Below are 55,180 nucleotides of genomic sequence, written 5' to 3' on the forward strand. Positions count from 1 at the left end.
TTTGTCTGTTTCTTTTTCCCTGGGTGGGGGGCCCCCCCCCCCCCCCGCGGCCCCCCCCCCCCCCCCCCCGGTACTCCTCCAGCAGGCGCTCCAGTCCGACCTCCGGACCGAAGCCCTTCTCGTACCGGTTCCGGCCCGCCCGCCCCATCTCCTGGTTACGGGCCGGATCGGCCGTGACGCGGCGCACGCACGCCGCGAGCGAGGCGGAGTCGCCCGGCCGGTGGAGCAGGCCGGTCACCCCGTCCTCGACGAGTTCCACGAAGGCCCCGTGGCCGGCGGCCACGGTCGGCACCCCCGCCGCCATCGCCTCCACGACCACCAGGCCGAACGCCTCCAGCCAGGTCGAGGGGGCCACCACGGCCACCGACCGGGCGATGGCCCGCCGGCACTGCTCCGGGTCGTACAGGCCGGCGTAGCGCACGTCGTCCCGGCCCGCCGCCCAGGCGGTCACCTCCGCCTCCAGCGGCCCCGTCCCGGCGATCACGAGCGGCACGCCCACACCGCCGTCCGCGGCCAGCTCGTCCCACGCCGCCATGAGCAGCCGGACGCCCTTGGCCTCGGCCAGCCGGCCCAGGTAGAGGACCTGCTCGCCGGCGCCCTCCCGGCGGACGCCGGGCTCGGGCACGAAGTTGTGCTTCACCGCCAGCCGCCCGGCCGGCATGCCGGACCGCACCAGGACCTCGCGCTGCGCGGCGGAGATGCACAGGAACCGCTCCACCCCCGACCACCACCGGCGCCGGTTGACGGACAGGCTGACCGCCAGCGGCACCGTCGCCGCCCGGGAGCCCCGGTAGCAGCCGTGCCGGACGGCGGGCAGCGGAGTCCCTCCGACGCACTCGGTGCACGGCCGCCCGTCCCGCTGGAGCGTGCCAGGCGGGCACACCTGGGTGTAGTTGTGCAGCGTGGCGACCGCGGGCACGCCCGCGTCGGCGCAGGCGGCCAGCACCGCGGGCGACAGGAGCGGGAAGACGTTGTGGACGTGCACCACGTCCGGACGGACGGCGCGGAGCCGGGCGGCGAGCTCCTTGCGGACCCCCGGATTCCATGGCACCAGCAGCGGCAGCGCGGCCTTGGCCGGCAGGGACAGGCCGCCGATGTCGTCGCTGCGCCGCTCGAACAGCTCGACCCGGTGGCCGGCCGCCCGCAGCAGCTCCACCTCCTGGTCGACGACCTTGTTCTCCCCGCTCGGCTGCGCCGAGGCGTAGCGGTTGTGCACCACGAGGACGTGCATGGTCAGGTCACCTCCCGGTTCGGGGTCCAGCGGGGGACGGGGATGCGCCGTGCGGGGCCGCCGGCCGCGAGCGCCGCGGTCCCGGACGGCGCCGCCAGCAGCGAGGCGGCCACGGCCAGGTGCAGCAGGTACGGCGAGGCGTCGCCCAGCCCGGCCTCGGTGTACGAGGCGATGGCGCAGTAGCTGATCAGGAAGATCGCGCAGGCCCGCTCCAGCGACGGCGGCCGCAGCAGCGCGACGCCGCCCAGGACGACGAAGACCGCCGCCACGATCGCGGTGCCGCTCAGCCCCTGCTCGTTGTAGACGGCCAGCCAGCTGTTGTCGATCGGCAGCCCGCCGAACGACTTGTCGCCCAGGCCCATCCCGAACAGCTCCTCCGAGGCCGACCGGGGGGCCGCCAGCAGGGCGTCCCACACCTTGGCCCGGCCGGTGAGGTTGGAGAAGTTCTCCTGGCTCTGTCCGCGCAGGAACCACGCCTGCAGCGCGGAGGCGAACCCCACCGCGGCCACCGTCGCGATCAGCACCGCCCAGCCGAAGAACCGGCGGGCGGCGGAGCTGGTCAGCATCAGCGAGCCGATCGCCAGCGCCAGGCCGATGAACAGGCCGAGGGTCGCCGTCCGGGTGTGGGTCAGCGCGAGCAGGACCAGCGACGGCACGACGACCACCGCCGCGCCGGCCCGGTCGGTCCTGCGGCCCAGGACGAGCAGCACGGTGAGCCCGATGATCACGGCGGCGTACTGCCCGATCTGCGGCGGCGTCAGCGGCCACAGCGCTCCGACCAGCCGCCCGCCGTAGAGGTCGGGCATGGCCGCGCCCGGCGAGACGAGCAGCCCCGCGGCCACCGACCCGAGCACCGCGAGGTACAGCCTGATGTGGTGCCGGACGAACGTCAGGCCGCCGTCCCACCAGCGGGTGAGCAGCCACAGCGTGCCGACGAAGAGGGCCAGCCGGCCGCAGCGGAACAGCGCGCCGAACCCGGACTCCAGGTGGGCGCTGGAGATCACGCTCGGCACCAGCAGCAGGGTGAGCAGGAACACGTAGGCACTGGGCCGGAAGCGCAGCCGGAGGTTGACCGAGAGCGCCAGCGCGAAGGCGGCGACCAGCGCGCCCATGGTGGCCATCTGGATGAGCGACCGGGGGAGCGGGATGATGGTCTGCGCCCCGGCCGAGCCGAGCGTGTTGAGGATCAGCAGTCCCCAGACGATCCCGACGATCCTCTTCTCGCCCATCTCAACCACCGGCCCGCGGGCCGAAGGTGCTGCCCTGGTCCTGCTGGTACGGCGGGCCCTGCCACTGGCCGGAGTCGAGCACCCGGCTCGGGTCGTGGGCGACGAACTTCCACGGTCCGACGTAGACGTTCTCGTGCCAGCGGTTCTGCTGCTTGAGGGAGACGTCCTCGGCCACCTGCTCGCCCTTGTACGGGGACCACTCCGGGTAGGTGCCGTAGTTGGCCAGCACCGCCATGCGGTCGCACTTCGCGGTGCAGTCGACGACGGACGGGTCCAGCACGAAGCGGTTGTCGTGGATGTCCACCCGCTGGGTCTTCCACCGGCAGTCGGCGTACAGCGGTGCGCCGGAGATCCCCGGAGCGGAGCAGCGGTCGGCGCGGTCCACCAGCAGCGTGCAGACGCCGGACGAGGTGTTGGCCGGGCTGTTGCAGAACCGGTCGGCGTTCTCCCACAGGGTGATCCCGTTCCAGTTGTTCTCCAGCACGTTCCGGTAGACCTCGATCCGGTCCGTCCGGGCGCGGACCCGGGGCTCGCCGCCCGACTCGGACAGGTAGACGGTCGCGAACGGGAAGTCGTCGCCCCGCTCGGCGGCCCTGCGGCCCTCGACCCAGTTGTTCTTCCGGATCACGTTGTTCCGGATGACCGCGTTGTAGCTGATCTCGTAGATCAGCGCGGCGCCGTCGTTGGCCTCCAGCAGGTTGTCCTCGATGCGGAAGTCGTTGTTGTTGGTGTCCGCCCACAACCCGGTCCCGCGGTTGTCGTGCACCCAGTTGCCGCGCACGTCGGCGCCGTTGACCGCCCAGAACTTGACGCCCCCGGTACAGCCGCAGCCCGGCTTGCGCCGCTCCCAGTCGTCCTTGTTGTTGCCGGTGATCTCGTTGCCCTCGATCACCAGGCCGCCGATGGGCCCGCCGCCCTTGTACGCGTTCATCCCGTACTGGCCGTTGCCCCGCAGGCAGCTCGCGCGGACCTGCTGGCGGGCCCCGGCCATCAGCCCCGCCCCCGAGTTCTCCTGGATGGTCGCGTGCTCGATCACCCACCCGTCGGCCGACTCGTGGTTGACCACGCCCTCGTCCGGCGGCGCGACGAAGTTCTGCACGGTCAGGTGGCGGATGGAGACGTCGGGGGCCGCGCCGCCGAACGCGTACTGGTTGGTCTTCCCGCCGTCGAGCACCGCCCCCGGCGCCCCGAGGTAGCTGTCGCCCTCCTTCGGGATGACCTGGGCGAAGCGGTCCGGGTCGAGCCGGTGCGTGCCCGGCATGAGCCAGAACGTGGTCTTCGGGGGGCTGTTCTTGGTCTTCGCGGCGAGATCACCGGCCACCGCGGGATCGACCGTCACCGCCCCCGCCGGCGCCTGCGCCGGCCCGGCCGCCGGGGCCGCGCACACCCGTGCGGCCGAAGCCGCGGAAGCCGGCGCGGACGCGGACGCGGACGGCGCGACGCCGCCCGGCTTGCCCGCCGGGGCACCCGCACCGCCGTCACAGCCGGCCGCCGCCAGCACGACCAGCGCCACCGGCACCGCCGGCCACGCCCACTTCCGCCACTCGATCACCAGAACCACCCCCCTCCGCCTAGTCGTCGAACCCGAGCACGGTGACGAACTCCCCCGACGCGGCCGTGTCGTCGGCGAAGCCGGTGCCGACCAGCGTCGTGGCCGGCTCCTTGCGCCCGAAGCCCGCCGAGTACCAGCCCAGCGGCGGGCCCGTCTCGCCGCGGTGCGCCCGCCAGGAGAGCTGACCGGGCAGGTCGAGCACCGCCGACCGGTCCTCGCCGTCCAGGCTCCAGCTGAGCACCGCCCGGTCACCCTCCAGCTCCGCGGTGACCGCCGGGCCGAGGTGGAACGCCAGCCGCACCGCCCGGCGCGGGCCGCTCACCTCGTCGACCACCCGCAGCTCCCGGCGGCCGGTCATCAGCTCCACCCGGCGCCGGTGCACGGAAGGCCGGTAGCCGTCGTGCTCGGCACACCAGCGCAGCACCCCCGGGTCGGAGGTGTCCGCGACCAGGACGCGGGTCTGGGCGTGCCGGGTCCACAGGAACGGCCCGCCGGAGACGGACTGGTCACCACCGTCCAGCTGCAGGGTGTTGTGCCCCAGCGTCGACCGGAAGTACTGCCGCCACTCGGGCTGCCCGTGGTAGCAGAACGTCCCCGGGTCGGCCAGCACGTCGACCCCGTCGTGCCGCACCTCCACGGACAGCGCGTCCGCGTGGGCGTGCGCGGCGATGGACAGGAAGCCGTGCGGACCGCCGTCGCAGCGGACCCACAGCTCACCGGACCCCCCGGAACCCGCAGCACCCCGCAGGACCGTCATGCCGGCGTCCGGGAAGTGGACCGGACGGCTCGCCGGGCGGGGCACCGCCGGCGCTCCGGGCCGGACGAGCGCGGCCAGCAGCACGGTGCGCACATCGGTGCCCGTCACCTCGGGCCACCAGCCGAGCCGGCCGAACACGGCGTCCCCGGTGGCCAGCAGCGACCCCCAGCGGTCGGTGCCCGCACCGTCGACGACCAGACCGTGCCCGTCGTCCGAGTCCCCCTGGCGCGGCGGCCTCAGCCGGCTGTCCACGACGGCCGCGAGCGCGTCGGTCATCCGCAGCAGCACCAGCCGCACCGACGCCGGGACCGGCACGCCCGCCGCGTCCGCCTCGGCCAGCGCGGCCAGGCCCAGCTCCAGCACCAGCCCGTGGTACTCCGAGGCCAGCTCCCGGTTGAGGCCGGAGAGGAAGGTGTTGCCGCGCAGGTGCCGCTCCAGCGACCGCAGCGCGTCGGACCGCCAGCGCTCCGAGGAGGGGAACCAGCCGAACGCGCAGGCCGCGGCGAACTGCCCGGCGGCCTCGGCGATGACGTGGTTGTTCGCCGAAGAGCCCCGGCTGGGGAACGCCGCCAGCCAGCGCTGGTGGTGCCACACCTGCTCCCGGGCCACCGGGTTCTCCTCGAACAGCCCGGCCGCGCCCGGCCAGCCGTCGAGCAGCCGGCGCACCCACACCCAGGACAGCAGCCGGATCCCCAGCTCGATGCCGCTGGTCCAGTGCACCCCGCGCAGCGGCGGGTTGGCCTCCCACCACGACCGCAGGTGCGCCGCCACCCGCTCGGCGTACCGCTCGTCCCCGGTGACCGCGTACGCGGCGGCGAGCACGGTGAGGTACTGGTGCCGGGACGGCTCCCAGATCTGCTTGATGTCCCCGACCGCCTCCTCGTCCCGGTACGGCACGTCGAAGGCGTAGCCCTGCGGCGCCCGCCGCCCGGTCTTCGGGTCGAAGAACCAGTCCGGGTCGGCCAGGTCGTCGCGGTCCACCCCGAAGAACTCGCCGTGCCCCGCCATCAGCCGGTCCGCCTCCGCGACGAGGCGCTTGGCCGCGTCCGGCGGCACCGCGTCGGCCGTCCCCGCGGGGAGCACCGCGGTGAAGCGGGCGCCGCCCACGGCCGGGGCGTCCGGCGGCGCCGACCGCCACCGCCGCCTGCGCACCGTGTCGCCCACTCGGCCGCCGACCTCCTGCGGCCCCATCCGGGACAGGCGCCGCAGGTACCAGGCCGCGCTCATGCTCATCGGCCGTCCGCCAGCGTCACGGGCACGCCGCCGGCCAGGCCGGCCTGCACGGCGAGGGTGGCCGCCGTGGTGGCGACCAGCGACTCCAGCGGCACGGGCATCGGACCGCCCGTCCGCACGGCCCGGACGAACGCGGCCAGTTCGGCGAGCTGGCCCTTGTCCCGGGCCTGCGGCAGCCGCGAGCTGACCCACTTCTTGCTCCCGTACACCGAGGCGCGGACGAAGTCGTCCAGCCGCAGCACCTTGCCGTCCGCGACCAGGTCGATCGTCTCCTTGGGGAAGCCGGGCGCGCCCGTGGTGACGTAGCTGACGGTGGCGGTGGAGCCGTCCGGGTAGCGCAGCACGACCTGGAGGTCCTCGTTGCCGGTGGTCGCGGTCGCGTACACCGAGACCGGGTCGGCGCCCAGCAGCCAGCTCGCCGTGTCGATGAAGTGCCCGCCCTCGCCGGCGAACCGCGAGCCCTCGGTGCCCTGCTGGAGGTACCAGCTGCCGTGCTGGAGCCGGCCCGCGTTGACCAGGTAGCGCAGGCTCGCCGGGCCGGTACGGGTGCCGAAGCGCTTGCGGGCCTCCTGGAGCAGCGGCGAGAAGCGGCGGTTGAAGCCCACCTGGATCCGGTCGTTGCCGGACTCCTCCACCGCCGCGAGGACGCCCGCCAGTTCTTCCTCGGTGAGCGCGAGGGGCTTCTCCACGAACACCGTCTTGCCGGCCAGCAGCGCCTGCCGGGTCAGTTCGGCGTGGGAGCTGTGCCGGGTCACCACGAACACCGCGTCGACGGACTTGTCACCGAGCACGGCGTCCAGGTCGGTGGTCGCCTCGGCGAAGCCGAACTTCCGCTGCGCGTTTGCCGCGGACAGCGCAGTCGTGGTGACGACCGTGGCGAGCTCGACGCCCTCGCGGTCCACCAGGTGGGGGAGCAGCATCGACGTGGCGTAGTTCCCCGCGCCGACGAACGCGAGGCGCACCGGCGTCCCGGCCGCCCGGGACGGCGCGGACACCCCCTCGGCGGAGCGCCTGACGGCGGGCACCGACAGCACCGGCGCCTGCGCCTCCCGCGCCTGTCCGGGGTAGCGGAACAGCACGGCCACGGCCTTGAGTTCGCCGTCCTTCAGGCTCCGGTACGTCTCCACGGCGTCGTCGAAGTCGGCGATGTGGGAGACCAGCGGATCCACGTCGACCTTGCCGCGGGCGACCAGGTCGAGGAAGCACGCCAGGTTGCGGCGCTCGGTCCAGCGCACGTAGCCGATCGGGTAGTCCCGCCCGTCGAGCTCGTACTCCGGGTCGTAGCGCCCCGGGCCGTAGCTGCGGGAGAACCGGACGTCGAGCTCCTTCTCGTAGTACGCGTTCCAGGGCAGGTCCAGGCGGCACTTGCCGATGTCGACGACCCGGCCGCGGTCCCGGCAGAGCCGCGCGGCCAGCTCGACCGGCTGGTTGCTGCCGCCGCCCGCCGCCAGGTACACCTGGTCCACGCCGTGCCCGTCCGTGAGCTCGGCGACGGCGGCCTCCACGGCCGCCGACCCGGGGTCGCCGCAGGCCGCCGCGCCCAGCCGCTCGGCCAGTTCGCAGCGCGCCGGGTCCGGGTCGGCACCGACGACGCGGACCCCCGAGGCGGTGAGGAGCTGCACCACCAGCTGCCCGATCAGCCCGAGCCCGATGACCAGCGCCACCTCGCCGAGCTGCGGCTCGCCCTGGCGCACGCCCTGCATCGCGATCGACCCGACCGTGCCGAAGGCCGCGTGCCGCGGTTCGAGACCGTCCGGCACCCGGGCGTACAGGTTCTTCGGCACCCAGTTCAACTCGGCGTGCAGCGCGTGCTCGTTGCCCGCGCAGGCCACCACGTCACCGACCGCCACGTCGTCGATCCCGGCGCCGACCTGCTCGACCACCCCGCACAGCGAGTAGCCCAGCGGCGTGTAGGAGTCCAGCTTGCCCATCACCTTGCGGTACGTGGCCGGCACCCCGTTGACGGCCACGCTCTGCATGACCTTGGCGACCTGGTCCGGCCGCGAACGGGCCTTGCCCAGCATCGACATGCCGGCCTCGGACACCTTCATGAGCTCGGTCCCGGTGGAAATCAGCGAATAGGCGGTACGGACCAGCACACCGCCCGGCTTGCACCCCGGCACCGGCACGTCCAGCACCGCCAGCTCACCGGTCTTGTAGTTCTGTACGACTTGCTTCACCCGAACTCCTCAGAAATTGCTAAGCCGTGAACCCGGCGCTCTGACCGGACCCGGAGGTCGCGCCGCGGTACCAGTACTCGAGGGTCAGTACGTGCCACAGATGCTTGGAGTAGTCCTGCTGCCCGGCCGCGTCCTCGGCGGCGAGCCGCGCCAGCGCGTCGCGGCGCAGGAACCCGGAACGGACGAGCTCGCCGTCATTGATGACCTCGCGCACCAGCGGCGCCAGGTCCCGGCTCATCCAGGCGCGCAGCGGGGCGCTGAACAGGCCCTTGGGCCGGTAGACGATCTCCCGGGGCAGGATCGACGTCGCCGCTTCCTTGAGGACGGCCTTGCCCTGCCGTCCGGCGATCTTGCGGTCCCCGGGGAAGGTGAACGCGGCCTTGACCACCTCGACGTCCACGTACGGGACGCGCACCTCGGTCGACGCGGCCATGCTGGAACGGTCCGTGTAGGCGAGGTTCAGACCCGGCAGGAACATCCGGGAGTCGCCCAGGCACATGCGGTTGACGAAGTCGTCGAGGTCGTTGTCCTCGTACACGTCCGCGTGCTCGGTCAGCACGTCGTCGACCGTCCCGGCCAGGTCCGGATCGATCAGGCCGAGCAGCTCGCCGCGATCGTACATGGTGTAGCTGCGCCGGAAGGCCGTCTCCTCCGGAAGATCGGCGAAGGACAGGAACCGCTTCGCGAAGCGCACCGAGCGCAGCCCCCGGCGGGAGGTGGCGACCGGCAGCCGGTCCACGGCGCCGGACACGCCGCGCCGCAGGGGCCGCGGGACGCGCTGGTAGCGCAGCGCGAGCACGTTGGCCAGGTGCTTGCGGTAGCCGGCGAACAGCTCGTCCGCACCCATCCCCGAGAGCATCACCTTGACCCCGGCCTCCCGGGCGGCCGAACAGATCAGGAAGGTGTTGATCGCGGCGGGGTCGCCGATCGGCTCGTCCAGGTGGTACGTCATCCGCGGCAGCAGGTCGAGCACGTCCGGGGCGATCTCGATCTCGTGCAGGTCGACGCCGAACCGCTCGGCGACCTGCCGGGCGTAGCGCAGGTCGTCCGGCATCGCCTCGAACTTGGCGTCCTCGGCCCGGAACCCGATCGTGTAGGCGGACATCCCCGGCTGGTGGCGGGCGGCCAGGGCGGTCAGGTAGCTGGAGTCGAGGCCGCCGGAGAGGAAGGTCGCCACGGGCACGTCGGAGAGCAGGTGCCGCCGCGTCGACTCCTCGACGATGGCGGCCAGATCGGGCAGCTCACCGGCCCGCGCCCGCTCCCGGCCCTCGGCCGCGACGTCCCTGAGGTTCCAGTACCGGCCGCGCTCCACACTGCCGTCAGGCCGGCACCGCAGCCAGCTCCCCGGCGGAAGCTTCTCCGCCTCGCGGTACGCGCACCGCGAGTCCGGCACCCAGTAGTACAGCAGCGAGGCCACCAGCGCCGCGTGGTCCACCTCCAGCGAACCCCCGGTCGCCGCGGCGAGCGCCTTCAGCTCCGAGGCGAACACCAGGCCCCCGCCGCGCCGGAGCAGGAACAGCGGCTTGATGCCGAGCTGGTCGCGGGCGAGCACCAGCTCACCGGTCCGCTCGTCGAAGACCCCGAACGCGAACATGCCGCGCAGCCGGGGCAGGCAGTCCGTGCCCCAGCGCCGCCACGCCTCCAGCAGCACCTCGGTGTCGGACGTGCCCCGGAAGCGCACCCCGGCGGCCGCCAGCTCGGCACGCAGCTCGGGGGCGTTGTACAGCTCGCCGTTGTACGTGAGGACGAGCCCGTCCGAGACCATCGGCTGGGCGCCGGTCTCCGAGAGGTCGATGATGGCCAGCCGGCGGTGCCCGAGCTGCACCTCGCCGTCACCGACGGGGTGGCCGTACCGGCCGGCCCCGTCCGGACCGCGGTGGGCGAGGGTCTCCGTGAGCCGGTCGGTCACGGCCTTCCCGTCCGGCCACCGGTACGTGCCTGCGATGCCACACATGTCCTACCGTGCCTCCTGGTCGCTGTCCGGAACGTGCGCCGCCCACGCGGGCGGCCGTTCCGCCTGCCGCCCGCCGTTCTCCACTGCCTGAACGGCGCGGGAGGTGCCCCCGTCGTCCTGCCGGGCGGGCCGCCCGTTCCGCCCGCGCGGCGCCGTGTGCGGCCCGTCCCACAAGGTGCCGTCGGTCCGGTCGCGCGGATCGGGGTCGATCAGCACCACGCCGAGCACCGTGATGCGCTGCTCGGCGAGCTGCCGCGCCACCGTGTGCAGCCACGCGGCGCTGCCGTGCCCGGCCCGGACGACGAGCACGGTCCGGGTACCGAGGTACTGGAGGTCGGTCCACGCCGTGCCGGGCGAGACCGAGCCCACGCCGAACCGGCGCTCCCCGCCGGCCGCCGCCGCGGCGTCCTCGCCGACCACCGCCAGCTCCGCGGGCCTGCGGCGGTGGCGGGTGAGCCGGAGGCCCGGCAGGCCGTCGACGACGGACACCGCACCCTCCGCCGCCAGGGCCGCGGCCAGGTCCAGGGCGATCAGCGCCGCGGCCTGCGGGCAGCCCAGCTCCAGCAGCGACACCGGCTCCGCGGAACCGCGTACCGAGCGGGCCAGGGACGCGGTGAGCCGCTCGCGCGCCCCCCGGGTGCCGCGCCGCTGGAGGCGGCCGGCCGACCGGCGGGGGAGCTCCGTGATGACGGACGCCCCCAGGTTCGCCGCGATCTCCCGGCGCAGCACCGGACGGTCGGCCACCACCGCGCCGACCGCGGCCACCGCGAGCCCGAGGACCAGACCGAGGACCAGCCCGATCGCGGCGTCGGTGGCGGCGGCCTTCGGCAGGGAGTGCCGCACCGCGCGCGGTGCGTCCACGACCTGCGTACCGGCGATGAGCTGGGGCGTGCCGACGCGCGCCTCCGCGGCACGCTGGCCGAAGTCGGTGATCCGGGCGGTCAGTTCGGCCCGGCGGGCGAAGAGCGACTCGGTGTTCGCCGACCCCTTCGGCCCGGTCTCCGGCGTTCCGTTCCCGATCGCCTTGTTGACCTGGTCGAGTTCCTCCCGCAACCGGTCACGCTGGTCGAGCAGGGTCTTCGACTCGGCCTCCGCGGCCTCCCTGATCCGCCGCACGTGGTCCGCGACGAACGCGTCGGCCAGCGCCTTGGCACGGGCCACGGCCTGCGCGTCGCTGTCACCGGTCGCATCGATCTGGAGCAGGTTGTTGGTCAGGCCGGCACCCGCGTAGTCCTTCATGAAGTCCTCCGGCTTCTCCGGGGACTTCAGGGTCTTCAGGGCCTGCTCGGCGATCCGTGTGGTCTGCAGCAGCGCGACGTCGGTGCGGATCAGCGTTCCGGGGTCGTTCGGCTGGTCCTGCTGGTGCGCGACCAGCACCTTGGCCACCGCGGTCGGCGGTGGCGGCAGCAGCACCGCCACGGCCGCGCCGATGAGCAGCCCCAGCAGCGCCAGGGAGCTCCAGAGGCGGCGCCGCCTGCGCACCGACACCACGAGCGTCTGCAGGTCCAGCAGCGGAGCGGCGTGCGTCGGCTCCGTAGTCGTACTCATGGTCACCCTGAACTTCCCGTCGCGTCGGTGCCGGCCGCCAGTGCCGGTGCGGCGGCCTCGCGGCGACGGCCGGCCTTCCCCGCCGCACCGGTCCGGACCGTGCCGACGAGGACGATTCCGACGATCTCGTGCCCGGCGTCCGCACACGCCTCGGCGATCCCGGCGAGCTCCCCGGCGGTCCGGCTGCCGGGGCTGAGCAGGACGACGGCACCCGACTCGTCCTCGCGGTCCGCGACCATCGGCCGGGACACCGAGACCCCGGCCGGCCGCAGCCGGGGCTCGCCCTCGGCGCCGGCGGTGAACTGCCCGGCGGCCCGCAGGGCGTTCCCGTCGCCCTCCGGAACGAGCAGCAGCAGCGACCGGGGGGCCGACGTCCCGTCCCCCAGACGGGCGTGCACCCGCCGGTAGCGGACCAGCCTGCCCGCCTCGTCGGACGCGCGCGGCGCCGGTACGTCCCACCGGACGTCGAGGCCGAGCAGTCGGCGGACACCGGCCCGCGGGCCGCGGCCCTGCGGCCGCTCCCCGGGCTCTTCCGCGGGCACGTCGACCGTGCCCAGCACCGCCGCGCCCAGCACCCTGGCGATCTCCGCCCCGGTGCGCGGCCGGCGGTTCATCCGCGTGGCGGCGAGGTGGCCGACGACCCCGAGGAGGAGGAACAGCACCGCCCCCGCGACGATGAGCTGCGTCCTGGTCGGCGGCGCCTCGCCGGTGGGCCGGGGTGCCGGCCCCATGACGACCATGTTGTTCTTGATGGCCTTGCCGGCGGCGGGGTCGGCCTGCTCCAGCTTGTCGACGGCCTCCTGGAGCGTGGTGCGCAGCTTCGTCAGCTCGGTACGGGTCTGCACGCTCTCCACCGTCTGCCCCCGGCCGGCCGCGTCCGCCAGCTCGGTGATCCGGCGGCTGGTCTGCGTCACCAGCTGCCGCAGCGCCTCGGGCCGCGCCGCCGCGTCGGGGTCGGTGCTGTCACCCGAGATCCGCGCGGCGAACGCGACGAACTGCTGCGCCACCTGGTCGGCGAGCCGCTGCGCGCGCTCCGGGGTGTCCGCCGTGCCCGAGATCTTGATGATGTTGCCGTCCGCGGCCTTGGCGCTCACCCGGTCATGCAGTTCGGTGCGGCTGACCTTGGTCCAGTTGAGCGCGGTGGCCGCGCGGTCGACGACCACCGAACTCGCCGCGATCTCCGCCTGGGTCAGCAGCTCGCGCTCCTCCCACGCCCCCGGCAGCAGGACCGGGGCCGAGGCCGTGTAGCGCGGGGGAACCAGCAGGGAGGTGCCGTAGCCGACGAGTGCGCCCACCACGGCGAGGACGGTGAGCAGCCGCCAGCGCCGGCGGAGAATCCGCCCGATCGTGACCAGGCGTATCGTGTCGTCGCTCAACGGCGCGGCCTCTTCCCCGTGCCGTCGGAGGAGCCCGCCGCCGCCGGACGGCGGTCACGGCAGGCGGCGGCGTAGGCGGAGAGCAGCGAGGCCTGCGAATTGCGCCACGCGAGCGGCCCGTTGATCCGCTCCTGGCCGATCTTGCCCATCAGGGCCCGCTTCTCGGGATCGTCCAGCAGCAGCGCGATGAGCCGGGCGAACTCGCCCTCGTCGTTGGCGGGGGCGTACACGGCGGCGTCGCCGGCGGAGACCCGCGCCTCCTTGAGGTCGAAGGAGACGATCGGCCGGCCCATCACCATGTACTCCAGGACCTTGTTCATGGTCGACACGTCGTTGAGCGGATTGCGCGGGTCGGGGGAGAGGCACACGTCCGCGGTGGACAGGTACCGTGCCAGGTCGGCGTCGGAGACGCGCCCGGTGAACTGCACCTGCTCGGAGAGCCCGAGCTGCCGGGACAGCTCCACCATCGCGTCGAAGGTGTCACCGCCGCCGACGAACACCGCGTGCCAGTCGCCGCGCCCGACCTCGTCGCGCAGCTTCGCCAGCGAGCGCAGGGCGTAGTCGACGCCGTCCTGCGGGCCCATGACCCCGAGGTAGCACAGCAGATGGGGCTTGCCGCGCTTCAGCTCGGGCTCGGGCGGCACGGGGTGGAAGCGGTCGGTGTCGGGCGCGCTGCGCACCACGAACACGTCCGACGGCCGCCGGCCGCCGCGGCGCACCGCGACGTCCCGGTAGCTCTCGTTCGTGGCGAGCACGACGTCGGCGGCCCGGTAGGTCAGCCGTTCCAGCGCGCACACGGCCCGGTAGAGCAGGTCCTCGCCGCGGTCGAACCGGGACAGGTACAGCTCGGGGACCAGGTCGTGCTGGTCGAAGACGAACCGCGCTCCGTGCCGCTTGAGCCACAGGGCGGGCAGGAACAGCAGGTCGGGCGGGTTGCAGGCGTGGACGACGTGGACCGGCCCGACCTTGCGGGCCAGCCGCATGGTGTGCCACAGGGCCGATCCGTACTCCTTCAGGTAGCCGGCCGGTCCTCCGGTGGCCGCGCGCAGCGGGTAGCGGTGGATCCGCACCCCGTCGATCTCGGCCTCCGGCTCGGTGTCCCGCTTGGTCCCCTGCGGGCAGATGACGTCCACCGTCCAGCCGGCGTCGCGCAGCGTCGTGCACTCCTGCCACACCCGCCGGTCGAACGGCACGGACAGATTCTCCACCAGGACCAGCGCACGCCGGCCGGTGGTGCGGCCGCGGCCGGCCGCACCACGCGATGTCTTACCAGGCAAGGCCCACGTACCCCGGTTCGGTCCGGCGCGCGTCGGCGTCGGGAAGGTGGATGAGGTCGATGATCACCGGTCCGTCGCCGTGCGGCAGCGCCGACAGCACGTCCGGGTCCCTGGTCCCGACCAGGCACACCTCGGCGTGGTCGAGCACCTCGTCGACGGAGTCGGCGAGCAGGTGCGCGAGGTGCGGCAGCCGGTTCTCGATGTACTCGCGGTTCGCGCCGAGCAGCCGGGAGAGGCTCACGTTGGCGTCGTAGATCTTCAGGTCGTAGCCCTTGCCGAAGAGCCGCTCCGCCAGCTCGACGAGCGGGCTCTCGCGCAGGTCGTCGGTACCGGGCTTGAACGACAGCCCGAACAGGCCCGCCCGGCGCTTTCCGGTGCGCTCCACCAGGTCCACCGCGCGTTGCAGGTGGTCGGAGTTGGAGGGCAGCACGTGGGAGAGGATGGGTACCGAGACGTCGGCCCGCTGCGCCGCGTGGACCAGGCTGCGCAGGTCCTTGGGCAGGCAGGACCCGCCGAAGGCGAAGCCGGGCCGCAGGTAGGCCGGGCTGATGTTCAGCTTGCGGTCGGCCAGGAACACGTCGATGACCTGGTGCGAGTCCACCCCGAGCGCCCGGCACACCGCGCCCAGCTCGTTGGCGAACCCGATCTTGAGGCCGTGGAACGCGTTGTCCGCGTACTTGATCGCCTCGGCCACCGGGACCGGGACCCGGAACACCTCGCCGGGCAGGCCCTCGTAGAGCGCGGCCACCACGTCTCCGCTGGCCGCGTCCAGCTCGCCGATGACGGTCTTCGGCGGGTCGAAGAAGTCCCGCACGCTGGTGCCCTCGCGCAGGAACTCCGGGTTGACCGCGACCCCGACCTCCACCCCGGCCGTCCCGCCGACGGACTTCTCCAGGATCGGCAGCAGCAGGTCCAGGCAGGTGCCCGGCAGCATGGTGCTGCGGAACACCACGGTGTGCCGCCCGCCCCGCTCGGCCAGCGCCGCGCCGATCTGTTCGGTGACCCGCTCCAGATACGTGGTGCACAGGCTGCCGTTGGGCTCCGAGGGCGTGCCCACGCAGACCAGCGACACCTCACTCTCCATGATCGCCTCGCGGACGTCACCGGTGGCGCGCAGGGCCCCCGTCCGCACGACCTCGGCGATGAGCTCGCCGATCCGCTCCTCGACCACCGGGGCCTTGCCGTCGTTGACCAGGTCCACCTTCACCTGGCTGACGTCCACGCCGACGACCTCGTGGCCCATGTCGGCCAGGCACGCGGCCGAGACGCAGCCCACGTAGCCGAGCCCGAAAACACTGACCCTCATGACTCGTTCCTCCCCCCACGCAGGCCCCCACGGCCTGCGGTCCGCGCGTCTGCCCGACGACGACTCCCGCGCATCAATAGGCCCCCTGCCCGTAGACCACCGCACGCAGCGTCTTCCACAAGATCACTGTGTCCAGGGCGAGCGACCAGTCCTCCACGTACCGCAGGTCCAGCCGGACCGCCTCCTCCCATGACAGGTCACTGCGTCCGCTGATCTGCCACAGGCCCGTGAGCCCGGGCTTGACCAGCAGCCGCCGCCGGATGTCCGGACCGTACGCGGCTGACTCCTCCGGCAGCGGGGGCCGCGGGCCGACGAGCGACATCGAACCCGTCAACACGTTGAACAGCTGCGGGAGTTCGTCGATCGAGTACCGGCGCAGCACCGATCCCACCCGGGTCACCCGCGGGTCCCGGCGGAGTTTGAACAGCAGGCCGGCGCCCTCGTTGCGGTCGGCCAGCTCGGCACGGACCCGGTCCGCGTCCGCCACCATGGTGCGGAACTTGAGGATGGTGAACTCGCGTCCGTCCTTGCCGACCCTGCGCTGGCGGTACACCGCCCCGCCCCGGCTGTCGGCGACCACCAGCAGCGCGACCAGCACCATCAGCGGCGCGAACAGCATCAGCAGGACCGCCGCGCCAACCCGGTCGACGACCTCCTTCACGGCCCGGCGGCCGCCGGTGAAGATCGGCATGCTGACCCGCAGCAGCGGGATCCCCAGCACCGCGTCCACGTGCAGCCGCGGGCCTGCCACCTCCATCAGGACCGGGGCCACGACCATCTCGGCGTCGCTGCCCTCCAGGTTCCACGCCAGCCGCTGGAGCCGGTCCGGCGACCAGTGCGGGTCCGGGGTGACCGCGACGACGCGGTAGCCGTCGCGCCGGACGTGGTTGGCCACGTCGGCCAGCCGGCCGACGACGGGTACGCCGTCCAGCTGGTCACCGTCCCCGTCGAGCCCGAGACCGTCCGTCGTGCACACCGCGTCCACCCGCCAGCCGAGGTGCGGGAACTTGCGGGTGCGGGTGATCAGGTCGCGCAGGGTGGCCGGGCTCCCGGCGGCGAGCACCGGCCGCAGGCACTGCCCCTCTTTCCGCTGTTTGTGCAGCCAGAGGCGCAGAACGTACCGCGTGGTCATGGTGACGAGCGCGATCGCGGGGATCGCGACGAAGATCCAGAGTTTGATGTTGCGCGAGGCGAGGGCGATCCCGCCGAGCGCCAGCAATACGGTCGCCGTGAACAGCGAGCGCCCGAGCCGGCGGAATTCCTCGGCGCCCTGGCCGAGAACCGCCGGAGCCCATGACCGGTTGACGGCCAGTGCGGCCAATACCAGAAGTTCGGTGCCGAATGCGAGAATTCCCCATTTCTCGTGCCAGTTGGCCGCGTCCCTGGCCCCGAAGAAGTTGCCGATGGACGCCACCACGAGGGCGGTGACCACGGAATCGCTGGTGATCACGGTACGTCGGTACCGCTGCTCCCAGTCAGTCGCGGGACGGCTGATCGCCCCGTTCGCCAGACGCCCGCGCGCAGGCGGGAACGGGCTGACTAATCCCCCTTGCCGCACAGAACCCCCCAAGGTCCCCAGTGGTACGACGTGTTCGCCAATCACCGTGCTCCGCCGGGAGGCCCCCGCCTCCCGACCGCGCCGTTCCTCCCCGGGATCCCCCCCCGGCCGTCTGGAACTGCTTGGACAACCCATCCCGGCGGCAGCGAACGGACGTGCCCCGCCGGACTTGCGACGTGCGCGAGAACCCGCCGAAACCTCGGGTGCTCCCCCGCACCCAAGGCCCTTTCCCGGGCCCCGAGAATTGATCATCCCCCACGCCTCGTGCCGGGGGGACGCGTTTGCTGGCTTTCCGTAGCGCCTGGCCTGTAGATCATTTACTGGTTGCTCGTGTACGAACAGCTGAAGCACGGTCAATCTAGACCATGGCGAGCCGGTATGAAGAGCAGATGTGTGAAATTCGTGTTCACACCTTCAGACGGGTTCCACGGATCGGTGGGCGCCCCGGGTGTCCCCGCTGTGGAGCACCTCCTGTCGCCCCAGGTCAACCCCGCCGAACCGGCCATCCGGGCGCCGCCGTGCGACGGTGCGCCCCCTGCTTCCGGTTTGTGCGGAGCTTCTCCCTCCGCCCTCGGCGGGGGCGGAAACAGACCAACTCCGCTCTTCTCGCCGCCGCGCGGCCGGGCGGTGGGCGGTCTCGGCCAGTCTCCCCGGCACCCCTTGCGCCGACGGGGAGGAGGCGTGGTGCACTGGCTGGGCCGGCCATCGAACAGGTGCGTGAGCGGCACCGCGGGTCCGGGACCGGCACCGGACGGCACGCCGGCCCGGTGCACACCGGGTGCACGGCGGCCGGCGTGCGCGCCCCGCGTGACCCCGGCCCGGCGCCCGCCCGTTCCCGCCATTCCCCTCGCCCCGGATCCCGTCGGACCCCGCCGGCCCACACCGGACCCCGAATGGAGTGATCGTGCACCACCACGGCCCCGACACACCCGAAACGCACTACGAGGAGGTGGCCGTCACCGGTGGAGCCGGTTTCGTCGGCCGGCACCTCGTCACGGCCCTCGGCCTGCTGTCCCGGAAGGTCACCGTCGTCGACCACGCCCCGCTTCCCCCCGGCCTCGCGGAACTGCCCGGCGTCTCCCACGTCCGCGCCGACCTGCGCGACTACGGCGAGACGTTACTGGCGCTGCGCGGCGCGGACGCCGTGTTCCACCTCGCCGGCAACGCCAGCGGCACCGAGTCGGTGGCCGACCCCCGCCGCGACTTCCACCTCAACGCCCTCGCGACCTGCAACGTCGGCAACGCCTGCCTGGAGCTGGGAGTGCGCCGCCTCGTCTACCTCTCCTCCGCCATCGTCTACGGCACCCCGGGCCGCGGCCCGATCCGCGAGGACCACCCCACCCGGCCCTTCCTGCCGTACGGTGCCTCGAAGCTCTCCGGCGAGCTGACCCTGCGCAGCCTGCACGCCACCGCCGGACTGCCCGTCGTCACCGGCCGTTCCTTCGTCGTCTACGGCCCCGGCGAAGACCCGCGCCGGGCGGGCGGAGAGGTCTCGCAGTTCCTGCGCTGGCACCTCAACGAGCGGCCCATCCCGGTGGTCGGCGACATCGACCGCAAGCGCCGCGACTTCATCCACGTCGAGGACCTCTGCCGGGCACTGATCACCCTCGCCGACCGGGGCGCCGACGGCGAGACCTACAACCTGGGCACCGGCACCGCCGTCTCCATGCGCGAGCTCGCCGAGTCGGTGGGGAAGGCGACCGGCCGCCCCGCACTGCTGGAAGCCGACCCTTCCAGCCTGGCCGACAGCTTCACGCTCCTCGCCGACACCACCCGGCTGCGAGGGCTCGGCTTCGCTCCCCGGATCACCCTGGCCGAAGGCCTCGCCTGCCTGGCGGCCCTGCTCGGACCGTTCCCCGAACTCCCCACCGCCAGGGCGGTCTTCCGCCGGGAGACCCCGGCGCGCCGGAGCCTGGAGGCCAGGACGTGCTAGCCGTCGACGGAGGGGCACCGCTGCTCTCCCCGGGGGAGGCGGCCCCCTGGCCGCACATCACCGACGCCGACCGCAAGGCCGTGCTCGACGCGATGGACGGGGCGACCCCCTGGCACTGGCCCATGCGCACGGTGAGCGACCTGGAAGAAGCCTGGGCCGAGTACACCGGCATGCCGCACGTCCTCGCCGCCAATTCCGGCACCGCGGCCCTGCACATGGCGATCGCGGCCGCGGGAGTCGAGCCGGGCGACGAGGTGCTCGTGCCCGCCGACACCTTCCTAGCCTCGGCCTCCTGCGTGCTCCAGGCCAACGCGATCCCGGTGTTCGTGGACACCGACCCCACCACCTTCAACATCGACCCCGCCCGGATCGAGGAGCGGATCACCGACCGCACCCGCGCCGTCGTCGCCGTGGACCTCAACGGCCTGCCCGCCGACTACGACGCCCTGCGGGCGATCACGGACCGGCACGGCCTCGCCCTCATCGAGGACGCCTCCCAGGCACACGGCGCCGAGTACCGGGGCCGCCCCGTCGGGTCCCTCGGCACCCTGAGCGGCGCCAGCCTCAACGGGTCCAAGACCCTCTCCGCCCTCGGCGAGGGCGGCCTGTTCGCGACGCGCGACGAGGAACAGCAGCGGCTGGCCCGGCGGGTGCTGATGTTCGGCGAGGAACTCCCGGGCCAGAGCCGCGACTACAACGCCCGCATCATGGGCTGGAACTACCGGATCGATGTCCTCGCGGCCGCGTTCGCCCGGTCCCAGCTCACCCGCCTGCCGCAGATGTCCCGCGTCCGGCAGGCCAACGGGGCCGCCCTCACGCGGGCCCTGGCCGGCGTACCCGGCATCCGCACGCCCGCCGTCCCCGAGGACCGCACGCACGTGTACTTCTTCTACCCGCTGCTCGTCGTGCCCGAGGAGCTCGGTCTCGACGGCCTCCCCGTCGCCGCCTTCCGCGACGCCCTCGCCCGGGCGGTGAACGCCGAGGGCCTGCACATCACGCGCTGGCAGCCGCAGCCGGTACCCGGACAGACCCTGTTCCAGGAGCTCCGCGGCTACGGCCGCGGCTGCCCCTGGAGCTGCGGACACGCACGCCCCGGCCACCACTACGATCCGGCGCAGTACCCCGTCAGCGAGGAGGTCTGCCTGCGCCGCCTGGTCCTCGGACAGAGCCTCAGCTCCTTCGGCCCGCCCAACGACGCGACGACGATGCACCGTTACGCCGAGGTCCTGTACAAGGTTCTCGTCGAGGAGCGGGACGCGCTGATCGACCTGACCCGGCGGACGGCCGGCCCGGCGCACTGACGGGCCGGGACGGACAGGACACGAACGACAAGGGGACGGACGCAGATGCGCAACGAGCCCGAGCCCGGGACGGCGGCCGGACGCACGGCGCCGCCCGCCCGCGCCCGCAGTCCGCGCCCGCGGACGATGCGGCTGGCCGTCTGCGCGGTCTTCTTCGTCACCGGGGCGGCCTTCGCCACCTGGGCGTCCCGGGTACCCGGCGTCCAGAGCCGGCTGGACCTGTCCGCCGGGGAACTGGCCGTGGCCCTCGTCGGCCTGAGCGGCGGCGCCTTCGCGGGGCTGCCGCTGGTCGGCGGCCTGGTGGCCAGGTACGGCAGCCGCAGGGTCCTGTGCACCGGCATGGCCGCCTACCTGGGCGCGCTCGCGAGCCTGCCGTTCGTCCCGGACCTCGCGGTGCTGACGGTGGCCCTGGCCGTGTTCGCCTGCGGCAACACGGCCGTCGACGTCGCGATGAACACCCAGGGCGTCCTGGTCGAACGTGCCTACGGGCGCCCCGTGCTCGGCGGCTTCCACGCCATGTTCAGCCTCGGCGGCATCGCCGGCGCCACGGCGGGCGGCCTCGCGGCCTCCGCCGGCGTCGGCATCCGGGCCCACTTCACGGTGACCGCCCTCGTACTGCTGGCGGTCGCGGGGACGGCGGCCACGGCCCTCGCCCCCGAACCGCCGCGGACCGGCGGCCCGTCCAGGACCGGCCCCCTGCTGGCCCTGCCCGGTCCGGGCCTGTGGATCCCCGGGCTCGTGGCGTTCTGCGCCCTGATGGGGGAGGGGGTCGTCAACGACTGGGGCGCCGTCTACCTGAAGGAGGAGACCGGAGCCTCCGCGGGCGCCGCGGGCCTCGGGTACGCCGTCTTCTCCGCGGGCATGGTCGTCGGCCGCCTCACCGCCGACCGGCTGCGCGCCCGCCTCGGCACGGCCCGCTTCACCTTCCTGTGCGCCGTGGTCGCGGGCACCGGCGCCCTGATCCCGATCCTCGACGCGACGACCACGGCGGGCTTCGTCGGGTACACCCTGCTCGGCCTGGGCATGGCCGCGGTCATCCCCCTCGTCTTCGCCCACGCGGCCGGCCTGCGGCCCGGGCACACCGGCTCCTCCATCGCCGCCGTCTCGGCCGTCGGCTACGTCGGCTTCCTCGCGGGCCCCCCGGTCATCGGCGCCCTCGCGGAGGCGACGACCCTGCGGTGGGCGATGCTGGTGCTGCCGGCGCTGATGGCGGCGATGGCAGCCCTGGCCCCCCGGCTGCACCGCCCCTGACGCCGCGTCGGCTAGGGTGGCCGGTGCAGCTGGTTCGCCCCGTCCGCCAGGCGGGATGCGTCGTAAGAGGGAACCCGGTGGGAATCCGGGACTGCCCCGCAGCGGTGAGCGGGAACGACCGCCGTCATACGCACTGGGACCGGACAACGGTCCTGGGAAGCGACGGCCAGTAGGTGCCCGCCGGGAGACCGGCAGGCGTGCCCGCGAGTCCGAAGACCTGCCCGCTGCCCGTACGCGGACCGTTCCGCGTACGGACATCCCGGTGACCTCGTGGGCGGGTCGGCGTGCACAGCGAGCGGCGCCCGCTGCATTCCCGCAGCGCGGTCCGTACGCTCTGGCGTTCCCTTCGCGTCCGCGTCCCGTTGCCGGGACGTTCCTGGACACATCTCGCGAAGGAGAGTTCCGTGACAGCGAAGCCCGCAGCCGCGGCAGCACGAGCCACCGTGTACGGCTACCCCCGCCAGGGCCAGAGCCGCGAACTGAAGAAGGCCGTCGAGGGCTATTGGAAGGGCCGCGTCAGCGCCGAAGCCCTCCGGGAGACCGCAGCCGGCCTGCGCCGTTCGAACTGGCAGCAGCTGGCCGAGGCCGGTATCACCGAGATCCCGACCGGTGACTTCTCGTACTACGACCACGTGCTCGACACCAGCGTCATGGTCGGCGCCGTCCCCGCCCGGCACCGCGAGGCCGTCGCGGCCGACGCGCTCGACGGCTACTTCGCCATGGCGCGCGGCACCCAGGACGTCGCCCCGCTGGAAATGACCAAGTGGTTCGACACCAACTACCACTACCTGGTCCCCGAACTGGGCCCGGACACCGTCTTCACCGCGGACCCCGGCAAGCAGGTCGCCGAACTGCGGGAGGCCCTCGCGCTCGGACACACGGCCCGCCCGGTCCTCGTCGGGCCGGTCACCTACCTGCTGCTGGCCAAGCCGGCCCCGGGCGTGGCCCCCGACTTCCAGCCGATCACCCTGCTGGACCGGCTGCTGCCCGTCTACGCGGAGGTCCTCGCCGCCCTGCGGGCCGCCGGAGCGGAATGGGTCCAGCTCGACGAGCCCGCGCTCGTGCAGGACCGCACCCCGGCGGAGCTGAACGCCGCCGCCCGCGCGTACCGAGAGCTCGGCGCCCTGACCGACCGCTCCAGGCTGCTGGTCGCCTCGTACTTCGGCAGGCTCGGTGACGCCCTCCGGATCCTCGCGGCCTCCCCGGTCGAGGGCCTCGGGCTCGACTTCACCGACAGCGGCGCGGCCAACCTCGACGACCTGGCCTCCGTGGGCGGCCTGCCCGGCAAGCGCCTCGTCGCGGGCGTGGTCAACGGCCGCAACATCTGGATCAACGACTACCAGAGGTCCCTGACCACCCTCGGTACCCTCCTCGGCCTCGCCGACCGGGTTGACGTCGCCGCCTCCTGCTCCCTGCTGCACGTCCCGCTCGACGCCTCCGCCGAGCGGGACATCGACACGCAGGTCCGCCGCTGGCTCGCCTTCGCCCGCCAGAAGACCCGGGAGATCTCCGTCCTGGCCCGCGGCCTGGCCCAGGGCACGGACGCCATCACCGCCGAACTCGCGGCGAACCGGGCCGACCTGGCCTCCCGCGCCGCATCCGCCCTCACCCACGACCCGGCCGTACGGGACCGCACCCGGGCGATCACCGACGCCGACGGCCGCCGCTCCCAGCCCTATGCCGAGCGCACCGCCGCCCAACGGGCCCGCCTGGGCCTGCCGCTGCTGCCGACCACCACGATCGGTTCCTTCCCGCAGACCGACGAGCTGCGGGCGGCCCGCGCGGACCTGCGGGCCGGCCGGATCGACACCGCCGGCTACGAGGCGCGCATCAAGGGCGAGATCGAGGAGGTCGTCGCCTTCCAGGAGAAGACCGGCCTCGACGTCCTGGTGCACGGCGAACCCGAACGCAACGACATGGTCCAGTACTTCGCCGAACGGCTCACCGGCTACCTGGCCACACAGCACGGATGGGTGCAGTCCTACGGCACCCGCTACGTCCGGCCCCCGGTCCTGGCCGGCGACATCTCCCGCCCCGAGCCGATGACCGTCCGCTGGACCTCCTACGCCCAGTCCCTGACGGCCAAGCCGGTCAAGGGCATGCTGACCGGCCCCGTCACCATGCTCGCCTGGTCCTTCGTACGCGACGACCAGCCCCTCGGCGACACCGCCCGCCAAGTGGCCCTCGCCCTGCGCGACGAGGTGGCCGACCTGGAGGCGGCCGGCACGCCGGTGATCCAGGTCGACGAGCCCGCCCTGCGCGAGACCCTCCCGCTGCGGGCCGCCGACCACGCGGCCTACCTGGACTGGGCCACCGAGTCCTTCCGGCTCACCACCAGCGGGGTCCGGCCGGACACGCAGATCCACACCCACATGTGCTACGCCGAGTTCGGCGACATCGTCCAGGCCATCGACGACCTCGACGCCGACGTCATCAGCCTGGAAGCCGCCCGCTCGCACATGCAGGTCGCCCGCGAACTCGCCGCCCACGGCTACCTCCGCGAAGCCGGCCCCGGCGTCTGGGACATCCACTCCCCGCGCGTCCCGAGCGCCGGGGACGCCGCCGGCCTGCTGCGCACCGGCCTGGAGGCCGTCCCGGCCGAGCGGCTGTGGGTCAACCCCGACTGCGGCCTGAAGACCCGCGGCTGGGCGGAGACCCGGGCCTCCCTGGAGAACCTGGTGGCCGCCGCCCGTGAGGTCCGCGCCGGCCTCACCGGCGGACGCGGCTGACCCACATGAACGGAGCCCTGCCTTCCCGGACGTCCGGGGAGGCAGGGCTCCGAAGGTGTGCGCGGCGCGCGGTCAGACGAGGGCCGACGCCGGGCGGGGTGCCGCGGCCTCCGCACCGGCGGCATCGGCGCGCAGGGCCGGCAGGCGCTGCGCGAGGACCCCGAAGACGATCCCGAACACGGCCCACAGCACGAGCTGGACGGCCACCGAGGCGACCCGGAAGTCCCACAGCAGGGCCGCGGGGAACTCGGCCTTGACGGCGTCGGTGTTGTCCGGGAGCACCAGGAAGGCCAGCCCGGTGGCGACGACGAAGCCCGCCCCGGCCGCCAGGGTCGCGTTCCAGTTGCCCAGGCGCGGCGCCAGGCGCCGGCCCAGGACGATCGCGCCGACGCCCAGCAGGACGCTGAGCAGGATCATCAGGAAGAACAGCGTGGTGCGCTGGCCGATGGTGTCCGGGTTCCCGACGGCCGGCGGGGTCGCCGGGTACTTCAGGAACGGCACCAGGTAGACCAGCGTGAACGCGCCCCCGGCGGTGAGGGCGGCCGTGGCCCGGGGGCTGAACCGGCCCACGCGGCCCAGGGCGAAGGAGAACGCGAGGGAGGCGATGCCGCCCAGCGCGACCCCGTAGACCAGCACGCCGGTGGCGAGACCGACGGTGGACTGGACGGGCCGGCTGACGAGTTCTTCTTCCTCCGCGGCGGCGGGGGCGTCGCCGCCGCCGTGACCGGCGTGGCCGGCCGCGGGAGCGGCTTCCTTGGCGGCCGCCGCCTCCTCGACGGCGATGGAGCCCCGCACCGGGGGCTCACCGACCACGTAGGCGACGGCGAAGGCGAACAGACCGGCGATCAGGCCCGCGAGCATGCCGCGGACCAGCAGACCTCTGACAGTGGAGGCGTACATGGTGCGCGCCTCTCAGTGGCAGGGGAAGCCGAGCAGGTGACGGCCGTCGTGCACCCACTCGTGGACGCCCTCGCCGGAGAACACGGCGGTGGCGCCCTGCTCCGCGCCGACGAAGTACAGGGCCACGAGCATCAGCAGGCCGACGAACAGCGCCCAGGGCAGCACGGCCTTGACGGGCAGCGGCGCGGACGGCGAGAGGGCGGGGGCGGGTACGGCAGCGGAAGCGAGGGCCTCGGCCATGGTGGAACCTCCTCGGGGAACAACGCGTCCCATGTGGTGGTGCGGTACGACGGTCCTCGGGTCTGACTCGCCGCGCCGCCACCCCGGGGAGGGGAGCCGACGCAGCACACAGTGGCGCGACCATGCCGGATTCACACCGGACTTCCGTCTCGCCGTCGTCGCTATGTCTTTATGTCGCCGTGACGCTACAACCCCGCGGGCCTTCCCACCAAGCGGATGAGTCGCTGATCACACGGGGTGCCCGGAGGGCGGGACGGCGCGCGGGGCCGCGGTCAGCTCCGCTCGGGGGTGACCGGGTACGGGACGAAGGTGCTGCTGTTCTCGTCGACGGCGAGGGCCCGGCCGAGGGGCGGCACCGCCCGCTGGGGGCAGTCGAGGCGTTCGCAGAGGCGGCAGCCCATGCCGATCGGGGTGTCCGCGGAGGCGTCGGCGAGGTCCAGGCCGTCGGAGTAGACGAGCCGGGACGCGTGCCGGACCTCGCAGCCGAGGCCGATGGCGAAGGTCTTGCCGGGCTCGCCCCAGCCGCCGCGGTGGCGGGTGACGGCGCGGGCGGTCCACAGGTACCGCTGCCCGTCCGGCATCGCCGCGACCTGGACGTGGATGCGGCCGGGAGCGGCGAAGGCCTCGTAGACGTTCCACAGCGGGCAGGTGCCGCCGGCCCGGGAGAAGTGGAAGCCGGTGGCGGACTGCCGCTTGGACAGGTTCCCCGCCCGGTCCACCCGGACGAAGGAGAACGGGACCCCGCGCAGCCGCGGCCGCTGGAGGGTGCTGAGGCGGTGGCAGACGGTCTCGTGGCCGAGGCCGAAGCGGCCGGTGAGCCGCTCGATGTCGTACCGGTACTCCTCGGCGGCCGCGTGGAAGGCGCCGTACGGCAGGACGAGCGCGGCGGCGAAGTAGTTGGCGATGCCGATCCGGGCCAGGCCGTGTGCGGGGGAGCCCTGCTCGAAGTCCTCGGAGGCCAGCCGGTCCAGTTCCTCCCCCTGTTCCAGCAGGGCGAGCTGGGTGGCCATCCGGAACGCCTGCTGGCCGGGCCGCAGCCGGCCGGACAGGTGCAGCACCCGGGCCCGCCGGTCGAAGTGGTGCAGCCGGTCGGTGGCGTCGGACAGGCGGACCCCGTGCCGGCCGGAAAGGCGCTCCGCGAGCACGCGTACGACCTCCCCGGGACGGACGCCGATCTCCCGCGCGAGCGCTTCGGCGGCGAGGTCGGTGTCGTGCAGGTAGTTCTGGCGGCGGTAGAAGAACTCGCGGACCTCCTCGTGCGGTGAGCGAGGAGCGCCGGCCCCGTCGCCCTCCCGGCCGCCCGCGGTCTCCGCGAGCCGCTCGGCCAGGAGCTGGCCGCGCCGGCCGAGGTCCAGCAGGACGGAGGCGACCCCCGGCATCCGGGTGGCCAGCTCAGCCAGTTCCGACGGCGAGACGCGGGCGTCGGCGACCTCGGCGGCGAGCGCCTCGCGGAGGTCGGCGACGAGACGGCTCGTGTCGCGCTCGGAGAAGAATCCGGGATCGACGCCGAAGGCCTCGGTCAGACGCAGCAGGACCGGCACGGTGAGCGGCCGGGAGTCGTGCTCCATCTGGTTCAGGTAGCTGGGCGAGATGGCCAGTACGCGCGCCAGTCCGGCCTGGGTCATGCGGCGCTCCTCGCGCAGCCTCCGCAGCCGCGCCCCCGCGTACGTCCTGCCCACCCCAGCCCCTTTCGACCGGGTCCCAGAGTACGCGGGAATCCGCCGTCGTGGACCTTCGCAACCTTGGCAAATGAGTGGGGAAAGATGCGCAGAACTTGGCAGATGCACCCAGTTGATGGCACTGCGTGCCGCTGACAGAGTCGGTCCTGCGGCCCGCCGGACCCCGGCGGCCGAGGCGGCTGATTCGGGCACGATTCATGCCTTGACGTCGGAGATCCCGACCGTCCGCCCCGGCCGGCCTGCATCATTGCTCAGCTCCGCGATCAGGCGGGGCCGGCGGCCGCGACCCTCGTTCAAGGCACCCAGTGCCGATGGTGGAAGCGACTCATGGAGACGGTGGCGGTCATGGCAGACACGAACACGACGGCGGCGGCCGAGCAGCTGGCGCGGCGGTGGGCCACGGACCCGCGGTGGGCGGGCATCGAACGCACCTACACCGCCGAGGACGTCGTCCGGCTGTCGGGCAGCATCAGGGAGGAGCACACCCTGGCCCGGCGCGGCGCCGAGCGGCTGTGGCGGCAACTGCACGAGCTGGACTACGTCCACGCCCTCGGCGCGCTCACCGGCGGCCAGGCCGTCCAGCAGGTGCGCGCGGGCCTCCAGGCGATCTACCTGTCCGGCTGGCAGGTGGCCGCCGACGCCAACCAGGCCGGGCACACCTACCCCGACCAGTCGCTCTACCCGGTCAACTCCGTTCCGCAGGTGGTCCGCCGGATCAACAACGCCCTGCTGCGCGCCGACCAGATCGCCACCGCCGAGGGCGGCGCCGACACGACCGACTGGCTCGCCCCGATCGTCGCCGACGCCGAGGCCGGCTTCGGCGGCCCGCTCAACGCCTTCGAGCTCACCAAGGCGATGATCGCGGCCGGTGCGGCCGGCATCCACTACGAGGACCAGCTCGCCTCCGAGAAGAAGTGCGGCCACCTCGGCGGCAAGGTCCTCGTCCCCACCTCCCAGCACGTCCGCACCCTCAACGCCGCCCGCCTCGCCGCCGACATCGCCGACACCCCGACCCTGATCATCGCCCGCACGGACGCCCTGGCCGCCAACCTGCTGACCAGCGACGTCGACGAGCGCGACGCGCGGTTCTGCACGGGGGAGCGCACGGCGGAGGGCTTCTACCGCGTGCGGAACGGCATGGCTCCCGTCATCGCCCGAGGCCTGGCCTACGCCCCGTACGCCGACCTCATCTGGGTCGAGACCGGTACGCCCGACCTGGCCCAGGCCCGCGAGTTCGCCGAGGCGGTCCACGCGCAGCACCCGGACCAGATGCTCGCGTACAACTGCTCGCCCTCCTTCAACTGGAAGGCCGCGCTGGACGACGACCAGATCGCCAAGTTCCAGCGCGAACTCGGCGCCATGGGTTACAAGTTCCAGTTCATCACCCTGGCCGGCTTCCACTCCCTCAACCACGGCATGTTCGACCTCGCCCGCGGCTACGCCGAGCACGGCATGACCGCCTACGTCGACCTCCAGGAGCGCGAGTTCGCCGCCCAGAAGCACGGCTTCACCGCCGTCAGGCACCAGCGCGAGGTCGGCACCGGCTACTTCGACCTGGTCTCCACGGCCGTCAACCCCACCTCCTCCACCACCGCCCTCACCGGCTCCACCGAGGAGGAACAGTTCCGGGACCACTGAGGGACCCGGTGCGCGGCCGGGCTGAGGGGCCCGGCGGCGTGTGGTCGGGGGGGGGGGGGGGGGGGGGGGGGGGGGGGTGGGGGGGGGGGGGGGGGGGGGGTCCCCCCCCCCCCCCCCCCGCCGTTCTCCGCGTCCTGACCGCCTGCGGTACGGGAACCGGGGGGCCGTGGCGTCCGACTGCCTTCCCGGACGCCACACACACGAGCTGGAGCACCGAATGAACCGAAGGAACCTCCTCAGGGCGACGACCGCGCTCGGCGCCACGGGTGCCGTCACAGGACTGACCGGAACCGGAGCCGGAGCGGCAGCGGCGGCGGCCGCCCCGGCAGCCGCTCCCGCCGGGCGGCCCGCGCAGGGGAACGGTCCCCTGCGCGTGCACGTCGTCATGTTCGACGGGGTGGAGGAACTCGACTTCGCCGCCCCGTACGAGGTCTTCTCCGCGGCCCGCTTCTTCACCGACCGGGCCGTCGAGGTCCGCTACGTCACCGCCTCCCGCCCCGCAACCGTCCAGGCGGCGTACGGCACCCGGGTCCGCGTCGACCACGGCTGGGCCCCGGACGAGGCCGACGTGATCGTTGTACCGGGCGGCGGCTACGCCCGCCGCGAGGACCCCGGCGTCTGGGCCGAGATCCGCCGGGGCACCCTCCCGCGCGCGCTGGGCGCGGCCCCCCGCGCCGGACTGACGGTCGGTGCCCTGTGCACGGGCGTCATGCTGCTCTCCGCCGCGGGACTCACCCGCGGGCGGCCCTGCACCACCCACCACAAGGCACGGCCGGACCTCGAACAGCAGGGCGGCGTGCTGAAGAACGCGCGTGTCGTCGACGACGGGGACCTGGTCACCGCGGGGGGCATCACCTCGGGGCTGGAACTCGCCCTGTGGCTCGTACGCCGTGAACTCGGCCCGGACACGGCGAACGCCGTCGAGGCCATGCTCGAGTACGAGGCCCGCGGCACCGTGTGGTCCCGGTAGCACCCGCTCCCGCACGCGGACAGGGGACTGCGCGGACCGTCGGCTCGGCGGTCCGCACAGCCCCGCGGGCAGTCACCCGTCAGCAGTCGTCGCCGTACCCTCCGCCCCAGTCGTCATCGTCGTCGTACCAGCCGCCGTGGTCGTCGTCGTCGTCCCAACCGCCGCCGGTCACGTAGGTGACCGAGTGGGTGGGCACCGCCGCCGAGGCCGTACCCGCTGCTCCGATGGCGGCGCCGCCCGCCATCAGGACTCCGATCGCGGACGCCGCGAAGAGCTGCTTGACTCTCAGTGCACGCATGGTTCGAACCCTTCATCGTCACTGCGCCGCCCGTGCGGCGCGAAACGCCTTCGGCCTCCTTCCGGTCCAGCACGGAGTTCTGCCTTCTGCCTTTGCGAGATGGATGTGCGGAGGGTGCGTCCGCCGTCAACGCGGCTGTTCGAGCCGCGGACCCATGGGGGCTGGACCGCACTGTCTCCGGGCCGTTCGGATCACCGCGGGCGAAAAGCCCGTTCCCGCGATGGCGGCCGTCTCCTGACCATGCTAGTCACCTCCGTGTGGGTCGTCACCTCGGGAACGGGGGCAACCGCGCGCGTCACCGGCCGGACGGGCCGCCGCCGTGCGGTATACGTCTCCTCGGGCCCGCCGGAAATCCCGCGAAGGCGAAGGGGTGTGGTGCTGCTGTGGCTGCTGCCGAGGAACGCACGACGTGCTGTGTGGTGGGGGGCGGGCCGGCCGGCATGGTGCTGGCGCTGCTGCTGGCCCGGGCCGGGGTGGAGGTGACGGTGCTGGAGAAGCACGGGGACTTCCTGCGCGACTTCCGCGGCGACACCGTGCACCCCTCGACCCTCTCGCTGCTGGACGACATCGGCCTCGCGGAACGCTTCGCCCGGCTGCCGCAGCGCCGGGTCTCCTCGGTCCAACTGCCCCTCGGGCAGGACCGGTCCCTGGTCACCGTGGGCAACATCGCGGCACTGCCCGGGAAGTACAACTACATCGCGATGGTGCCCCAGTGGGACCTGCTCGACCTGCTCGCCGACGAAGCCCGCAAGGAACCCTCCTTCCGGCTGCGCATGGACACCGGCGCGACCTCCTTCCTCATCGAACGCGGCCGGGTCGCGGGCGTCCGCTACCGCACCGCCGACGGCCGCACCGGCGAACTGCGGGCCACCCTCACCGTGGCCTGCGACGGCCGGGGCTCGCTCGCCCGGGCCCTGCCGGAACTCGGCCTGGAGGGCTTCCCCTGCCCCATGGACGCCTGGTGGTTCCGCCTGCCGCGCGACGAGGACGACCCCAGCGGGCTCGTCGGCGCCCTGGGCGACCGGTTCTTCACCGCCCTCATCGACCGCGGCGACTACTGGCAGTGCGCGGCCCTCATCCCCAAGGGCACGGACACCGCACGCCGCGCGGAGGGGCTGGAGCGCTTCATGACCCGCTTCACGGACGCCGCGCCGTGGCTGGCCGACCGGGCCGGCGCCGTCACCTCCTGGGACGAGGTCAAACTGCTCGACGTACGGCTCGACCGGCTGCGCCGCTGGCACCGCCCCGGGCTGCTGTGCATCGGCGACGCCGCCCACGCCATGTCGCCCGTCTTCGGCATCGGCATCAACCTGGCCGTCCAGGACGCGGTGGCCGCCGCCCGCCACCTGGTGCGGCCGCTGCGCGCGGGCACGGTGGGGCTGCACGACGTCCGCCGCGTACAACTGCGCCGCTGGCCCACCACGGTGATGACCCAGGGCCTCCAACGCCTGGCCCACGCCCAGGTCATCGAACCCCTCCTGGCCGGCGAGACCGCCTTCGGCGACCCCCGCCGTGCGAAGCGCTTGACGGAGCTGGTCACGGAGTCCCGCTGGCTGAACCGCGTCCCGGCCTACTTCATCGGCTACGGCGCCCTGCGCGAACGGCCCCCGCGGGAGTCCCTGCGCTGACGGGGGCCCGGCCGCGGGTGTCAGGCCGTGCGCAGGAGCGTGGCGGCCGCCTCGGCCTCCCGTACGACGCGCCGGGTGTCGACGTCGACCAGCCGCCCGCCGAGCTTGAGCGCGCGCCCGTCCACGAACACGGCTTCCACGTTCTCGGGCCGCCCGTTGAAGACGATCTGCCCGACCCAGTCGAAGCGCGGGGCGAAGTTCAGCGCGGCCGGGTCGACGACCACGACGTCGGCCCGTTTGCCGGGGGTCAGGGAGCCCACCCGGTCCGCGACGCCGAGCACCTCGGCGCCGCCCAGGGTGGCCATCCGCAGCACGTCGGGCACCTGCGGGAAGACCCCCGCCCGGGTCGTGCGGACGCGCTGGAGTCCGACGGCGGCCTTCATCAGCGCGTGGAAGTCGGAACTGTCGTTGGTTCCGCCGTCCAGGCCGAGTCCGACCTTGACGCCCCTGCCCGCCAGGTCGGACAGCCGCATGATGCCGGAGGCCAGCCGCATGTTGCTGAGCGGGCAGTGGGCCGCGCGTACGTCGTGCTCGGCGACGGCGGCGATCTCCGCGTCCGTCAGGTGGACGGCGTGGTTGATCAGCAGCCGCGGGCCCATCGCGCCGATGTCGGTGAGCACCCCGACGGGGTCGTCGGCGCGCTGCTCGGGCCGTTCCAGGACATGGGAGTTGAGCATCACCCCCAGCTCCTGGGCGGCCTCCCAGTGGGCCCGGTTGTGGGACTCGGCGGCCCGCGCCGCGTGCGTGGCGACCTGGAAGGACGCCAGCGGCACCGGGTCGACGAGCTCCCGCTTCACCTTCGTGAGCAGGACCCCGTCCGGTGCCGGCGGGTACATGGCGTACGTGAACCGCAGCCCGGTGCCGGCCAGCGCCCGTACGTAGCTCTCGATGAGGTCGTACGAGAAGATGTCCACCCAGTCGACCACCGTCGTCACGCCCGAGTGGACGGCGTCCAGGGCGGCGAGCCGCACGATGCTGTGGAGGGCCGCCGGGGTCAGGCGGCCGCGCTGGGGGTCGGTACACCCCCGGAACCACCCGAACAGGTCCCGGTCGGTACACCCGCCCCGGATCGCCGCCTGCCAGAGGTGGTTGTGGGTGTCGACGAACCCGGGCATCACCAGCCTGCCCGGGACCTCCACCACCCAGGTGCCGGGCGGTGTCCGCAGCGCCGGGCCGACGGCGGCGACGGCGCCGTCCCGCATCAGCACGTCCGCGTTCGCGACGGCGCCGAGGGGGCCGCTGCCGAGGGCGGGGTCCATGGTGAGCACCAGGGAGGCCCCGCGGAGCAGGACCGTACGGCCGCCCTGGACGGCGGGCCGGGAGGGCTGGTCGCGGGGTGTGCGGCGGGGTGCGGCGCCGAGGACGAGCGGGGCCGCTGCGGCCAGGCCGAGGCCGGCGAGGAGGTCGCGGCGGCTGGGGGCCGAGGGCTTCGTGGGGGCTGAATGCATGGCGTGGTGCCTCCCGAGGGCTCAGAACGGAAGGCCCGCCCGGGCGGGGTGCTGGATCGGGACGCTGGGACGGGGCGACACCGGGACGGGGCGCCGGGCCGGGGCGGGAGATTACCCGCAGCATTCCCGCCGCACGGGCATTCGATAGGCGCCGGTGGAAAACTTTTTCCACCGCACGGTCCCCGGGGAGGACCGGGACCCGGGCCCGGGGGAGGAGCGGGATCCGGCCCCCGGGAGGACCGGGATCCGGGCCCGGGGGAGGACCGGGATCCGGCCCCCGGGAGGACCGCGCCCCGGACCCCGGCCGCGCCTCTGGGCCCGCGGCGGGCCCGGTCACTAGCCTGACCCCATGACTCCCGCCGCCCGCCCCGCCCCCGACCGGTACACCGTCGTCCTGCGCCCCGGCCCGCCCGGCGCCGCCCAGGACGCCAAGGGCCACGGCGCGGTCCTGCGCACCGCCCGGGTCGAGGCCACCGGCGCCACCGGGGTCTCCGGCTACCCCCGCTACGAGGGCGAAGGGATCCAGGCCGAGATCGACCCCGAGACCCGGGCCGTCGAGGCCGTCACCGTCGACGGCGAGGAACTCCCGTACGGCTGGATCGCCCAACTGGCCGACTGAACCCCGCGGCGAAGCCGTCCGGAAGGGCGCCGCGCGGTCCGTCCGCGGCGGCTTGACCGATCGACCTGCGGCAACGTAGCTTCTGCCGGACCGGCTCGTGAGTTGACGGAAGGAGGCGAAGTCGGATGTCGACCCTCTCCGCAACGCTTCGCCTCGCTCACCAGGTCGCCTGGGCTCCGGGCCGCGTAGCACACGGCTGCTGAACAGCCCCTCCCCACCGGCGTGCCCCATTGCGGCCCCGGCTCCTTTTTCGATTCTCTGTCACCGCCTGAGGCGCGCCGTCGCGCGCTCATGTGCGCTCTCCGGGTTCTCCGGCCGCGCCACCGAAACAGAAGGCTCCTGAAAAATGGCGACTAGGACGATCAGCTCCACCGCGCACCGAAGCGAGGACCGGCCGTGGTAGCGGCGGCACGGATCACCGTCAACGGGAAAGAAACCCCGATCGCGCCCGCGACGCCCCACACCACGGTGCTCGACTTCCTGCGCGAGCGCGGCCTCACCGGCACCAAGGAGGGCTGCGCCGAAGGCGAATGCGGCGCCTGCTCCGTCCTCGTGGCCCGGCCCGGCGTCGACAAGCCCACCGACTGGGTGGCGGTCAACGCCTGCCTGGTCCCGGTCGCGGCGCTCGACGGGCAGGAGGTCGTCACCTCCGAAGGCCTCGCCACCCCCGGCGCCCCCGGCACCCCGCCCACGCTGCACCCCGTCCAGGAGGAGATGGCGGTCCGCGGCGGCTCCCAATGCGGCTACTGCACACCGGGGTTCATCTGCAGCATGGCCGCCGAGTACTACCGGCCCGGCCGCTGCGCCCACCCGGAACCGGCCGCCGAAGCCGACCCCGAGCACGGCCCGAACGGCTTCGACCTGCACTCGCTCAGCGGCAACCTGTGCCGCTGTACCGGCTACCGGCCCATCCGCGACGCCGCGTACGCCGTCGGCACCCCCGCCGGGGACGACCCGCTCGCCCTGCGCCGCGAACAGTCCCCGCCCGCCCCGGCCGCCACCGAATACGCCCTGGACGACAGCGAGTTCCTGCGCCCCGGCACCCTCGCCGAGACCCTGCGGCTGCTGCGCGACCGGCCCGACGCGGTCGTCGTCGCCGGCAGCACCGACTGGGGCGTCGAGGTCAACATCCGCGCCCGCCGCGCCGGCTGCGTCGTCGCCGTCGACCGGCTCCCCGAACTCCGCGAACTGCGCGTCGAAGCCGACTCCGTCGTCATCGGCGCGGCCCAGACCCTCACCGAGATCGAACGCCGCCTCGACGGCACCGTCCCCCTGCTCGCGGAACTCTTCCCGCAGTTCGCCTCCCGCCTCATCCGCAACAGCGCCACCCTCGGCGGCAACCTGGGCACCGGCTCGCCCATCGGCGACAGCCCGCCGGTACTGCTCGCGCTGGAGGCGTCGGTGCTCCTCGCCGACGCCGACGGCGAGCGGGAGGTCCCCCTCGCCGACTACTTCACCGGCTACCGGCAGAGCGTCCGCCGGCCTGGCGAGCTGATCCGCGCGGTGCGCGTCCCGCTGCCCCTGTCACCCGTCACCGCCTTCCACAAGATCGCCAAGCGGCGCTTCGACGACATCTCCAGCGTCGCCGTCGCCTTCGCCCTCGACATCGAGGACGGCGTCGTCCGCAAGGCGCGCATCGGCCTGGGCGGCGTGGCCGCCACCCCGATCCGCGCCCTCGCCACCGAGGCGGCCCTGGAGGGCCGGCCCTGGACGGCGGAGACCGCCGAGGCCGCCGCCGGGATCCTGCGGGCCCAGGGCACCCCGATGGACGACCACCGCGCCAGCGCCGAGTACCGCTCCGCGATGCTCGGCCAGAGCCTGCTGAAGCTGTACGCACAGACCACCGAGGCGGTGCCGTCATGAGCCAACTGTCCGAACGCCCCGAGAAGCCCGCGGTCGGCCTCCCGCTGCCGCACGAGAGCGCGGCCCTGCACGTCACCGGCGCCGCGCTCTACACCGACGACCTGGTCCACCGCACCAAGGACGTCCTGCACGCCCACCCGGTCCAGGTCATGAAGGCCCGCGGTCGGATCACCGCCCTGCGCACCGGACCCGCCCTCGCCGTCCCCGGCGTGGTCCGCGTGCTCACCGGCGCCGACGTGCCCGGCGTCAACGACGCCGGCATGAAGCACGACGAACCGCTCTTCCCCGACGAGGTCCAGTTCCACGGCCACGCCGTGGCCTGGGTGCTCGGCGAGACCCTGGAAGCGGCCCGGCTCGGCGCCGCGGCCGTCGAGGTGGAACTCGACGAACAGCCCTCCGTGGTCACCCTGGAGGAGGCCATCGCCGCCGGCAGCTTCCACGGCGCCCGGCCGGAGATGCTGACCGGCGACGTCGAAGCGGGCTTCGCCGACTCCGCCCACGTCTTCACCGGCGAGTTCCGCTTCTCCGACCAGGAGCACTTCTACCTGGAGACCCACGCCGCACTCGCCCATGTCGACGAGGCCGAGCAGGTGTTCGTCCAGAGCAGCACCCAGCACCCCTCGGAGACGCAGGAGATCGTCGCCCACGTACTCGGCCTGCACAGCCACGAAGTCACCGTGCAGTGCCTGCGGATGGGCGGCGGCTTCGGCGGCAAGGAGATGCAGCCCCACGGGTTCGCGGCCGTCGCCGCCCTCGGCGCCAAGCTGACCGGCAGGCCGGTGCGGCTGCGCCTCAACCGGACCCAGGACCTGACCATGTCGGGCAAGCGCCACGGCTTCCACGCCGAGTGGAAGATCGGCTTCGACGCCGAGGGCCGCATCCAGGCCCTGGACGCCACCCTGACCGCCGACGGCGGCTGGAGCCTGGACCTCTCCGAACCGGTCGTGGCCCGCGCGCTCTGCCACATCGACAACACCTACTGGATCCCCAACGCGCACGTCCGCGGCCGCATCGCGAAGACCAACAAGGTCTCCAACACCGCCTTCCGCGGCTTCGGCGGCCCCCAGGGCATGCTCGTGATCGAGGACATCATGGGCCGCTGCGCCCCGCTCCTCGGCCTCGACCCCAGGGAACTGCGCGAACGGAACTTCTACCGGCCAGGCCAGTCCACCCCCTACGGGCAGCAGGTCAGGCAGCCCGAACGGATCTCCGCCGTCTGGGAGCAGGTCAAGGAGAACGGTCGCCTCGCCGACCGCGAACGCGAGATCGCTACCTTCAACGCCGCCCACCCGCACACCAAGCGGGCCCTCGCGCTGACCGGCGTCAAGTTCGGCATCTCCTTCAACCTCACCGCCTTCAACCAGGGCGGCGCACTGGTGCTGATCTACAAGGACGGCTCGGTCCTGATCAACCACGGCGGCACCGAGATGGGCCAGGGCCTGCACACCAAGATGATCCAGGTGGCCGCGACCTCCCTCGGCATCCCGCTGCACAAGGTGCGCCTCGCGCCGACGCGGACCGACAAGGTGCCCAACAGCTCCGCCACCGCGGCCAGCGCCGGCGCCGACCTCAACGGCGCGGCCGTGAAGAACGCCTGCGAGCAGCTGCGCGCACGGCTCCTCCAGGTCGCCGCCACCCAGCTGGGCGCGAACGCCTCCGACGTCCGCATCGTCGACGGCGTCGCGCGCGTCGTCGGCGGGGACAAGGAGCTGGCCTGGGACGACCTGGTGCGCACCGCGTACTTCCAGCGGGTCCAGCTGTCGGCGGCCGGCTTCTACCGGACCGAGGGCCTGCACTGGGACGCGAAGTCCTTCCGGGGCTCCCCGTTCAAGTACTTCTCCCACGGCGCCGCGGCGGCCGAGGTGGAGGTGGACGGCTTCACCGGCGCGTACCGCATCCGGCGGGTGGACATCGTGCACGACGTCGGCGACAGCCTGTCCCCGATGATCGACATCGGCCAGGTCGAGGGCGGCTTCGTCCAGGGCGCGGGCTGGCTGACCCTGGAGGACATGCGCTGGGACACCGGTGACGGGCCCGCCCGCGGCCGGCTGCTGACCCAGGCGGCCAGCACCTACAAGCTGCCGAGCTTCTCGGAGATGCCCGAGGAGTTCAACGTGACCCTGCTGGAGAACGCCACCGAGGAGGGCGCGGTCTACGGCTCCAAGGCGGTCGGCGAGCCCCCGCTGATGCTGGCCTTCTCGGTGCGGGAGGCGCTGCGGCAGGCCGCGGCGGCGTTCGGGCCCGCCGGTGCCAGTGTGGAACTCGCCTCGCCCGCGACGCCGGAGGCGGTGTACTGGGCGGTCGAGTCCGCCCGCCGCGGCGGCGCGCGCGGCGTCAGCGGGACCCCCGCCGACGCGAGCGTCTTGAGCAATGTCTGACATGACCTGGGTGGCTGCGGTCGCGCGGTTGCGGGCCCGCCGGGAACCCGGCGCGCTCGTGACCGTCGCGGCCGTGCGCGGCCACGCACCCCGCAGGGCCGGCGCCAAACTCGTCGTGGGACGGACCGCGACCTGGGGCTCGATCGGCGGCGGCAACATCGAGGCCGTCGCGATCGACCGGGCCCGCGAGGTGATCGGCACGCCGGATCCGGAGCCCGAGCTGATGGACTTCGCCCTCAACGACAAGGTCACCGGCCCGCACGGCGTCCAGTGCTGCGGCGGGGCGGTCAGCGTCCTGCTCGAACCGCTGCCGGTGGTACCGGCGGTGGCGGTCTTCGGCGTCGGGCACGTCGGCATGGAGCTGGCGCGGATCCTGGCCCGCCACGACCTCGACCTGCACCTCGTCGACACCCGCCCCGACCAGCTCACGGACGAGCGGCTCTCGGTGCTCGCGGACGCGGTGGCACAGGTCCACGTGCACCACGTCCCGCTGTTGCCGGAGGAGGTGCTCGGGGAGCTGGCGCCCGGCACGCACGTCCTGATCATGACGCACGACCACGCGGAGGACGCCGCCCTGTGCGACGCCGCCCTGCGCACCCCCGGTCTCGGCTCGATCGGGCTGATCGGCTCGGCCGCCAAGTGGGCGCGTTTCCGCAGCCGCCTGGCGGTCGAGGGCGGCCACGACGCGGCCGCCATCGACCGGATCAAGACCCCGATCGGGATGACCGAGATCACCGGCAAGGAGCCGGCGGTCATCGCGGTCGGCGTCGCGGCGGACCTGCTCCGGACCTTCGAACGGGACGGCGGCTGAGTCAGCCCGGCGCGAAGCGGTCAGCCTGGCTCGAAGCGGTCCCGGAGCCAGGCGAGCAGGGCCGCGAAGGCGGGGGACATGGCGGCGTCCGACTGTTCGAGGACCGTCGAGCGGCCGCCGTCCTCCACCGTGATGGTGTAGCCCTTCGCGTCCCTGGCGCGGCCGGAATCCTCCGGCGGGGGCGCCGCCACGGCCGCGGCCACCAGCCGTTCCAGCTCGGCCGCGGCGTCCTCGGGCAGGGCGGCCGAGTCCAGCACATCGGCGGGCCGGCGCAGGCCCGCGGCCGCCGCCAGCCCGCCGTACGACTCCAGGGTGACCTTCATCGTCACCTGGAGCCCTTCACCTTGAGGGTGGCCACTTCCTTGGCCAGCCCCGTCACCTTGTCGCTGAGCGTGGCGATCTGCCTGGTCAAGGCCGCCAGATCGGCCTCACGGCCCGCGCCGCCGTGCCCGTTGACCGCGAACGACCGCGGCTGGGTGAGCCCCGGCGGGACTCCGGTGATCTGGATCTCCACCTCGTGCCAGCCCGCCACCACGGCCGCCTGCTCGGGGCTGCCGACGCCGAACAGCCTGCCGGCCTGCTGGAAGGTCATGTCCGCGAAGTCCTGGAACTTGTCCCGGGGGCGGGAGGCCCTGAGCGCCTCGTACCACAGCCTGCCGCTGTGCTCCCAGCCGAAGCCGCCGATCCCCATGGCCGTCGCGTAGAACGCCTTGTTCGGAATGCCGGAGTTGTAGTGCACTCCGCCGTTGTCCCCTCTCGGGGTGTCGGGCAGGTGGACGAACCTGCTCATCCGGTCCGGCTGCGGGTCCTTCCCGACGAGCGGGTTGTCGTACGCCGTTCCCGGGGCCTTCATGGACCGCAGGGCGTCGCCCGCGATACCGGGGGTCCACACGTCGGCGCCGATCAGCCAGTCGGCCTCCTCCACCGTCTGCTTCATCGACCACTGCTTGACCAGCGAGCCGAAGACGTCGGAGAGCGACTCGTTCAGGGCCCCGGACTGGTTGTGGTACTCGAAGTTCGAGGTGTGCTCGGTGACCCCGTGCGCCAGCTCGTGGCCGACCACGTCGAGGGACCCGGTGAGGTTGCTGAACTCGACCCCGTCCCCGTCGCCGAAGAGCATCTCACTGCCGTCCCAGAACGCGTTGTTGATCCTCACGCCGTAGTGGACGAACCCGTTGAGGCGCATCCCGTGGTCGTCGATCGAATTGCGCTGGTACACCTCCTTGTAGAAGTCCCGGGTCAGGCCGAGCGCGTCGAACGCCCGGTTCACGGCCTCGTCCGAGGACTCCGGTCCGTCCTCCGACCTGGCCACGACCGCGTCGGAGAGGTCTTCGCTGTGCTCGCAGTCGAAGACGGTACGCCGGGAGTTGCCGGGCGCGGCGGACAGGCCGGAGAGACCCCGGCGGACGGACCGCTCGCCCCGCAGGCGAGCGGTGGTCAGCAGAGTGTCCAACGCCGCCTGTCGGACCTCGCCGTCCCCGTTCTCCATGAGCTTTTCGAGGATGTACGGCGGGATGATGCAGTTGATCGGTCGGGTCCTGCTCATGGGGCACCTCCTGAGTGAGAGGACCAACGGTTGACTGTTCATCGTCTTCGCCGCAGGATTTGAGATACCGGAACGCACAGGGGCCCCTTGACTTCCAACTGGCCAGGGGTGGTCGAAGCGTTGGCGCCGACCAGCCCTGATTCCCGCGGCGGGGCCACGCTGACAACACCAGTCTCCTGCCGCCCGTAGCGGCTGGCAAACGCGGCGAACCGCCGGCTCAGCCCGCCGCCGGTGCCGTGACGTCGGGACGGGGGAGCGTGGCCTCGCCCCCGGCGCGTACGGCCAGCAGCACGGCGTCGTGCAGGGCGCGGCTGGCCTCCTCGCTCGGGCAGGGGGCGGGACTGCCCGCCAGGGTGAGCCACTCCGTCGCGCCGCTGTGCTGGACGGCGACGTGGGCGAGGCGGTCGGCCTCGGTCCAGGTGGTGTGGACGTCGAGCTCGCCGGTCAGCAGCACCGACTCGGCGGTCCGCACGCCGCCGCGTCCGGCGAAGACGCCGCGGGTGGTCCATGATGCCCAGGTCATCAGGCCTCCAGGAGCCGTCCCGTACCGCTACGGGACCTAGGTGGGTTCGGGCTGGCGTGATACCCGGCCTGAATGGGATATATGCATGCATATCACCCCATTTTTACAACGGGGGCCGCGCGGGCCCGGCTACTCCGGCGACCGCTCCACCACCCGGCGGGCGGCCTCGTGCTCGGCGGCCGGCGGCGACAGCTCGTCCAGAGTGTCGAGGTCGGTGTCCTGCTCCAGCTCCCGCTCCCACTCGGCGGCGAGCCGCTCCTGCTCCGCGCGCGGCAGCCCGCCCACGGCCTCCCGGTGGGCCGGGTCGAGAGCGGCCAGGAAGCGTTCCACCACGTCCGAGGACATCCCGTACTCCTTGTCACTGGGGGAGGGCCCGGTACGCGACGGCCCGGGCCCAGCATGCGCGGCCCGGACCGCCGCCCCGGGCAGGCGCGGCCCGCAACTGCCCCGAACGGCGCCGCCATCCCCGCCCAGCCCGCCCCTACGGCAGGCCCACGAGCCCCCAGCCGCGCCGGGCCGCCCCGGCGGTCACGTCGCCCCACTCGCCGAGCAGCGCCGTGAACTCCTCGAACACCTGCGGACGACGCGCCCAGCCGACGCACTCGGCGGCGAACGCCCCGCGCAGCGCCTCCAGCCGGGAGCCCACCCGCCCCCAGGCGGCGGCCCGCTCCGCCACCGCCCAGGGCGGGCTGACCAGCAGGACCCCCGACCGGCCGCCGGGGAGCGGCGGGAACACCCCGTCGCCGCCGCCCAGCGCAGGATCCCGCGCCTCGTCCGCACCCCACAGCAGACCGCCGAGGAAGACGTCCAGGTCCTCGCGCACCGACGGGTCGACCAGCGGGCGCATGTCGGCCCACCCCCGGCCCGCGTCGGAATGGAAGCTCTCGGCCCCGGAGGTGCCGAAGAACCAGTACTCGGCGCACCAGGCCGGCTCCGGCCCCGGCGGCCAGTGCCACCCGGAGGGCAGGTCCTCCCAGCGGGAGCCGTCCTCCTCCGGGTCCCGCGGCCAGACCGCGTCCCCGAGCGCGCGGGCCTGCTCCCCGACGGGGAGGGCGGCCAGCCGTGCCCAGTCCGCCATGAACAGCGTGAGGTCCAGTCCCATGCGCCGCAGCATAGGCAGGACCGTGCCCCCGCCCCGCACGGTTTTCCGGCCGCTCAGCCGTCGGCGCCCGCCGGGGCGAGGACCACGAAGTCGGCGTTCCAGGGGTCGAGGCAGACGGCGAGCCGGCCGATGCCCTCCACGTCCTCCGGGCCCGTCTGCGTCGTGCCGCCGTGCGCGGTGACCGCCGCCACCGCCGCGTCGCAGTCGGCGACGGCGAACACCGGGTGCCAGTACGGGCGTCCCCGCGTGAGCGCGAGGTGCTCCCCGTCGAGGTGCATCAGGCCGCCGTGCATCCGCTCCTCCGGGAGGCCCGCCGGGGTGATGAGCGCGTACGCGCCCGCGCCGCCCGGCAGCTCCATGTCGCTGAAGCGCCAGCCGAGGACGCCGCCGTAGAACTCCCGCGCGGCCGCGGCGTCGCTCGTGAACAGCTCGGTCCAGCACAGCGACCCCGGCTCGTCCACCAGCTCGGCGCCCCGGTCCGTGCCCGGCTCCCAGACGGCGAACTGGCCGCCCTGGGGGTCGCTGAACTGCGCCATCCGGCCCGCGTCGTCCAACGTCATCGGAGCCACCCGGACGGTGCCGCCCGCGGCCTCCACGGCCCGGGCGGCGGCGTCCGCGTCGGTGACGCTGTAGTAGATCATCCAGGCCGAGCGGGCGCCCCGCTCGGTGAGCCTGCCGAGTCCGGCGACGGCCTTCCCGTCCCTGCGGAACACCCCGCCCTCCATGCCGCCCATGGACGCGTACGACCACCCGAACACGGCGCAGTAGAAGGCCGCGGCCGAGGGGACGTCGGGGGTGCCGAGGTCGAGCCAGCAGGGGGAGCCGGGGACGTAGTCGGTGGTGATCATGTTGCCGGCCTTTCACGGGTCCGCTGGGTGCCCAGCCTGGCACCGGACCCCGCCCCCCGCCCGTCGGCCGTCAGGCCCCCGCGCGGGCGGCGTACGCGCGGACGTCCGCGTTGGCGTCGGCCGTGGCGGAGGCCGGCGCGGCCCCGGCCCGCACCACGCCGGGTCGCCGAGCGCCGCCCCTCCCAGCAGCGGCGCCGGCCGGCGGGAGCAGGCTCACCCGCCGGCCGGCACCCGGCCCGAACCGGACTCCGTCAACTCGCGCGTGCGCTCGGCGCGTTCGGCGAGCAGCCGGCGGAAGCCCGGCGTCGCGTACCGGTCGGCGGTGGCCGACGCGGGGCCGGGCAGGCCTGCGGTCCGGGCCATCAGCTCCCGGGGCTGCGGCTGCCAGCCGACGACCAGGACCCGCAGGCCCCGGTCCTCCGCACGCCGGTGCAGGTCCAGGAGGTGCAGCAGGCCGCCCGCGGTCATGACCGGGACCCCGTGCAGATCGACCATGAGGACCCGCTCGCCGGGGGTGACGTGCTCCAGCGCCTGCCGCAGGACCCGGCCCGACTCCTCGTCGAGCTCTCCGCCGACGCTGACCAGGACGGTGGTGCCGCGGTACTCGACGTCCGTGGTGATCAATACGTTCCCCTTTCCATCACCCGCGCGGACGACGGGCCCGCGGGGCCCCATCCTGGCGTGGCGCCGGGCCGAGCGGGTAAGAGGCTCGCTGACGTCGGGGCCGCGTTTTGTCAGGTTTCGCTCAGGACGGGCAGGGCGGCGGCGCGGCCCCGGAGGCGGCCGGCTCCGACGGACGGCCGGACGGCCGCCAGGGTCGTGGTGCCCCGGCCGCGGACCGAGTCGAGGAAGCCGTCATGCAGGCGCCTGCTGGCGTACCCGTTCGGGCACGGGACGGGACTTCCCGCCACTGTCTGCCAGGGGGAGTCACCGCCCTCGCGGACGGTCACGTACGCGAGACCGTCGGACCAGTCGGTGCGGACCTCCAGCACCCCCGTCAGCACGCCCGCTCCCGTCGTCCGTACGCCGCCCCCTCCAGCGACGACCGATCGGGTCGTCCACGAAGCCCAGCCCATGGCGCTCGCCTTCCTTCCGCCGCGGCCCGCCGCACCTCGGCCCGATGCCGTCACCGGCCCGGTGACTCCGGGTGAGGGCAGTGCGCTGCCGCTCGGTCGGCGCGTTCCCCCGCCGCCGCGGCACAAACCTCACGGCGCCGCGGGCGTGGGGCGGGGCGCGCACCCGGCCCGGTCAGAACCGGTCGCGGTGGGCGGCCAGCCAGGTGGCGAAGTTCTGGAGGGCCGGGTTGATGCGGCGGACGGCGTCCAGGTCGCGGGCGCCGGTGAAGGAGGCCTCGCAGTCCGCGTAGAACTGGAACATGTTGCCGGCCTCGTCGGCGCCGGGGAAGCCGAGCGCCCGGAACGCGTCCGGGGTCAGGGGCCGGTAGTGGACCGGCCGGCCCAGGGACCCGGTCATGGCCGCGGCCATGTCCGCGAGCCGCAGGTGTTCGCCGGCGATGCTGATGGTGGCGGCGACGTAGTCCGCGCCGCCCTTGAAGATCGCGTGCGCGGTCTTGCCGATGTCCTCGACGGCGATGCCGGCGAGCCGCTTCTCGCCCATCGGGAAGATCAGCTCCAGGCTGCCGTCTTCCGCCTCCCGCGGCGCGAAGGCGCCCAGCAGGTTCTCCCAGTAGAACGCGGACCGCAGGAAGGTGACGGGCACGCCCGCGTCGAGGAAGTACTGGTCCGCCTCCGCCTTGCCGTCGAAGTGCGGCACCTTGTACTGCCCCTGGAGCGTCGGCATCCGGTCGTCGTCGACCGGAATGCAGTGGCGGGTGTCCTCCAGCGTGGACCAGATCGCGTGCTGCACGCCCGCGTGCCCGGCCGCCCGGGCGAGGGCCGCCGCCTGCCGCTTCTCGTGCGCGGCGTCCATGTCCGCCCAGAAGTCGGTCACCAGGTACGCCCCGTACGCCCCTTCGAGCGCCGGCCCCAGGCTCGCCTCGTCGTCCAGGTCGGCCGCCACCACCTCCGCCCCGAGCCGCTCCAGCTCCCGCGCCCGGTCCGAGCCGGGGTCGCGCGTCACGGCGCGCACGGCGAAGTCGCCGCCCCGGTCCTCCAGGACGGACCGGGCCAGGGAGCCCCCCTGCTGCCCGGTCGCGCCGAACACCGTGATCGTCCGCTTCCCGGTCATCGCCGGTCACCCACTCCCGCACGCGTTCCGCGCCCCCGCGGGGGCGTTCGTGCTGCGAAACCTACGGGTGGCGGGCCGGAGCGGCCGACGCCACACGCCGGGCCCGCCCGGATGGCCGTAAAGCGGCGCAGAGCCCCGCGAAGACCGGACCAGCCGCCGCGGGCAGCGCGCCCACGACGCCCCTCGGGAAGGTCAGCCGGTGAAGGAGCCGTGCCGGCCCGCCCCGGACGCGAAGCGCGCCGCGCCGGCGCCGGTCTCGCCCGCCTCCAGCGGGACCATGCCGTGCCGCAGCTCGGCCGCCAGCGCCTCGGACTCGGGCAGGCCGTGCTGCTCCCGTACGGACAGCCGGTCGTGGCGCAGGCACAGCTGGGGGAACGCGGCGATCTCCCGGGCCAGTTCCTCCGCCGCCTCCCGGGCCCGCCCCGGCGGTACGAGGCGGTTGGCCAGGCCCATCGCGAAGGCCTCGGCGGCGGGTACCGGACGGCCCGTCAGGATCAGGTCCATCGCCCGGCTCTCGCCGATCAGCCGCGGCAGCCGGACCGTGCCGCCGTCGATGAGCGGCACCCCCCACCGGCGGCAGAACACCCCGAAGACCGCGTCCTCCTCGGCCACGCGCAGGTCGCACCACAGGGCGAGTTCCAGACCGCCGGCCACGGCGTGCCCGGCGACGGCCGCGATGACCGGCTTGGTCAGCCGCAGCCGCGTCGGCCCCATCGGGCCGTCGCCGTCGGGCTCCACCCGGTTCCCGCGGCCGGTGCCGACGGCCTTGAGGTCGGCGCCCGAGCAGAACGTCCCGCCCTCGCCCCACAGCACCGCGACGGAGGCCCCCTCGTCGGCCTCGAACGCCCGGAACGCGTCGGCCAGCAGGGCGGCGGTCGGTCCGTCCACGGCGTTGCGGGCGCCGGGCCGCGACAGCACCACGGTCGTCACGGGCCCGTCGCGTTCGACACGGACGGCGGGGGCGGCAGGGGGGTTCGTCATGGCGGCATTCTCACGCGGCCGGAGGCCCCGGGGCCAGAGGGTATGAAGCCAATGGTGCTACTGTCATTGGCACCATGCTGCTGAGACTGAACACCGCGGACGGCCGGCCGCTGCACGAACAGGTGGCCGGTGCGATCCGGCGCGCCATCGCCGACGGCGAGTGCGGCCCCGGGGACCGCCTGCCCTCCGCGCGGGACCTCTCCCTGGCGATGGGGGTCAACACCAACACGGTCCTGCGCGGCCTGCGGGCCCTGCGTGACGAGGGCGTGCTGGAGTTCAGGCGGGGGCGGGGCGTGACCGTGGCCGCGGGGGCGGACCGGCGGTCGGCACTGCTCGACCGCGTGCGCGAACTCGTCGCCGAGGCGGCGCAGTCGGGGTACAGCAGGTCCGATCTCGTCGAAATGATCAGGGGGTTGCCGTGAAGGGCGTGAAGGGCGTGGCGGGCGTGTTCGACGCGAAGGGCGCGAAGGGCGTGGCGGGCGCGCGGGGAAGGGGCGGGCGGGGCGGTCCGGGTCCGTGGTCCGCCGCGATCTGGGTGGCGGGGCCGTCCGCCGTGCTCGTCGCACTGCCCTGGGCCGCGAGCGGCCGGCTGCCGGAGCGGCTCGCGACCCACTGGAGCGGGGGTTCCGCCGGTCCGGACGGCTCGATGCCGCTGTGGGCCGCCGCCCTGTTCCCGGCGCTCGTCTGGGCGGTCCTCGCGCTGCTGACCGTCACCCTCGCACGGCCCCGCGGGGGTGCGGCGGTCTACGTCGCGCTGCCGGCCGGAGCCGTCTTCCTCGTCGGCGCCCAGGCCGGCATCGTCCGGGCCAACCTGGACCGCGCCGACTGGCACCAGGCGGGGTCGGCGAACCTCGTGCTCGCCGTGACGGTCGTGGTGGCGGCCGTCGCGGGACTGGCCGGCCGGCTGGCGACCCGGCGCCGACCCGCCCCGGCGGCCCGGCCTGCGGACGCCGTGCCGGGCATGGAGATACCGGCCGGCGAGACCCTCGTATGGCTCTCCCGCACGGCGAACCCCTGGCTCCTGGGCCTCGCGGCCCTGACCGGCGCCGGCGCGCTCGCCGCCGCGCTGCCCGCCGTGGCGGGCCTGACCGCACCGCCCTGGGCGCTCCTGGCACCCCTGGCGATCGCGTCCGTCACCGTCCTGGCCTGCTCCTCCGTACGGGCGCGCGTCAGCGAGCGCGGCCTCGAAGTGGCCTTCGGTCCGCTGGGCCTGCCGGTCCGCCGCTGGCGTGCCGAGGACATCGAGTCGGCGCGCGCCGAGCACCGGACCCCCGCGCAGGTGGGCGGCTGGGGGTACCGGCTCAGCGGCAAGGGGACGACGGTGATGCTCCGGGCGGGCGAATGCCTGGTCATCCACCCCCGCCGGGGCGCCGACTTCGCCGTCAGTGTCGGGGACGCCGAGCGCGGCGCCGCCCTGCTGAACTCCCTGATCGCGCGCAGCGCCCCCTGAGGGGCCGGCTCACTGGCCGACCCGGCCGTCCACGCACTCGCGCAGCAGGTCGGCGTGGCCGCAGTGGCGGGCGTACTCCTCGATCCGGTGCACCATCAGCTCCCGCACCGCGATGCCGTCCTTGCCCACGCGCGCGCCCAGGTCCGGGAACGCGGCCAGCGCGGCGTCCATCGCGGCCTGCTCCCGCTCCAGGTCGGCGTACGAGGCGTCCACGACGGCCCGGTCGGCGACCGCCCCGTCGAAGTCCCCGTCCCGCACGCCGTACAGCTTCGGCAGCGGCTCGCCCTCGATGATCCAGTTCCGCCAGTCCCGCTCCACCTCGGCGAGGTGCCGCACGAGCCCGAGCAGCGACATCGTGGACGGCGGCACCGACCGCCGGGCCAGCTGCCCGGGATCCAGCCCCTCGCACTTCATCCGCAGGGTCAGGCGGTAGTCCGTCAGGAACTCCAGCAGCGTGGCGAGTTCACCGTCCGGACCGCCGCCCTCCCGGTTGCGGGGGTCGTCGTCCGGGTCCGCCCACATGTCGGGGTACACGGTCGCCCCGGTCCACCGCGCAGGTTGATCACTCATGCGGACCATGGTCACGCACGCCCTCACGCGCCTGCCACCGGGTTACCGGCGGGTGAGCCGCGTCTCACCGGAGCTCCGGCACTTGTCTATGCAACGAGTTGCATAAGAGGATCGGGGGCATGGCGCTCGACCACGCGATCCTCGTCTCCCTGCTGGAGATGCCCGGCTCCGGATACGAACTGGCCCGCCGGTTCGACCGGTCCATCGGCTACTTCTGGACCGCCACCCACCAGCAGATCTACCGCGTCCTGGGCCGCATGGAGCGCGACGGGCTGCTCACCGCCCGCGCGGTGGCGCAGCAGGGTCGGCCGGACAAGAAGGAGTACTCCGTCGCCGGGCCCGGCCGCGCGGCGCTCTCGCGCTGGCTGCACGAGCCGATCGAGCCCGAGAGCATGCGCCACGACCTCGCCGTCAAGATCCGCGGGGCCGCCTTCGACGACCCGGCCGCGCTGATCCGCGAGGTCGAACGGCACCACCGGGTCCACGGTGAACGGCTCGCCCACTACCTCGCCGGCGAGCTGCGCGACTTCACCGGCCCCGAGGCCCCCGCCCCGCTCGACGCCGGGCAGGAGCTCCAGCACGCCGTACTGCGCGGCGGCATCGCGTACGAGCGGATGACGATCGCCTGGCTGGACGACGTCCTCGCCACCCTCCACCGCCTCGGCGCGACACCACCCCCGTCCGCCTGAAACACGTACCACCCACCATCCACACCACGGAAGGCGACCCCTCATGGCCGACTCCCTGCTCTTCAACCCGCGCACCTACGACCCCGCGCACTTCGACCCGGAGACCCGCCGCCTGCTGCGCGCCACCGTCGACTGGTTCGAGGAGCGCGGCAAGCGCAAGCTGATCGAGGACTACCGCTCCCGCGCCTGGCTCGGGGAGTTCCTCGCCTTCGCCGCCAAGGAGGGCCTGTTCGCCACCTTCCTGACCCCGGCCTCCGCCGCCGGACGGGAGGACCAGCGCTGGGACACCGCCCGGATCGCCGCCCTCAACGAGATCCTCGGCTTCTACGGCCTGGACTACTGGTACGCCTGGCAGGTCACCATCCTCGGCCTCGGCCCGGTCTGGCAGAGCCAGAACGCCGACGCCCGCGCCCGCGCCGCCGAACTCCTCACCCAGGGCGAGGTGTTCGCGTTCGGCCTGTCCGAGCGGACCCACGGCGCCGACATCTACTCCACCGACATGCTGCTGGAGCCCGACGGCGACGGCGGCTTCCGCGCGAGCGGATCCAAGTACTACATCGGCAACGGCAACGCCGCCGGGCTCGTCTCCGTCTTCGGCCGCCGCACCGACGTCGAGGGCCCCGACGGCTACGTCTTCTTCGCCGCCGACAGCCGCCACCCGGCCTACCACCTGGTGCAGAACGTCGTCGACTCCTCCAAGTACGTCAGCGAGTTCCGCCTGGAGGACTACCCGGTGGCCGCCGCCGACGTCCTGCACACCGGCCGCGCCGCCTTCGACGCCGCCCTCAACACCGTCAACGTCGGCAAGTTCAACCTCTGCACCGCCTCCATCGGCATCTGCGAGCACGCGATGTACGAGGCCGTCACCCACGCCCAGAACCGCATCCTCTACGGCCGCCCCGTCACCGCCTTCCCGCACGTGCGCCGCGAACTGGCCGACGCCTACGTCCGCCTCGTCGGCATGAAGCTCTTCAGCGACCGCGCCGTCGACTACTTCCGCTCCGCCGGTCCGGACGACCGCCGCTACCTCCTCTTCAACCCGATGACGAAGATGAAGGTGACCACCGAGGGCGAGAAGGTCATCGACCTCATGTGGGACGTCATCGCCGCCAAGGGCTTCGAGAAGGACACCTACTTCGCCGAGGCGGCCGTCGAGATCCGCAGCCTGCCCAAGCTCGAAGGCACCGTCCACGTCAACCTCGCGCTGATCCTCAAGTTCATGCGCAACCACCTGCTGGAGCCGGTCGACTACCCGGCCGTGCCCACCCGCCTCGACGCGGCCGACGACGACTTCCTCTTCCGCCAGGGCCCGGCCCGTGGCCTGGGCTCCGTACGCTTCCACGACTGGCGGCCCGCCTTCGACGCGTACGCCGACGTGGCGAACGTGGCCCGGCTGCGCGAACAGGCCGACGCCCTCTGCGAGTTCGTCGCCACCATCGCCCCCGACGAGGAGCAGAGCCGGGACCTCGACTTCCTCCTCTCCGTCGGCCAGCTCTTCGCCCTGGTCGTGCACGCCCAGCTGATCCTGGAGCAGGCCCGGCTGACGGACCTGGACCCGGACGTCCTCGACGAGCTGTTCTCCGTCCTCGTCCGCGACTTCTCCGGCCACGCCGTCGAACTGCACGGCAAGGACTCCGCCACCGAGGCGCAGCAGGCCTGGGCGCTGGGCGCCGTACGCCGCCCGGTCGTCGACGAGGCCCGCGCGGCGCGGATCTGGCAGCGCGTCGAGGCGCTGTCCGGGGCGTACGAGATGGCCCCGTAGCCGCCCCCGTCCCGATCACAACGGGCCACCCGCCGCCGGCCGGCAGCGGGTGGCCCGCACCCGTCACACCGTCCAGCGCAGCACGGCCCCCAGCCCGCCCGCCGGGCCCGGCATGCCCGCGGGCACCACCAGCACCTCGCAGCCGGCCGCCGCCGCGGAACGCAGCAGCGCGTCGTCCGCACGCGCCCGTACCGGCTTGCCGACGCCCATCGCCTGCGCCTGGCCCCGCTGCACAGCGACCTCGTCCACGCCGGGCCCGATCCACACCTCCCGCCCCGCGTCGGAGCCCTCCGGCCCGAGCAGCAGCGTCGCCACCTGGTGGCTGCGTACGGCGTCCAGCACCGCCGGCATGCCCTCGGCGGCCTGACCCGGACCGGTGTCCACGGTGGACTCCCGGTGCTCGCCGGGCCGGCCCCGGCCCGCGCGGAACCGTTCCAGGGCGGCCTCCAGCCGCTCGCGGGCGAATCCCTCGCGCACCCGCGCGATCTCGCGGTCGAGAACCTCCCGGGAGGCCCCCGGCGAGCGCCCGCCGCCGTCCGCCTCGACGGCCAGCGTCCGCATCGGCTCCGGCAGCCGGGCGTGGACGGCCCGCCGCTCCCGGGCGTCACCGGCCAGTACCAGCAGCCCGGCGCCGCTCCCGGGCCACTGCCGGGACAGCTCGGCGGCGATGGCCCCGGCCGTCCCGTGCCAGGCGTTCTCGGCCCGGTTCCGGTAGTGCCACTCGTACCGGTCCGCCGGCACGCCGCGGTGCCCCCGGTCCGGTTCCTCGCCGCCCCGCACCCGGCCCAGGGCCTGGCGGCGGGTGCCCTCGCGCAGCTCCAGATCGGCGCCGGTGCGGTCGAGGTACGCCACCAGGCAGGCCGGCTCCTCCCCGCGCAGCCCGGCCAGCGGGGCGATGTGCGGCAGCACCGACCAGGTCGCCTCGGTGGCCGCCGGGGCCTTCGCCAGCGGTACGTCGAGCAGGACCTCGGCGCCCGAGGCGAACAGCGCCCGGCCGGGCGGCGCCCCGCTGACGGGCTCCCCGAGGAGCCGGTTCACCACGGCCCGGACGGTGTAGGCGTCGGCGCCCGCGTCGATCAGCTGTGCGGCGACGGCCCGCTCGCGCAGTGCCCGGATCCGCTGCGCGTCCTCGGTCGCGCGGCTGCCCTCCACGTAGACGGAGGCCCAGGGACCGGGGCGGGAGAAGAGAGGTTTGAGGAAGCCCAGTTCCATGACGTCCCCCAAGGGGTTCGGGAAGGCACGAGGGTCCTCCTCCCAGGATGCGCCGCCCGCCGGGCGCGTGCCCACCGGCACGGTCCGGGCCGGGCCGCCGGTCAGGCGCCCCGGCCGCCGCTCACGCGAGGTCGAAGCGGTCCAGGGTCATCACCTTGTCCCACGCCGCCACGAAGTCGCGTACGAACTTCTCGCCCGCGTCCTGCGAGGCGTAGACCTCGCACAGGGCCCGCAGCTGGGAGTGCGAGCCGAAGACCAGGTCGACCGCGGTCGCCGTCCACCTGACCTTGCCCGTGGCGCGGTCCCGGCCCTCGAACACGTTCTCGTCCGTGGCCGACGCCGACCACTGCGTCCCCATGTCCAGCAGGTTCACGAAGAAGTCGGTGGTCAGCACCTGCGGCCGGGCCGTGAGGACACCGTGCTGCGACCCCTTGAAGCCGGTGTCCAGGGCCCGCATGCCGCCCGCCAGCACCGTCATCTCCGGCGCGGTCAGCGTCAGCAGGTTGGCCCGGTCCAGCAGGAGGGTCTCCGGCGACAGCTTCTCCTTCGCCCGGAGGTAGTTGCGGAAGCCGTCCGCCCTCGGTTCGAGCACGGCGAACGAAGCCACGTCGGTCTGCTCCTGGGAGGCGTCCGTACGCCCCGGCGCGAACGGCACCGTGACCGGGTGCCCGGCGTCCTTGGCCGCCTTCTCGACGGCCGCGCAGCCGCCCAGGACGATCAGGTCGGCGAGGGACACCTTCTTCCCGCCGCCCTGCGCGGCGTTGAAGTCCTGCCGGATCCGGTCGAGGGCCGCCACCGTCCCGGACACCTCGGTCCCGGCGTTGACCTCCCAGTCCTTCTGCGGCGCGAGCCGGATCCGGCCGCCGTTGGCGCCGCCCCGCATGTCGGTGCCGCGGAAGGACGCGGCCGCGGCCCAGGCGGTGGCGGCCAGCTGGGAGACGGACAGCCCCGAGCCGAGGATCCGGGCCTTGAGGTCGGCGATCTCCGCGTCCCCGACCAGCTCGTGATCGACGGCGGGCACCGGGTCCTGCCACAGCTGCGGCTCGGGGATCCACGGGCCGAGGTAGCGCGAGACCGGACCCATGTCGCGGTGCAGCAGCTTGTACCAGGCGCGGGCGAAGGCGTCCGCGAGCTTGGCCGGGTCCTCGTGGAAGCTCCTCGCGATCGGCCCGTAGACGGGGTCCACCTTCAGCGAGAGATCCGTCGTCAGCATCATCGGGGCGTGCCGCTTCGACGGGTCGTGCGCGTCGGGCACCGTGCCCCCGGCCGCGGGATCCGTGGGCGTCCACTGCTGCGCTCCGGCCGGGCTGCGGGTCAGCTCCCAGTCGTACCGGAACAGGTTGTCCAGGTAGCCGTTGTCCCACTTCGTCGGCTCGGTCGTCCAGGCGCCCTCCAGCCCGCTGGTGATCGTGTCGACGCCCATGCCGGTGCCGGACGAGTTCGTCCAGCCGAGCCCCTGCTGCTCGAGCGGCCCGGCCTCGGGCTCCGGGCCGACGTACTCGGGATCGACCGCGCCGTGGCACTTCCCGAACGTGTGCCCGCCCACGATCAGGGCGACCGTCTCCTCGTCGTTCATCGCCATGCGCCCGAACGTCTCGCGGATGTCCTTGGCGGCGGCGACGGGGTCCGGATTTCCGTTCGGCCCCTCCGGATTGACGTAGATCAGCCCCATCTGCACGGCGCCGAACGGGCCGGTCAGTTCCCTGTCACCGCTGTAGCGCTCGTCCCCGAGCCAGGTGTCCTCGGGACCCCAGAAGATCTCCTCCGGCTCCCAGATGTCCTCCCGGCCGAACCCGAATCCGAACGTCTTGAACCCCATGGACTCCATGGCGCAGTTCCCGGCGAAGACGAGGAGGTCCGCCCAGGAGACCTTCCGGCCGTACTTCTGCTTGACCGGCCACAGCAGACGGCGCGCCTTGTCGAGGCTCGCGTTGTCCGGCCAGCTGTTGAGGGGGGCGAAGCGCTGCGCGCCGGAGCCGCCGCCGCCGCGGCCGTCGGCGATCCGGTACGTGCCGGCCGCGTGCCAGCTCATCCGGATGAAGAGCGGCCCGTAGTGGCCGTAGTCGGCGGGCCACCAGTCCTGCGAGGTCGTCATGACCTCGAAGACGTCCCGCTTCAGGGCCTCGACGTCCAGGCCCGCGAATTCCTCCGCGTAGTCGAAGTCCTCGCCCATCGGGTTCGCCCGGGGCGAGTGCTGGTGGAGAACCTGCAGGTCCAGCTGGTTCGGCCACCAGTCCCGGTTCGTCATGGGGCGGGGGGTCGGCGTGGCGGCCGGGGAGGGGATTGCGGGGTTCTCGCTTTCGCTGCGGGACACGTCCGTCCTTCTTCCTGTCTCGGTGTCTCCACCTGCGGGCTGCTTGCTCTCGGCGTCCGTATGGTCGCGCACTGTGACCCGTGCGGCTGACAGAACACGCAGGGCACCTGCGCGCGAAGCGGAGAAGGAATGCGGAACGGGGCTTCGTCAGGAGCACTTGAGGGTCAGGTCCAGCTGTGCGTGCATGACGTGCACCGGTACGTGCAGTTCGATGTGCAGCTTCCGGAACGCCACGTCGCCGAATTTCGCGGGAGGTACCTCGATCGCCTTGAAGAGAGAGTGGCTCTGCGTGGTGCCACGGGTGAAAGTGACGGTGGCCGACGGCGACCTGGTCTGGCTGCCGTCGGGCTGGTTCGTCCACTCCCAGCCGTAGATGACGTCTCCCTTGCCGGTGGCTGTGATCTTGCCGTCGACCTCCACCCTGTTGGTCTTCTTGCAGTCGATGACGGTGTTCTGCGCGGTGAAGGGGATGATCTCGACGGCCGTGACCCTCACCGGCTGGTTGCCCCCGCCGTCAGGCGTCGTCCCCGGTGCGGTGGTGCAAGGGACGGACTGCCTGGCGTGGGTTCCCTGCGCCGAGAAGCCGACACGGTAACTGCCGAAGGGGACGCCCGCCCGGACGAACGCCCCCTGGCCGTCCACCGTCGTGCGGAACGACGTCTTTCCTCCCTCGATCCGGACCGACTGATTCGGCTCGAACCCTGACAGCCGCAGGGCGAACCGGGCCTTCCCGCCGGCGGTGGACTGGTCGGGAACCAGTTGGCAGGAAGGGGCCGGGCGGGCCGAGGGGGCGGCGCCCGGGGCCGCCGCGTGCCCTGGCGCGGCGAACAGGGGGCAGAGGACGGCGGCGGAGGTGATGGCCGGGACGAGCAGCGCGAGGCGCGGTTGCCGAATCATGCTCTGCTTCCCTCCGTGAGGGTGGCGCCCGAGAGGTTTCAGGATATCCACGAAGCCCGAACACTTCCCGGGCCGGCCAACCTGCGCGTGGCCCCCCGGCGGTGCCCGGCGAGGGGGGAGGGGTGGGGGGGGTGGGGGGGTAGGTTTCGTTGCTGGGGGTGCGCAACAAGGTTACCACCTCCCCCCCCTCTTTTTTTGCTTTTTCCCCCGCC

General features: G+C 73.6%; 45 protein-coding genes and 1 riboswitch. Of the genes, 15 read left to right on the top strand and 30 right to left on the bottom strand.

Features of this window, described 5'->3' with window-relative positions:
• From AC07A6_RS10750 to AC07A6_RS10800, 11 genes are all read right to left on the bottom strand, one after another.
• Nucleotides 1–1,231, bottom strand: a 1,231-nt coding sequence (locus tag AC07A6_RS10750; protein WP_478776865.1) for a glycosyltransferase, incomplete at its 3' end; no start/stop codon positions are given.
• 2 nt (nt 1,232–1,233) lie between these two features.
• The gene (locus AC07A6_RS10755; protein ID WP_478776866.1) at nt 1,234–2,460 is read right to left on the bottom strand and encodes an O-antigen ligase domain-containing protein; all 1,227 of its coding nucleotides are present in this window, start codon (nt 2,458–2,460) and stop codon (nt 1,234–1,236) included.
• Nucleotide 2,461: 1 nt separating this feature from the next.
• Nucleotides 2,462–4,015 carry a right-handed parallel beta-helix repeat-containing protein gene (locus AC07A6_RS10760; protein ID WP_478776902.1) on the bottom strand — a complete coding sequence of 518 codons (1,554 nt, stop codon included), beginning with the start codon at nt 4,013–4,015 and terminating at the stop codon, nt 2,462–2,464.
• 16 nt (nt 4,016–4,031) lie between these two features.
• Nucleotides 4,032–6,002 (bottom strand): heparinase II/III family protein, encoded by a 1,971-nt coding sequence (locus AC07A6_RS10765; RefSeq protein ID WP_478776867.1) that lies wholly within the window; start codon nt 6,000–6,002, stop codon nt 4,032–4,034.
• The gene (locus AC07A6_RS10770) at nt 5,999–8,182 is read right to left on the bottom strand and encodes a bi-domain-containing oxidoreductase (protein ID WP_478776868.1); all 2,184 of its coding nucleotides are present in this window, start codon (nt 8,180–8,182) and stop codon (nt 5,999–6,001) included. Before AC07A6_RS10770 ends, AC07A6_RS10765 begins: the two co-directional genes overlap by 4 nt.
• Nucleotides 8,183–8,201: 19 nt before the next feature.
• Complete coding sequence (gene asnB / locus AC07A6_RS10775; RefSeq protein WP_478776869.1) at nt 8,202–10,136, bottom strand: asparagine synthase (glutamine-hydrolyzing); 1,935 nt, start codon at nt 10,134–10,136, stop codon at nt 8,202–8,204.
• A gap of 3 nt (nt 10,137–10,139) precedes the next feature.
• Nucleotides 10,140–11,690 carry a Wzz/FepE/Etk N-terminal domain-containing protein gene (locus AC07A6_RS10780; RefSeq protein ID WP_478776870.1) on the bottom strand — a complete coding sequence of 517 codons (1,551 nt, stop codon included), beginning with the start codon at nt 11,688–11,690 and terminating at the stop codon, nt 10,140–10,142.
• Nucleotides 11,687–13,060 (bottom strand): Wzz/FepE/Etk N-terminal domain-containing protein, encoded by a 1,374-nt coding sequence (locus AC07A6_RS10785; RefSeq protein WP_478776871.1) that lies wholly within the window; start codon nt 13,058–13,060, stop codon nt 11,687–11,689. Before AC07A6_RS10785 ends, AC07A6_RS10780 begins: the two co-directional genes overlap by 4 nt.
• Complete coding sequence (locus AC07A6_RS10790; RefSeq protein WP_362470161.1) at nt 13,057–14,337, bottom strand: glycosyltransferase family 4 protein; 1,281 nt, start codon at nt 14,335–14,337, stop codon at nt 13,057–13,059. The genes AC07A6_RS10785 and AC07A6_RS10790 overlap by 4 nt, the downstream gene beginning before the upstream one ends.
• The gene (locus AC07A6_RS10795; RefSeq protein WP_362470165.1) at nt 14,327–15,643 is read right to left on the bottom strand and encodes a nucleotide sugar dehydrogenase; all 1,317 of its coding nucleotides are present in this window, start codon (nt 15,641–15,643) and stop codon (nt 14,327–14,329) included. The genes AC07A6_RS10790 and AC07A6_RS10795 overlap by 11 nt, the downstream gene beginning before the upstream one ends.
• A gap of 73 nt (nt 15,644–15,716) precedes the next feature.
• Nucleotides 15,717–17,201, bottom strand: coding sequence for a sugar transferase (locus AC07A6_RS10800; protein WP_478776903.1), 1,485 nt, complete (start codon nt 17,199–17,201; stop codon nt 15,717–15,719).
• Between the two features lie 904 nt (nt 17,202–18,105).
• On the opposite strand from AC07A6_RS10800, the gene AC07A6_RS10805 reads away from it, so the two are divergent.
• The 4 genes from AC07A6_RS10805 to metE all read left to right on the top strand — a co-directional run bounded on the left by AC07A6_RS10805 (nt 18,106) and on the right by metE (nt 24,415).
• On the top strand, nt 18,106–19,134 hold the full coding sequence (locus AC07A6_RS10805) for an NAD-dependent epimerase/dehydratase family protein (RefSeq protein WP_478776872.1): 1,029 nt from the start codon (nt 18,106–18,108) through the stop codon (nt 19,132–19,134).
• On the top strand, nt 19,128–20,435 hold the full coding sequence (locus AC07A6_RS10810) for a DegT/DnrJ/EryC1/StrS family aminotransferase (RefSeq protein WP_386271794.1): 1,308 nt from the start codon (nt 19,128–19,130) through the stop codon (nt 20,433–20,435). The genes AC07A6_RS10805 and AC07A6_RS10810 overlap by 7 nt, the downstream gene beginning before the upstream one ends.
• 45 nt (nt 20,436–20,480) lie before the next feature.
• Entirely contained in the window at nt 20,481–21,686 is a 1,206-nt protein-coding gene (locus AC07A6_RS10815) for an MFS transporter (RefSeq protein WP_478776873.1), read from the top strand.
• 26 nt (nt 21,687–21,712) lie between these two features.
• Nucleotides 21,713–21,913, top strand: a riboswitch (cobalamin riboswitch).
• Nucleotides 21,914–22,090: 177 nt separating this feature from the next.
• Nucleotides 22,091–24,415: a 5-methyltetrahydropteroyltriglutamate--homocysteine S-methyltransferase gene (gene metE, locus AC07A6_RS10820; RefSeq protein WP_478776874.1), complete on the top strand. Its 2,325-nt coding sequence runs from the start codon at nt 22,091–22,093 to the stop codon at nt 24,413–24,415.
• A 72-nt stretch (nt 24,416–24,487) separates the two neighbouring features.
• Here the strand turns inward: metE and AC07A6_RS10825 are convergent, their stop codons facing one another.
• The 3 genes from AC07A6_RS10825 to AC07A6_RS10835 all read right to left on the bottom strand — a co-directional run bounded on the left by AC07A6_RS10825 (nt 24,488) and on the right by AC07A6_RS10835 (nt 27,234).
• Nucleotides 24,488–25,315, bottom strand: a complete 828-nt coding sequence (locus tag AC07A6_RS10825) for a CbtA family protein (RefSeq protein WP_478776875.1) — start codon at nt 25,313–25,315, stop codon at nt 24,488–24,490.
• A 12-nt stretch (nt 25,316–25,327) separates the two neighbouring features.
• The gene (locus tag AC07A6_RS10830; RefSeq protein ID WP_362470186.1) at nt 25,328–25,555 is read right to left on the bottom strand and encodes a CbtB domain-containing protein; all 228 of its coding nucleotides are present in this window, start codon (nt 25,553–25,555) and stop codon (nt 25,328–25,330) included.
• 272 nt (nt 25,556–25,827) lie between these two features.
• Nucleotides 25,828–27,234, bottom strand: coding sequence for a short-chain fatty acyl-CoA regulator family protein (locus AC07A6_RS10835; RefSeq protein ID WP_478776876.1), 1,407 nt, complete (start codon nt 27,232–27,234; stop codon nt 25,828–25,830).
• A gap of 345 nt (nt 27,235–27,579) precedes the next feature.
• Between AC07A6_RS10835 and aceA the strand changes: the two genes are divergently transcribed.
• Together aceA and AC07A6_RS10845 are read left to right on the top strand one after the other, a co-directional pair.
• On the top strand, nt 27,580–28,872 hold the full coding sequence (aceA, locus tag AC07A6_RS10840; RefSeq protein ID WP_478776877.1) for an isocitrate lyase: 1,293 nt from the start codon (nt 27,580–27,582) through the stop codon (nt 28,870–28,872).
• A 217-nt stretch (nt 28,873–29,089) separates the two neighbouring features.
• Nucleotides 29,090–29,842, top strand: a complete 753-nt coding sequence (locus AC07A6_RS10845; RefSeq protein ID WP_362469720.1) for a DJ-1/PfpI family protein — start codon at nt 29,090–29,092, stop codon at nt 29,840–29,842.
• 79 nt (nt 29,843–29,921) lie between these two features.
• Here the strand turns inward: AC07A6_RS10845 and AC07A6_RS10850 are convergent, their stop codons facing one another.
• Nucleotides 29,922–30,140, bottom strand: coding sequence for a hypothetical protein (locus AC07A6_RS10850; protein ID WP_362469723.1), 219 nt, complete (start codon nt 30,138–30,140; stop codon nt 29,922–29,924).
• Between the two features lie 383 nt (nt 30,141–30,523).
• Between AC07A6_RS10850 and AC07A6_RS10855 the strand changes: the two genes are divergently transcribed.
• Nucleotides 30,524–31,768 (top strand): FAD-dependent oxidoreductase, encoded by a 1,245-nt coding sequence (locus tag AC07A6_RS10855; RefSeq protein ID WP_478776878.1) that lies wholly within the window; start codon nt 30,524–30,526, stop codon nt 31,766–31,768.
• A 20-nt stretch (nt 31,769–31,788) separates the two neighbouring features.
• On the opposite strand, the gene AC07A6_RS10860 is transcribed toward AC07A6_RS10855, so the two are convergent.
• Nucleotides 31,789–33,216 (bottom strand): amidohydrolase family protein, encoded by a 1,428-nt coding sequence (locus tag AC07A6_RS10860; RefSeq protein WP_478776879.1) that lies wholly within the window; start codon nt 33,214–33,216, stop codon nt 31,789–31,791.
• Nucleotides 33,217–33,565: 349 nt separating this feature from the next.
• Here AC07A6_RS10860 and AC07A6_RS10865 point away from each other — a divergent pair, with 349 nt between their 5' ends.
• From AC07A6_RS10865 to xdhC, 4 genes are all read left to right on the top strand, one after another.
• Nucleotides 33,566–33,835, top strand: a complete 270-nt coding sequence (locus AC07A6_RS10865) for a hypothetical protein (protein WP_478776880.1) — start codon at nt 33,566–33,568, stop codon at nt 33,833–33,835.
• 396 nt (nt 33,836–34,231) lie between these two features.
• Complete coding sequence (locus AC07A6_RS10870; RefSeq protein ID WP_478776881.1) at nt 34,232–35,698, top strand: xanthine dehydrogenase small subunit; 1,467 nt, start codon at nt 34,232–34,234, stop codon at nt 35,696–35,698.
• The gene (gene xdhB, locus AC07A6_RS10875; RefSeq protein ID WP_478776882.1) at nt 35,695–38,076 is read left to right on the top strand and encodes a xanthine dehydrogenase molybdopterin binding subunit; all 2,382 of its coding nucleotides are present in this window, start codon (nt 35,695–35,697) and stop codon (nt 38,074–38,076) included. Before AC07A6_RS10870 ends, xdhB begins: the two co-directional genes overlap by 4 nt.
• Before the next feature lies 1 nt (nt 38,077).
• On the top strand, nt 38,078–38,887 hold the full coding sequence (gene xdhC / locus AC07A6_RS10880; protein ID WP_362469803.1) for a xanthine dehydrogenase accessory protein XdhC: 810 nt from the start codon (nt 38,078–38,080) through the stop codon (nt 38,885–38,887).
• A 20-nt stretch (nt 38,888–38,907) separates the two neighbouring features.
• On the opposite strand, the gene AC07A6_RS10885 is transcribed toward xdhC, so the two are convergent.
• The 10 genes from AC07A6_RS10885 to AC07A6_RS10930 form a co-directional block, all read right to left on the bottom strand.
• Nucleotides 38,908–39,210 (bottom strand): protealysin inhibitor emfourin, encoded by a 303-nt coding sequence (locus AC07A6_RS10885; protein WP_478776904.1) that lies wholly within the window; start codon nt 39,208–39,210, stop codon nt 38,908–38,910.
• A gap of 2 nt (nt 39,211–39,212) precedes the next feature.
• Complete coding sequence (locus AC07A6_RS10890) at nt 39,213–40,433, bottom strand: M4 family metallopeptidase (RefSeq protein WP_478776883.1); 1,221 nt, start codon at nt 40,431–40,433, stop codon at nt 39,213–39,215.
• A 217-nt stretch (nt 40,434–40,650) separates the two neighbouring features.
• Nucleotides 40,651–40,956, bottom strand: a complete 306-nt coding sequence (locus AC07A6_RS10895) for a hypothetical protein (protein ID WP_362469743.1) — start codon at nt 40,954–40,956, stop codon at nt 40,651–40,653.
• Between the two features lie 129 nt (nt 40,957–41,085).
• Nucleotides 41,086–41,301, bottom strand: a complete 216-nt coding sequence (locus AC07A6_RS10900) for a hypothetical protein (protein ID WP_362469746.1) — start codon at nt 41,299–41,301, stop codon at nt 41,086–41,088.
• Nucleotides 41,302–41,437: 136 nt separating this feature from the next.
• On the bottom strand, nt 41,438–42,058 hold the full coding sequence (locus AC07A6_RS10905) for a hypothetical protein (RefSeq protein WP_478776884.1): 621 nt from the start codon (nt 42,056–42,058) through the stop codon (nt 41,438–41,440).
• 53 nt (nt 42,059–42,111) lie between these two features.
• Entirely contained in the window at nt 42,112–42,906 is a 795-nt protein-coding gene (locus AC07A6_RS10910) for a VOC family protein (RefSeq protein ID WP_478776885.1), read from the bottom strand.
• Nucleotides 42,907–43,119: 213 nt separating this feature from the next.
• Complete coding sequence (locus tag AC07A6_RS10915) at nt 43,120–43,530, bottom strand: STAS domain-containing protein (protein ID WP_478776886.1); 411 nt, start codon at nt 43,528–43,530, stop codon at nt 43,120–43,122.
• Nucleotides 43,531–43,640: 110 nt separating this feature from the next.
• Nucleotides 43,641–43,982, bottom strand: a complete 342-nt coding sequence (locus AC07A6_RS10920; protein ID WP_478776887.1) for a hypothetical protein — start codon at nt 43,980–43,982, stop codon at nt 43,641–43,643.
• A 172-nt stretch (nt 43,983–44,154) separates the two neighbouring features.
• Nucleotides 44,155–45,093, bottom strand: coding sequence for an NmrA/HSCARG family protein (locus AC07A6_RS10925; RefSeq protein ID WP_478776888.1), 939 nt, complete (start codon nt 45,091–45,093; stop codon nt 44,155–44,157).
• A 192-nt stretch (nt 45,094–45,285) separates the two neighbouring features.
• Nucleotides 45,286–46,074, bottom strand: a complete 789-nt coding sequence (locus AC07A6_RS10930; protein ID WP_478776889.1) for a crotonase/enoyl-CoA hydratase family protein — start codon at nt 46,072–46,074, stop codon at nt 45,286–45,288.
• 74 nt (nt 46,075–46,148) lie between these two features.
• Between AC07A6_RS10930 and AC07A6_RS10935 the strand changes: the two genes are divergently transcribed.
• Entirely contained in the window at nt 46,149–46,496 is a 348-nt protein-coding gene (locus AC07A6_RS10935; RefSeq protein ID WP_478776890.1) for a GntR family transcriptional regulator, read from the top strand.
• The gene (locus AC07A6_RS10940) at nt 46,493–47,524 is read left to right on the top strand and encodes an SdpI family protein (protein ID WP_478776891.1); all 1,032 of its coding nucleotides are present in this window, start codon (nt 46,493–46,495) and stop codon (nt 47,522–47,524) included. Before AC07A6_RS10935 ends, AC07A6_RS10940 begins: the two co-directional genes overlap by 4 nt.
• Before the next feature lie 9 nt (nt 47,525–47,533).
• Here AC07A6_RS10940 and AC07A6_RS10945 read toward each other — a convergent pair whose 3' ends face one another.
• Nucleotides 47,534–48,103, bottom strand: coding sequence for a DinB family protein (locus tag AC07A6_RS10945; protein ID WP_478776905.1), 570 nt, complete (start codon nt 48,101–48,103; stop codon nt 47,534–47,536).
• Nucleotides 48,104–48,213: 110 nt separating this feature from the next.
• Here AC07A6_RS10945 and AC07A6_RS10950 point away from each other — a divergent pair, with 110 nt between their 5' ends.
• Both AC07A6_RS10950 and AC07A6_RS10955 read left to right on the top strand, forming a co-directional pair.
• Nucleotides 48,214–48,783, top strand: coding sequence for a PadR family transcriptional regulator (locus AC07A6_RS10950; RefSeq protein WP_362469772.1), 570 nt, complete (start codon nt 48,214–48,216; stop codon nt 48,781–48,783).
• Between the two features lie 43 nt (nt 48,784–48,826).
• Nucleotides 48,827–50,545 carry an acyl-CoA dehydrogenase family protein gene (locus AC07A6_RS10955; protein WP_478776892.1) on the top strand — a complete coding sequence of 573 codons (1,719 nt, stop codon included), beginning with the start codon at nt 48,827–48,829 and terminating at the stop codon, nt 50,543–50,545.
• 63 nt (nt 50,546–50,608) lie between these two features.
• Here the strand turns inward: AC07A6_RS10955 and AC07A6_RS10960 are convergent, their stop codons facing one another.
• The 3 genes from AC07A6_RS10960 to AC07A6_RS10970 all read right to left on the bottom strand — a co-directional run bounded on the left by AC07A6_RS10960 (nt 50,609) and on the right by AC07A6_RS10970 (nt 54,968).
• Nucleotides 50,609–51,757, bottom strand: a complete 1,149-nt coding sequence (locus tag AC07A6_RS10960) for a baeRF2 domain-containing protein (protein WP_478776893.1) — start codon at nt 51,755–51,757, stop codon at nt 50,609–50,611.
• A 121-nt stretch (nt 51,758–51,878) separates the two neighbouring features.
• The gene (katG, locus tag AC07A6_RS10965) at nt 51,879–54,071 is read right to left on the bottom strand and encodes a catalase/peroxidase HPI (protein WP_478776894.1); all 2,193 of its coding nucleotides are present in this window, start codon (nt 54,069–54,071) and stop codon (nt 51,879–51,881) included.
• Nucleotides 54,072–54,218: 147 nt separating this feature from the next.
• On the bottom strand, nt 54,219–54,968 hold the full coding sequence (locus AC07A6_RS10970; protein ID WP_478776895.1) for a hypothetical protein: 750 nt from the start codon (nt 54,966–54,968) through the stop codon (nt 54,219–54,221).
• Nucleotides 54,969–55,180: the final 212 nt, after the last annotated feature.

This window comes from Streptomyces sp. NPDC044002, from assembly GCF_056434525.1.

Coding starts and splice junctions, on each gene's coding strand:
- AC07A6_RS10755 (WP_478776866.1), bottom strand. CDS start 2,460: ATGGGCGAGAAGAGGATCGTCGGGATCGTCTGGGGACTGCTGATCCTC.
- AC07A6_RS10765 (WP_478776867.1), bottom strand. CDS start 6,002: ATGAGCATGAGCGCGGCCTGGTACCTGCGGCGCCTGTCCCGGATGGGG.
- asnB (WP_478776869.1), bottom strand. CDS start 10,136: ATGTGTGGCATCGCAGGCACGTACCGGTGGCCGGACGGGAAGGCCGTG.
- AC07A6_RS10795 (WP_362470165.1), bottom strand. CDS start 15,643: ATGAGGGTCAGTGTTTTCGGGCTCGGCTACGTGGGCTGCGTCTCGGCC.
- AC07A6_RS10815 (WP_478776873.1), top strand. CDS start 20,481: ATGCGCAACGAGCCCGAGCCCGGGACGGCGGCCGGACGCACGGCGCCG.
- AC07A6_RS10825 (WP_478776875.1), bottom strand. CDS start 25,315: ATGTACGCCTCCACTGTCAGAGGTCTGCTGGTCCGCGGCATGCTCGCG.
- AC07A6_RS10830 (WP_362470186.1), bottom strand. CDS start 25,555: ATGGCCGAGGCCCTCGCTTCCGCTGCCGTACCCGCCCCCGCCCTCTCG.
- aceA (WP_478776877.1), top strand. CDS start 27,580: ATGGCAGACACGAACACGACGGCGGCGGCCGAGCAGCTGGCGCGGCGG.
- AC07A6_RS10845 (WP_362469720.1), top strand. CDS start 29,090: ATGAACCGAAGGAACCTCCTCAGGGCGACGACCGCGCTCGGCGCCACG.
- AC07A6_RS10850 (WP_362469723.1), bottom strand. CDS start 30,140: ATGCGTGCACTGAGAGTCAAGCAGCTCTTCGCGGCGTCCGCGATCGGA.
- AC07A6_RS10860 (WP_478776879.1), bottom strand. CDS start 33,216: ATGCATTCAGCCCCCACGAAGCCCTCGGCCCCCAGCCGCCGCGACCTC.
- AC07A6_RS10865 (WP_478776880.1), top strand. CDS start 33,566: ATGACTCCCGCCGCCCGCCCCGCCCCCGACCGGTACACCGTCGTCCTG.
- xdhB (WP_478776882.1), top strand. CDS start 35,695: ATGAGCCAACTGTCCGAACGCCCCGAGAAGCCCGCGGTCGGCCTCCCG.
- xdhC (WP_362469803.1), top strand. CDS start 38,078: ATGACCTGGGTGGCTGCGGTCGCGCGGTTGCGGGCCCGCCGGGAACCC.
- AC07A6_RS10885 (WP_478776904.1), bottom strand. CDS start 39,210: ATGAAGGTCACCCTGGAGTCGTACGGCGGGCTGGCGGCGGCCGCGGGC.
- AC07A6_RS10890 (WP_478776883.1), bottom strand. CDS start 40,433: ATGAGCAGGACCCGACCGATCAACTGCATCATCCCGCCGTACATCCTC.
- AC07A6_RS10895 (WP_362469743.1), bottom strand. CDS start 40,956: ATGACCTGGGCATCATGGACCACCCGCGGCGTCTTCGCCGGACGCGGC.
- AC07A6_RS10900 (WP_362469746.1), bottom strand. CDS start 41,301: ATGTCCTCGGACGTGGTGGAACGCTTCCTGGCCGCTCTCGACCCGGCC.
- AC07A6_RS10905 (WP_478776884.1), bottom strand. CDS start 42,058: ATGGGACTGGACCTCACGCTGTTCATGGCGGACTGGGCACGGCTGGCC.
- AC07A6_RS10910 (WP_478776885.1), bottom strand. CDS start 42,906: ATGATCACCACCGACTACGTCCCCGGCTCCCCCTGCTGGCTCGACCTC.
- AC07A6_RS10920 (WP_478776887.1), bottom strand. CDS start 43,982: ATGGGCTGGGCTTCGTGGACGACCCGATCGGTCGTCGCTGGAGGGGGC.
- AC07A6_RS10925 (WP_478776888.1), bottom strand. CDS start 45,093: ATGACCGGGAAGCGGACGATCACGGTGTTCGGCGCGACCGGGCAGCAG.
- AC07A6_RS10930 (WP_478776889.1), bottom strand. CDS start 46,074: ATGACGAACCCCCCTGCCGCCCCCGCCGTCCGTGTCGAACGCGACGGG.
- AC07A6_RS10935 (WP_478776890.1), top strand. CDS start 46,149: ATGCTGCTGAGACTGAACACCGCGGACGGCCGGCCGCTGCACGAACAG.
- AC07A6_RS10945 (WP_478776905.1), bottom strand. CDS start 48,103: ATGGTCCGCATGAGTGATCAACCTGCGCGGTGGACCGGGGCGACCGTG.
- AC07A6_RS10950 (WP_362469772.1), top strand. CDS start 48,214: ATGGCGCTCGACCACGCGATCCTCGTCTCCCTGCTGGAGATGCCCGGC.
- AC07A6_RS10955 (WP_478776892.1), top strand. CDS start 48,827: ATGGCCGACTCCCTGCTCTTCAACCCGCGCACCTACGACCCCGCGCAC.
- AC07A6_RS10960 (WP_478776893.1), bottom strand. CDS start 51,757: ATGGAACTGGGCTTCCTCAAACCTCTCTTCTCCCGCCCCGGTCCCTGG.
- AC07A6_RS10970 (WP_478776895.1), bottom strand. CDS start 54,968: ATGATTCGGCAACCGCGCCTCGCGCTGCTCGTCCCGGCCATCACCTCC.